Origin of the sequence: Pseudomonas sp. MB-090624 (assembly GCF_003205245.1) — a bacterium.
GTDB lineage: Bacteria > Pseudomonadota > Gammaproteobacteria > Pseudomonadales > Pseudomonadaceae > Aquipseudomonas > Aquipseudomonas juntendi.
In genome coordinates this window covers 1-56,040 of record NZ_QJRK01000005.1, presented here as the reverse complement: position 1 = coordinate 56,040, position 56,040 = coordinate 1, and the positions used below count along the sequence as shown (strand labels likewise).

Below are 56,040 nucleotides of genomic sequence, written 5' to 3'. Positions count from 1 at the left end.
TCGATACGCCAGGCTCAACCGTTAGCACCGGTACCTTACAAGCCGGACTAGCAGCCTTGAGCGCCTCAGGAGAACTCCAAGGATCCCCGATGGGATGTTCTTCTGCGCCAGCAGAATCCTGACAATTCGCGCGAAAGGCGAAGTACTGCTCGTGAACAAATGCATGAAATTGCCCGATACTGTGAAGAGCAATGCTGACTCCTGCCTATGGCGCACTCGCACGAAGAACTGGGCCTTGGTGCTTGATAGCCGATTGAATCGGCTCTCGCCGGGCAGCGCATGCCACCAGGCTGCAGGTAGGGCAAACACTGATGGTACGAGGGTAGGGGCGTTCACAGAATCGCGATTTATTTAAGCCTGCGTTTATATTTCATTAACGCTCAAGCGCTACGCAGGATTTCGATCAGCTGATCTCTGGCAGGATTTGGAGCCGCCTGTTTCGATACGCACACGCGTAGATCTCTCATCGCCCAAGTGTCAGTAAGGTCGACCACAACGAGGCCAACGCTTTCTCTATCCCCAATTGCGGAGCTGGGAACGATGCCAATGCCTGCGCCCGAGGCGACGAGCTTCACTACGGCGTCGTACCCGGAAACCTGCACCCTGATGTCCATCCGCTCCCCAAGAGCGCTGGCGTGAGAGTGCACAGCAGCGCCAGGTTGCAAGCAGATAAACGGATAGGCCAGGCAGTGCGAGAAGCTGAATGCAGCGGTCTAACCCGGTTCGGCTTGAGCGAGGCCAATGCATCACTCAAGCCGGCACGCGTTACGACAGCCCGATCAATCGGCGCGCATGAGCCAACACTGGCGCGTCAATCATCTTGCCTTCAAATCTGAATGCACCTGCGGCGCCTAAGGATGCCTCCAGTACACTGGCTGCCCAGGCCAACTCGTCGAGTCGGTATGCCGGATGGTGGAAGCCAATGTGGGCATAGGTATCATCCCTCAGTCTGCGGCAACCCGGCATAGCAAAACGATGAAGCTCTCCATCGTCCAACTCGATGAGCCGTGGGCGATCAGAGAACGTAGCATTCTTGTACGGGAGCTGGAGGCTTTACCTGGCTGTGTGCGCAAACTGATCAGCCTGTTGAGAGCTGAACAAGCAGAGAAAACCACTGGACTGGTAGTCTAGAGGTTTCTGCAAAGCTGACGCGTCGTGCAAAGCGTAGTGCATTCGCTGTAACCCTTGGCATGCGGGGCCTGCAGCGTAGGGAGGGCTGATTTTTCCAGAGGTTTCGTGAACGCATCACTAATGATTACCGACGATAGGCAGCTCGTAAACGGTTATGACATAGCATCATATTTAACATAATATGCATTATGCGCAGCATCACATAAGCACACTAAAGCCTTGGATGGGCAGATCCGAAGCAACACGCTGCCCTTGAAGCTCATCCACGCGCATCAGGCGTCTGCGACCAAGCATCTGCAGCGCTTCGATATCGAGCTCAACAACCCGCTGATCTCAAATCTCCGGCGTATCGCTCCGCGCGGCATTCACCAACCCCGTATTACGTATTGGCCGAGCATGCTTCTGGAAGCACGATGTTCAAGTGTCTGCTCGTAAACCAAAACCTCAGCAACACGCAACGCCCTGGATCTCCGCTGTACCTGACACGCTCATCAATACAGAAGTATCCATGCCTTTGAGTCCGAACCACCCAGAACCCATCTGCGGATTTCGTGCTTTACGTTGGAGGTCTGCGCTACGCCAGTGGACTCAGTACCCGCATCCCGCAGGCTCCACGGAATCTCTGTGCACAGCGCTTATGCAGCAAAATGCGGTTTTCGAACAAGTCCATTGCAGCCCAATAATCCGCGCACATAGTGCAATGTCCACGAGATTCCCAGCCCCGGACCGGCGATTTGCAGCGTCGTCCCCAAATACCCTAGCGACAAGGCTTCAATCATTTGCGCTCAATCAAGGCATCGACATCTACCGGTACCGTCAACCAAACAGGTCCAAATCCACAGCACAAGATGCCCCTGAGCACATTCCGTAAAGTGGAGGCCGTAACGCTGCCTTGAAGCGACTACCCTTTTTTGCAATGATAGTTTCATACCCTTCAATAATAACTACGCTAAATATCCATTTAGTTGAGTTAACGTTGTAGTTCACCAATATACCGGCCCTTCCCCGCAAATACGTCAGCCACGGTTCGTGCCCTCGCCCGCTCATCCCTTCTTGGCTACCGGCCAGCAGCCCTGAGCTTCGCTCTCAGTCCCGCGGCTCACCACCATAACGCCTGCACGCGTCCCGCCATACCCGCAGCCACCTTTCCACGCCTGGCAAACCGGTGGAACGTTTCTGCAACCTCCCGGGTCGCACAACAAAGACGCAGCCAACTGCGTGAACCCTGACCGTGAGGACCTTCCATGAGCGCGCTCTCTTCCAATGGGGCTGCAGAAAACCCCATCTACCTGACCCTCAATGGTCAGCCACGAACACTGGCAGTCCACCCGTGGACCACTCTGCTCGACCTGTTGCGTGAACAGCTGGACCTGGTAGGTACCAAAAAAGGCTGCGACCACGGCCAATGCGGCGCCTGCACGGTGTTGCGCGACGGCAAGCGCGTCAATGCTTGCCTGACCTTGGCCATCATGTGCGACGGCGCAGACTTGGTGACCATTGAGGGGCTGGCCAGCGGCGACGTGCTGCACCCTATGCAACGGGCCTTCATCACCCACGATGCGTTTCAGTGCGGGTACTGCACACCTGGGCAGATCTGCTCTGCCGTCGGGCTTGTGCGTGAAGGGCGAGCCGACGGCCGTGAGGCCATTCGCGAGCAGATGAGCGGCAACCTTTGCCGCTGTGGTGCCTATGGCAACATCGTCGCCGCGATCGAAGAAGCCCAGCCGCTGATGGCACACCCGGATCAACCACAACGGGGGGCGAAGCCATGATGCCCTTCAGTTACCACAAGCCTGCGTCAGTCAGCGAAGCCGTGAGCCTGGCTGGCGACAGCGCGCGCTTCATCGCCGGGGGCACCAACCTGGTCGACCTGATGAAGGAAAATGTGGTCCGCCCCGAGCGCCTGATCGATATCTCAGGCTTGGCGCTGGATGGGCTGCACCCCACTGCCAACGGTGGCGTCATGATCGGTGCCCTGGTCAGTAATGCCGACCTGGCCTGGCACCCGATGATCGAGCAACAATACCCGTTGCTGTCACAGGCTATCCTGGCGGGCGCTTCACCGCAGTTGAGAAACATGGCCAGTACCGGGGGCAACTTGCTCCAGCGTACACGCTGTTACTACTTCTACGATACCGGCACCCCCTGCAACAAACGTGAACCCGGCAGCGGATGCCCTGCTCGTAGCGGCCGCAACCGCATACACGCCATTCTTGGCGCCAGTGAGGCCTGTGTGGCCACTCATCCGTCCGACATGTGCGTAGCACTGGCAGCACTCGAAGCCGTGGTGCACGTAGAGGGACCGGCTGGCAAACGCCAGATCCCGTTCGCAGATTTCCATCGCCTGCCGGAGAACAATCCGGAGCGTGATAACCAGCTGGCAGCCGATGAACTGGTAACGGCCGTAGAGCTGCCGCCACCGCTGTTCGAACAGCATTACCGCTACCTGAAAATTCGAGACCGAGCCTCCTACGCGTTTGCGCTGGTGTCGGTCGCTGCGGCTTTGCGCTTGGATGGCGATGTAATTCAGCACGCCCGCCTGGCGCTGGGCGGTGTAGCGCACAAACCATGGCGCGACCCGGGTGTGGAAAGCCTGCTGGTTGGCCAGGTGCCTTCCGAGGCGCTGTTCGATAAGGCCGCGCAGGCGCTGCTTCAGGGCGCGCAGCCGCTGACCCACAATGGTTTCAAGGTAACACTGGCGCAGCGTGCAATCGTGCGTGCATTGGCTGACGCGGCGCACAGTGCCGCTGGTGGGGGGGCATGACCATGGTCAACAGCAAATCTGTAGTCGGTACCCCATTGGACCGCGTGGATGGGGTGGCTAAAGTCACCGGCCAGGCACGCTATGCGGGCGAATACCCAAAAGACGGCCTGCTCCACGGCAGCGTGGTGTCCAGTACCATCGCCCGCGGCCGTGTACTGCGCATCGACGCTACCGAGGCGCTGGGCGTACCCGGCGTTGTCGCGGTGCTCGACCATGGGCATCGTCCGCATATTTCCAGTTATGACGATGACTACAGCGACGCCGATGCAGCTGAGGGCGCGCCCTTTCGGCCCCTGTTCAACGATCGAGTGCTGTATAGCGGGCAACCCCTGGCGTTGGTGGTGGCGCACACCCTGGAGGTGGCCCGGTATGCAGGCTCATTGATCCGGATCGAATACGCCGAGGAACCTCACGAGACAGACCTGGGCGCCACCAAGGCGTCGCATGTGGCGCCGGCAGAAACACCGGCCCCGCGTGGCGACTTCGCTGGCAGTTTCGCTGGGGCACCCGTGCAGGTCGATGCCACCTACCTGACTGCCAACGAGCACCACAACCCGATGGAGCCCCACGCCTCCACCGTGCACTACAAGCCCGACGGCAGCCTGGAAATTCATGACAAGACCCAAGGCACGCAGAACTGCCAGGACTACCTGCACAAGGTATTCGGCCTGTCGAAGGCCCAGATCCGTGTGCACGCAGCCTTCGTCGGCGGTGCCTTCGGCTCGGGCCTGCGCCCGCAGTACCAGCTGCCCCTGGCAGTGATGGCGGCGCTGCATCTTCAGCGCTCTGTGCGCGTCACCCTCACGCGCCAGCAAATGTTCACGTTCGGCTACCGGCCCCGCACCGAGCAGCGTTTGCGCCTGGGAGCAGATGCAGATGGGCGCTTGCTGGCTGTCGGTCACGATGGGCTGGGGCAGACCTCGCGCTTCGAAGACTTCACCGAGCACCTGGTAGAATGGAGCGGCATGCTCTACCAGTGCGACAACGTTGAACTCAACTACCGCCTGGCCTCGCTGGATGTGTACACGCCCCTGGACATGCGTGCCCCTGGGGCCGGTTCAGGCGTGGTCGCGCTTGAGTGCGCGATGGATGAGCTTGCCTGTGCCGCTGATATCGACCCGGTAGAGCTGCGCCGGCGTAATTTTGCCGCCAACAACGGCAACGAGGGCAAGCCCTACTCCAGCAAGGAACTGCTGGCGTGCTACCAGCAAGGCAGTGAGCGTTTCGGTTGGCAGCACCGCAACCCGAAACCGCGCAGCATGCGCACTGGCAACCAATTGGTCGGTTGGGGAATGGCGGGCGGCGTCTGGGAGGCCATGCAAATGAAGGCCAGCGCGAAAGCGCGCCTGGATGCCCAAGGCCACCTCACTGTCAGCAGCGCCACCACCGATATCGGCACCGGCACCTACACCGTCATGACCCAGATTGCAGCGGACGCTGCGGGCGTCAGCGTGGAGGATGTCACCTTCGTGCTCGGTGACTCGTCTCTGCCCGCTGCGCCCCTGCAGGGCGGGTCGTTCACGGTATCGTCGGTAGGCTCGGCCGTGCGCCAGGCTTGCCAGGTGTTGCGTACCAAGGTGCTGGAGCATGCCCGCAAGGTGCATCCGCAAGTGGCGAGCGCAGCGCGGGAGGACATCGTCTTCGCGGATGGTTACCTGCACGCGGGTAGTTTTCGCGTGGCCTTGGCAGATATCGTCGCCAGTGCCCCCGGCGCGGAGTTCGAAGTGCAAATCGACGCTGAGCCTGGTGCAAGGCGCCAACCGTTTTCCACGGCGACCCACTCGGCGGTGTTCGTCGAAGTCCAGGTAGACGAAGACCTTGGCATGATCAAGGTCACCCGAGTGGTCAGCGCCGTGGCGGCGGGCCGCGTGGTCAACCCGAAAACGGCCCGCAGCCAGATCCTGGGCGGCGTGGTATGGGGTATCGGCATGGCACTGCACGAAGAGGCATTGACCGACCATGGCCTGGGTCGCATCGTCAATCACAACCTTGCGGAGTACCACATCCCGGTGAACGCGGACTGTGGTGATATCGACGTGCTCTTCGTTGAAGAGCACGACGATGTCGTCAATGAGCTGGGGTCCAAGGGTGTGGGCGAAATCGGCGTGGTCGGCGTGGCTGCCGCAGTGGCGAACGCCATCTACCACGCAACCGGCAAACGCGTGAGGGAGTTCCCGATCACACTCGACAAGGTGCTGTAACGCGAAAGTTGTCAGAAGCATGCGAGGGGAGCGGCTGCAGGCCGCTCCCCTCATTCCTCAGCAAATCGGTACTCGGAACTGGGGCCATCTGCGGACGGAGGGAACCGCAGCAGCCCCTGCGCTGCCGCTAGACAATGGCCGCAGGGTCGCCCACCGACTGATTCGGTTTGCTCCCCGACAGGCGCCAGCTCACCGCAGTAATCCCATACCGTTCAGCCATCGGGCGGCTGACCTTCCTGATCTTTTCCCGCCCGAATTTGGGGATGATCCCAATGCCCGCATCGCAACTTGCCCAATGCCAGGCTTCGGCATTGTCCAGGCGGTCCAGGCGAATGATGAAACTGCGCGGCTGACCATGCAGTTGGTAATCGATGATGAACAGCTGTGGGGCAGGCATCGCAGGGGCCTCCTCTTCTCCATGGATGACACCCTGATTGATCGGGGCAGCAGCAGAAGATTCAAAAAAATATCGATCGACAGGCACCAGCGGCGCCCGAGCGGTGTACGCCTACAGGCACACTACCGCTCGCGCAGTACCTTCACTCGCTGCGGGTGCCGTGGCTGTTCCGGCCACCTTTGCGTCCGGCTTCCGATGCCCGCTGGCGATCATTGGCGAAGTTGCCGCCCGACGCCTGGCCGCCTTTGTGCCCAGCGCGCGATGCCCGCTCACGGTCGTTGGCGATATTGCCCGGGTTGGTTTCTTTGGTTCCGCCGCGCTGGCGGGTACCTTCCTGATCTTGTGCCATGTGGTTTCTCCTCGCGATGAATAGGCGGTCGCACAACCTGTGCGTTCATACAGTGCACGCACCCAAGGTTGCCATGTTCAGATTCCGAACCTGCAATTGCCCGCTTGGCTCACACGTTTTGACGGCAGCTGACCGGTGGCCCGAAACACGTGCAGGCCAACTATTTGTGCCCCGTTTGCAGGCGGGGCGCACTTTATCGCGCATGCAGCAGTCACAACTGCAGGGTAGCGGCCTATAATCGCCCCACTATCCAGGTGTGACTGCACAGTCACGCACCGCCCGTAAGGCTCTTGTACAAGGCTCCATCGATGAAGTCCTCGCCCAAGCAACCCGCCGCGCCGCAAAACCCTGCACTCAGCCCAAGCCACTTGGACTTTCCGGTGGTGGGCATCGGTGCCTCCGCAGGTGGCCTGGAGGCCATCTGCACGCTGTTTCGGCATATGCCAAGCGACTGCGGCATGGCGTTCGTGGTGGTGCTGCACTTGTCGCCGGATCATCAGAGCGTGGCCGACCGGATCATCCAGGCCACCACGCAGATGCCCGTGCGCCAAGTCACCGAGCCGGTGCCGATCGAGCGTAACCATGTGTATGTCATCTCCCCGGCCAATCGCCTCTCGACCAATGACGGCTACCTGCGCGTGACCCCCGCCAATCGCCGCCGTGGCGACCACGTGGCCATTGACCTGTTCTTCCGCGACCTGGCCGACGTGCACAAGGACCATGCATTCTGCGTGGTGTTGTCGGGCACCGGCGCCGACGGTGCCGTGGGGCTGTCGCGGATCAAGGAGCAAGGCGGCGTGACCCTGGTTCAGACCCCGGACGATGCCCAGTACGACAGCATGCCCCGGGCTGCCATCGAAACCGGCATGGTCGACCTGGTGCTGCCCGTGGCCGAGATGCCACAAAAGCTGCTGGAGCTGTGGCGTAACGCCCGCCAGGTCAGGTTGCCGGAAATCGAGGATGACACCCTGCCCCCGGCGCTGGGCACCCGCGTAGGCGACGCCCAGGCCAGCGAGCCGCTGCTGGAGGAGATGCTTCTGCAGTTGCGCAGCAACACGGGGCACGATTTCCAGCACTACAAGCGCGCCACCGTGCTGCGGCGCATTGAACGCCGCCTGCACGTGACCGGGCAAAGCAACCTCGCCGGCTACTTGCACTACCTCGAGCAGAACCCCGCCGAGTCCACGGCGTTGCTGGCAGACATGCTGATCGGCGTGACCAACTTCTTCCGCGACCGCGAAGCCTTCGAGGCCCTGGAGCGGCACGTGCTGCCCCAGCTGGCCAGCGAGCATGACCCCGTCGACGGCCATGACGAGATCCGCGTCTGGTCGGCCGGCTGCTCCACCGGCGAAGAGGCCTACAGCCTGGCCATGCTGATCTGTGAGCAACTTGCGCTGGAGCAGCGCAACCGCAAGGTCCAGGTGTTTGCCACCGACCTCGATGAGCGTGCCATCGGCATCGCCCGTACCGGTTTGTACTCCGAAGCGATCGTGACCGATGTGCCGCCCAGCCGGCTGCGCCAGTTCTTCGTCAAGGAAGACCAGCATTACCGGGTGCGCAAGGAAGTGCGCGAAAAAGTGTTGTTCGCGCGCCACAACCTGCTGTCGGACCCACCCTTTTCGCAAATTGACCTCATTGTCTGCCGCAACCTGCTGATCTACCTCGACCGCGAAGTGCAACGCGACATCCTGTTGATGTTCCACTTTGCCTTGCGCCCTGGCGGCCATCTGTTCCTGGGCTCGTCCGAGTCAGCCGACGTGGTGGGTGAACTGTTCGCGCCGGTGGACAAGCGTAACCGGATCTTCCGCGCCCGTGACGTCAGCAATGCCGGGCGCCGCGCCGAGCGGCAGGTGCCTGGCAGCACTGGCGCCAGCCTGCCATTGGACCCGTTGGCCAAGGTCAAGCCCGGGCGCAAGCCCTCTTATGCCGAACTGCACCACCGCGCGCTGGCCATGCGCATGCCGGCCAGCCTGATCGCGGATGTGGACGGCAATATCCTGCACATGAGCGAAGGTGTCGGGCGCTTCCTGCAACTGGGCGGCGGCGAGCCCAGCCGCAATCTGCTCGGCCTGGTGCTGCCGAGCCTGCGCCTGGCGCTGCGCAGTACGCTGTTCCAGGCGCGCCAAGGCACCGAAGCGGTCACCTCCCGGCCGGTCGACCTAGGCGATGCCCAACAGCCGTTGCAGGTGGAAATCACCGTGCAGCCTTACAAGGACGACGTGCACAACGGCGATTGCCTGCTGGTGGTGTTCGAGCAGCGGGCGCCCGACCCTTCCCTGCCACTGCCGGGCGTCATCCGCCAGACCGACAGCATGGTCCTGCATAACCTGGAACGCGAACTCCAGCGTACCCGCCTGCAGCTGCAGGAAACCATCGAGCAGTCGCAGGTATCCAGCGAGGAACTCACGGCCTCCAACGAAGAAATGCAGGCAATCAACGAAGAGCTGCGCTCGGCCAGCGAAGAGCTGGAAACCAGCAAGGAAGAGCTGCAGTCCATCAACGAAGAGTTGCTTACCGTCAACTACGAGTTGAAGAACAAGGTGGAAGAGACCGACAAGATCAACGACTACCTGAGCAACCTGATCGCCTGCACCGAAATCGCCACCGTGTTCGTCGACCGCAACCTGCATATCCGCTGGTTCACGCCGCGCGCTGCGGACCTGTTCAACATTTTACCGGTCGATACCGGCCGCTCATTGCTCGACATCACGCACCGCCTGGACTACCCGGCCATGGCTGATGATGCCCGCGCCGTGGCCCAGGGTGAGGCCGTTATCGAGCGGGAAGTTGGCGGCCAGCGCGACCACTGGTACCTGGCACGCCTGCTGCCCTACCGCTCCAGCGAGCAGAAAATCGACGGCACCGTCCTGACCTTCATCGACATCAGCAGCAGCCACGCTGCCGAAGAGCACGTGCGCCTGGGCGAAGAACGCTTGAGCAAGCAGCTGGCGGAATCGCAAACCACCAGCCACATGAAGGACGAGTTCTTCGCCATCATGTCGCATGAACTGAAGCACCCACTGAACCTGATTCAGCTGAATGCGGAAATGCTCCGCCGCCTGCCCTCGATCAAGCAGATCGGCAACGCCAGCAAGGCCGTTGCCACCATCTGCGAGGCGGTTGGCAGCCAGGCCAGGATCATCGATGACCTGCTGGATGTGGCACGCATCCGTACCGGCAAGCTCAAGCTCAAGACCGAGCCGGTAGACCTTGGCGCCATCCTGCGCGGCATTCACGCTGTGGTGGTGGCTGAGCAACACCCCTGTCTGGTGCGCCTGGAGCTGCCTGCCGACGGCTTGCCAGTGATGATCGAAGGCGATGTCACGCGCCTGGAGCAGATCATCTGGAACCTGCTGAACAATGCCCTGAAGTTCAGCCCGGCAGGCAGTGAGATACGCCTGGTGTTGAGCCGTGACGATCAACAGGCACGCCTGCAGGTGATTGACCAGGGCGTAGGCTTGAGCCCCGACAGCCTGGAGCACATCTTCGACCTGTTCAGCCAGGCTCCCCAGCTGGCCAATCAGAACCGTGAAGGCCTGGGCATCGGCCTTTCGTTGGTACGCCAGTTGGTCGAAGCCCAGGGCGGCACCGTGCAGGCCAGTTCGGCCGGCTTGGGCTTGGGCTGCACCTTCTCCGTTTGCCTGCCCCTGTGCAACGTGCAGTCGCCGCCTTGCGCCAACCCTGCAGAGCATTCCCGGGAGGGCCGGCTGCACGGCGTGCGCGTGTTGCTGGTGGATGACTCGGTAGAGGTATTGGAGATCATGCAAGAGCTGCTGGAAATGGAAAACGCCAGCGTGCGCGCCTTCAGCCGCCCCCGCGAGGCGCTGGAGGTGGCCTCCGGTGAGGCGTTCGACATCATCCTCTCCGACATCGGCATGCCGGTGATGGATGGCCATGCCTTGATCAAGGCGCTGCGCAGCCACGCCCATCTGCGCCACACCCCGGCCATCGCCCTCACCGGCTACGGTGCCAGCGCAGACCAGCACAAGTCACGCCAGTCCGGCTTCGACCGGCACCTGAACAAGCCGGTCGGCTACGACGAACTGGTGGAGGCCATCGAAACCTTGAGCGGCACGGTGCCTTACTGATGGTCGGCCGGCATGAACCTCAGGCGTGCACGCTCCACTGGTTCATGTCCAGCGCGATCGGCATCTCGTCGATGGCATGGATCACGCCGCTTTGCAGTGCCTCCTGCGGCCCCAGAATCCGCGGGTACGCCATCAGGTAGCGCGGCACGTCGAGCACCTCGGGCGCACCTTCTGTGCGCTCGGCCACAATCTGCGCGTACAGCTGCAGGTCGTAATCCAGGCTCATCGCATATTCGGCCATGCGTGAATGGTCGACCGAGCCGTGCAAGGTCCAGTGGAACGGGTGGAACAGGAACTTGCTGTAGCTGCATGCCGTGCGCCACTCCCCGGCCAGGAACAGGATATTACCCATGGACTCGACGGTGCCCAGGTTGTGCGTATGCACCGGCACCGGCAGCGCCCGCAGGAAGTTGTACAAGGTAAAGCCGTAGCTGCACTCGCCGCCCATGGTAGCGATGTTCAGTTGCAGCACCTCGGCGCCCTGCTGCAATGCCTTCGAGCAGGTATTGATCAGATTGCCACAGGTCGACGAATTGATCGGCCCGGTGAAATGAATGATGTGTCTGGCCATGCTTGCCTCCAGGGTTGGCAGGTCAATTCCTGGGCTCGCGCGCCTGGGGCGCATACCCGGTGGAATCGTCTGCGCGGGCAAAGTTCAACCTGTCAGTGCCGTTCCCGTTGATCATACGCGGTGAACCCTTGGCCCTATGCGCCAGTCGCAATACCACAGTAACCGAACAAGGAACCGGTGATGAGGACGACGGCGTGAGCGATATCCGCATCGGCATTTCCGGGTGGCGCTATGGCCCCTGGCGCAAGGACTTCTACCCCAAGGGCCTGCGCCAGGACGATGAACTGGCGTTCGCCTCGCGGGCCGTGAACAGCATCGAGATAAACGGCTCGTTCTACAGCTTGCAAACCCCAGAGCGCTACCTGCGTTGGCGTGATGAAACGCCGGATGGCTTCGTTTTCGCGGTCAAGGGGCCACGGTACATCACCCATGTGCGGCGCCTGAAGGAGGTTGAGGAGCCAGTGGCCAACTTCTTCGCCTCTGGCCCGCTACTGCTAGGCGACAAGCTGGGGCCGTTCCTGTGGCAGTTCCCACCGAACATGAAGTTTGACGAAGAGCGTTTTGCCCGGTTCTTGCAGTTGCTGCCACGTGACCGCAAAGCCGCGCGCGCATGCGCCCAAGGCTGTGCCGAACGGCTGCGGGACAGTGGCGGCCTTGCAATCACCGGTAATGTGCGTTTACGCCACGCGGTAGAGGTCCGCCACGAGAGCTTTCTTTGCGAGGCGTTCATCAAGCTGCTGCGCAAGCACCGGGTTGCGCTGGTGGTTGCGGACAGTGCCGGCAAGTGGCCGCATGCCGAAGATGTCACAGCAGACTTCGTGTACATGCGCCTGCACGGCGACGTGGAGCTCTATAGCAGCGGCTATACCGCGCGTGCGTTACGCCGCTGGAAACAGCGCATCCTGCACTGGAGCCAAGGTAGCCAGGCAGACGACGCGCGTCTGATCGTGCCGGGGCCGCCACCTCGGCGTGCGGCGCGTGACGTGTACTGTTTTTTCGACAATGACCAGAAGGTCCATGCGCCCTACGACGCCCGCCGTTTGCTGCAGAAGCTGTCGCTGGACCATGAACTGATGACCGAACCGGGCGTGGTGCCGGAGGTGGCCTTGTGAACGAACCCATGACTGCTTTGCCGCGCAGCACCGATCAGTCCACCGCCGTGCGCCGTTTGAACGTACTCACGCTGAACGTGCACAAGGGCTTCACCTTCTTCAATCGCCGCTTCATCCTGCCTGAGCTGCGTGAAGCGGTTCGTGCCACCGGCGCAGACCTGGTGTTCCTGCAGGAAGTGCATGGCAGCCATCAGCAGCATGCCTTGCGCCACCCGGCCTGGCCTGATACCCCGCAATATGAATTCCTTGCCGACAGCATGTGGCCCCAGTTCGCTTACGGCCGCAATGCCGTGTACCCGCAGGGTGACCACGGCAACGCCTTGCTGTCCAAATTTCCCATCCGGCGCTTCAACAACCTCGATGTGTCGGTGCAAGGCAAGGAACAACGCGGCCTGCTGCATTGCCAACTCGAGGTGCCAGGGCACGACCAGGTGCACGCCATTTGTGTGCACCTGGGCCTGCGCGAAGCGCATCGGCAAAGCCAGATCCAACTCTTGCTCGACCTGCTGGCCAGCCTGCCGCCGCAAGCCCCGGTCATCGTCGCCGGCGATTTCAACGACTGGCGCCTGAAGGCAGATGCCGTGTTGGGCGAGCACCTGGTAGAGGCCTTCGGCGAGCGTTTCGGCACCCCGGCACGCAGCTTCCCGGCGCGTCTGCCGCTGCTGCGCCTTGACCGCATCTACCTGCGCAACGCCATGCCGAGCGCTGCCCAGGTACTGTCGAATTACCCGTGGTCGCACCTTTCCGACCACGCACCATTGGCCGCGGAGATTCACCTGTGAACAGACCTTGGGTAGAGGGCAACAACGTAAAGTTGCTGATCAACGGCGAGCAGTATTACCCCTGTGTGTTCGAGGCCATGGCCCGTGCCCAGGAGGAAATCCTGCTGGAAACCTTCATCATTTTCGACGACAAGGTCGGCCGACAACTGCAGCAGGCGCTGATCGACGCGGCCCGCCGCGGCGTGCGTGTCGAAGTGGTGGTGGACGGCTATGGTACCGGCGACCTGCCCGCGCCGTTCATCGCGGCCATGACAGATGCCGGCGTGAGTTTCTACGCCTTCGACCCGCAGCCGCGCCTGGTGGGCATGCGTACCAACCTGTTCCGGCGCCTGCACCGCAAGATCGTGGTCATCGATGGCGAGCGGGCCTTCATTGGCGGCATCAACTACAGCGCCGATCACCTGGGCGACTTCGGCCCCATGGCCAAGCAGGACTATGCCGTCGAGGTAACCGGCCCAGTGGTGGCACAGGTGCATGCCGCCAGCAAGCGCCTGATGTCGCCGGTGCTGCAGGAACCAAGCGCCGTGCGGCCGTTGACCGAGCCCGCCGGGTCCACCACCGCCGTGCTGGTAGAGCGTGACAATGGCGTGCGCAGGACAGCCATCGAAAGCCAGTACCTGCAGGCGTTTCGCGGTGCCAAGGAACGTATCGTGGTGGCCAATGCCTACTTCTTCCCCGGCTACCGGCTGCTGCGCGAGTTGCGCAACGCTGCCCGCCGAGGGGTAGCTGTGCACCTGATCCTGCAGGGGCAGCCAGACATGCGCTGGGTCCGTGCACTGTCGCGGTTGCTGTACAACTACCTGCTGCGTGATGGCGTGGTCATTCATGAATACTGCAAGCGGCCCTTGCACGGCAAAGTGGCGCTGGTGGACGACGAGTGGGCGACCGTGGGTTCCAGCAACCTCGACCCGCTGAGCCTGTCGCTGAACCTGGAAGCCAACCTGTTCATCCGCGATCGCGCGTTCAACCAACTGCTCGGCGAACACCTGCAGTCGCTTGCGCACGAGCAGTGCAAGCCGGTGACCCTGGAACGCATGATCCGTGGCTACTGGTGGCGGGCACCGCTGATCTTCGCTTGCTTCCATGCGGCGCGCCATTTCCCGCGCATCGCCGGCTGGTTGCCGGCACACCGCCAACGGCTGCGCTCGCTGCAGCCAGACGTCGAGGCCCCGGCCGGCGACCTGCACGAGGGCAATACCTGATGGCACGGACAACCTGGCAAACCTGGGCCAAGCGCGTATTGACGGTGGCGTTCCTGATCCTGATCCCTGTGCTGTTGTATCAATTGGCCCGCAACCTGGACTGGAACGAAGTGCGCCAGTCGCTGCTCGCCTACAAGCCTGGAACGCTGGTGATCGGCCTGGCAATTGCGGTGTGCAGTTACCTGACGTTCGCCAGCTACGACTTGCTGGCCCGCGCCTACACCGGTCATCAGCTGCCCGCCCGGCAAGTGCTGCCGGTCGCCTTCGTGTGCTACGCGTTCAACCTCAACTTCACCACCTGGGTCGGCGGGGTTGCCTTGCGCTACCGCCTGTATGGGCGCCTGGGGCTCGATACCCCCACCATCACGCGCATTCTCACGCTGGGCCTGCTCACCAACTGGATGGGCTATATGCTGCTGGCCGGCAGTGTGTTCGCCCTGGGTCTGGTCGAACTGCCGGGTAACTGGGCGGTGGGCACCACAGGGCTGCGCCTGATCGGCGTGCTGTTGCTGGCGATTACCGCGGCGTACCTGCTGGCCTGTGGCTTGGCCAAGAAGCGCACGTGGCGTTGGCGCGAGCACGAAGTCACTTTGCCAACCCTGCGCCTTGCGCTCTGCCAGGTAGCGCTGGGGGCCAGCAACTGGGCATTGATGGCGCTGCTGATTTACTGGTTGCTGCCGGGCGACGCCTTCTACCCCGCGATCCTCGGGATCCTGTTGATCAGTTGCGTGGCAGGCGCGGTTGCACATATCCCGGCGGGCCTGGGTGTGCTGGAAGCGGTGTTCCTCGCCCTGCTGCACGGGCAGATGGCGCAGGGCACGCTGGTAGCTGCGCTGTTGGGCTATCGCACCCTGTACTACCTGATACCGTTGGTGGTTGCGATCGTGACTTATCTGGTGCTTGAGAAGCGCGCCAAGGCCATGCGCCAGCGCGACAATTCGGTGCAAACCTGATGGTGTGGGGCAGGCGCGCTTGACGTCGGCGCGGCCTGGTGCCGCGCCAACAAGGCGACCTCAAGGTGAAATCGGGTCGCTCGCCGGGAAGGTCTCATCCAGCGCATTGTCTACGGCATTTTCGTCCGGTTTTTCGCTGCAATGGCAGGCTTGCATCCTGCATCCCTCGCCATGGCTATGGCCGTTGGCGCAGGCCTCACAGCAATAGGCCTTGCCGTCACGCTGCAAGGCATTGGCATCCACGGTGCAGGAACAGTCGGTACAGGCACAACGTTGCTGGTTCATGATCTGCTCTCCTCGTCATCGATCACATCATCGGTCCAGGGTTTCCCGTCAAGCGGTGCGGAACGTGCCAGTTCGGCTTCATCCAGCCCAAAGCCGCCACCGATTTCGTCGGCATCCACTTCGCGCAGGTCCATGTCAGCCGGGCCGTCGCCGCCGCCGGGCTCGTGGGGGTCACGGGCGCCGGTTTCATCCAGCAGCGTATCCGGGCTCAGGTCGTCGTAGGTGACGTTGTCTTCATGCAGGCTGTCGCTCAGCGCTTCGCCACCCGTCATGCCGCTTTCGGCAACACGCTCTGGTGGAAATTCGCGCTCGATCTCGCTCGCCGGGCGCTCGTCCCCTACTCGCCCCTGGCGTTCGTCAAGGCGCTCATCGAAGTCCAGTTCGTGCACGCTGCCCATGCGGTCCTCGGTGTCGTCGATCTCGGTTGGGGTGTAGGGCTTAGGATCTTCTGTTCGGGCCATGTACGTTCTCCGTCAGTTGGCTGCATTCGGTCGACTGCAACGGGTGGCCGAAGATTCAGAGTTTTTTGAACTCCCTGCCTGCCCGGCGCCTCCCACCTCTACAGAGTGCGATTTGCCCGGAGCCGGACATGGCCAAGCCCCTGCAGGAATACGCGCGCAAGCGCGACTTCAACGCAACGCCCGAGCCCAGTGGCAAACGCAGCCGTGGCAAAAAAGCCCATGCGCTGCAGTTCTGCATTCAGAAACACGACGCCAGCCACCTGCATTATGATTTCCGCCTGGAGTTGGACGGTACGTTGAAGAGCTGGGCGATCCCCAAAGGCCCGTCGCTGGACCCGAACGTGCGCCGCCTGGCCGTGCACGTCGAGGACCACCCGCTGGACTATGCCGATTTCGAGGGCCACATCCCTGAAGGCCACTACGGGGCTGGCGATGTCATCGTCTGGGATCGCGGCATCTGGGAGCCGGAGGGCGACGCCCATGAGGGCTATGCCAAGGGCAAGCTCAAGTTTCGTTTGCAAGGCGAAAAACTGTCCGGGGTGTGGCACCTGTTCCGCACCCACCTGGCGGGCAAGAAAGAACAATGGATGCTGGTCAAATCCCACGATGCCCAGGCCCGTAGCGAAGCCGAGTACAGCATCGTCGACGCGCAGCCCGACAGTGTGCTCAGTGACCGCACCCTGATCCCCCGCAAGCCGGCAGCCAAGCAAGCCGCCACCAAGCCGCGGGCTACCCGCAAGCGCCCCGGCAAGGTTCGCCAAGCCGCATTGCCGAACCAGTTGCAGCCACAGCTGGCCACCTTGGTGGACACGCCGCCCCAGGGCGACTGGCGCTATGAGGTCAAGTTCGATGGCTATCGCATCCTGGCTCGTATCGACGGCGACGATGTGCGGCTATTCACCCGCAACGGCCATGACTGGAGCAGCAAGATGCCCCGCCAAGTCGCAGCATTGCGCGCCCTGGGCATCGATTCGGCCTGGCTGGATGGCGAAATGGTAGTGGCTGACGAAAATGGCGCAGCGGACTTCCAGGCGTTACAGAACGCCTTCGACACCGAGCAGGACGAGCACATCACTTACTACGTATTCGACCTGCCCTTTCTGGGTGGCAAGGACCTGCGTCACGCACCGCTACAGGATCGCCGCGAAACGCTGAAAACCCTCCTCGATCACGACGCGTCAGACGTACTCAAATATTCCGCCGACTTCGACGAACCGGTCGACGCCCTGCTGGCCAGCGCCTGCCGCCTGGAACTCGAAGGGCTGATCGGTAAACGTGCAGACAGCCCCTACAGCGGCCGCCGCAGCGCGGACTGGATCAAGCTCAAATGCAAGCGCCGCCAGGAGTTCGTGCTGGTTGGCTACACCGACCCCAAAGGCAGCCGCAGCGGCTTCGGGGCCCTGCTGCTGGCCCTGCACGACCCGGACAATGGCGAGCTGCGCTATGCCGGCAAGGTCGGTACCGGCTTCACGGCTGCCACCCTGGCCAGCATCCATACGCGCCTGCAGCCACTTGAAATTGCCAAGCCCGCCGTGGCCCGCCCGCCCAGCGGCGCAGAAGCCCGCGGTGTGCACTGGCTGAAGCCGCAGCTGCTGGCTGAAGTGGCGTATGCCCAGATGACCCGGGACGGCATTGTGCGCCATTCGGTCTTCCATGGCCTGCGCGATGACAAGCCCGCCACCGCCATCGACCTGGAACGCCCCATGCCCACCAACACAACGCCCCGCCGCAAACGCGGCAAAGCAGCGCCACTTTCGGAGGACCTGCACCTTACCCACCCTGACCGGGTGATCGACGCTACCACGGGCGTGACCAAGCGCGATGTGGCCGAGTATTACGCCGCCGTCAGCCAGTGGTTGCTACCCCAGATCCAGCACCGCCCGGTGGCATTGGTGCGGGCACCCGATGGCCTGGCCGGTGAGCTTTTCTTCCAGAAGAACGCCAGCCAGCTGCACCTGCCCAATGTGCTCGAATACGACAAGGCCCAGGCCGGCCAGGCGGCCATGGTCATCAACCGCGCCGATACCCTGCTGGGCGCGGTGCAGATGAACATGCTCGAGCTGCACAGCTGGAATGCCACTGACAAGGACTTCGACAAGCCCGACCGCTTCGTGCTCGACCTCGACCCTGACCCCGCGCTGCCCTGGAAGGCCATGCTGGAAGCCACTCAACTCACCCTCACCCTGCTCGACGAGCTTGGCCTGAAAGTGTTCATCAAGACCAGCGGCGGCAAGGGCATACACTTGGTGGTACCGCTGACCCGCCGCGCGGGTTGGGACGAGGTCAAAGCCTTCAGCCATGCCATCGTCGAGTACCTGGCCAAGCTGTTTCCGGACCGCCTCAGCGCTGTTTCAGGGCCCAAGAACCGCATCGGGCGCATCTTCATCGACTATCTGCGCAACGCCAGGGGGGCAACAACCGCGTGTGCCTATTCCCTGCGTGCACGGGAAGGCCTGCCGGTGTCGGTGCCCATCTGGCGTGAGGAACTGACCGCGCTCAAAGCCGCCAACCAATGGAACATCGCCAACCTGCCCGCGCGCCTGGCAGAGGTCGACGACCCGTGGGCGGACCTGGGCAAGGTCCGCCAATCCATTACGGCGCGCATGCGCAAACAGCTGGGGCTTGCCTAGTGGCCACGCATCAGGAGACCCGCCCATGAGCATCGTCCAGGACTTCAACCTGACCCATTTCGACCGCCTACTGCGTACATTTGGTGATCGTCAACAGCCCCTCAACCTCGACACTCAGTTGCCTCAGCTGATGCAGGCGCTGCAGGCCGACCACCTGGACCTGCTGCCGTTGCCAGGCCAGGGCAATACCTTGCGCCGTTGGCAGACGTTGGCCCGCGTGGCGGGTTGCGACCTGGCCCTGGCCAAACTGTACGAAGGCCACACCGATGCCCTGGCGATTCTGGCGGAGTGCGCAGCTGCACACTACGTGGCAGAAGGCATTTGGGGCGTGTGGGCCGCCGAGCCACCTGATGCCCGCGCGGTCATAACCTCCCGCGACGGCGACAGGGTACGTTTGCAAGGCACCAAAGCCTGGTGTTCCGGGGCGTTGCAGATCGACCGGGCATTGCTCACCGCCTGGGATGAGCAGGGTCAGCAGCAGTTGGTCGCCATCGAACTGTCGCAGCCTGACCAGGGGCTGAACATCGAGCATTGGCAAGCCGTGGGCATGGCTACCACGGCCAGCGTCGAGGTCACCTTCGACAACACCCCGGCAACGCTGATCGGCAAACCTGGCCAGTACCTGGCGCGCCCTGGTTTCTGGCACGGCGGCGGCGGTATCGCCGCGTGCTGGTATGGTGCGGCCGAGGCCCTGGCCGATTACCTGCGCGAGTATTGCCGCAAGCCGCGGCCCGACCCGCATGCCGATGCCCACCTCGGGGCGGTGGACGCCGCTTTGTATGGTGCGCGTGCGGCGCTGCGTGAATGCGCCGCCTGGATCGACCGGCAGCCGGGTGCAGATGCCAGTTTTGAAGTGCGGCGCGCCCGCGCCCAGGTCGAGCAGGCCGTGGACCAGGTCATCAGCCATGTCGGGCGGGCGCTGGGTGCCACACCGTTCTGCCGCAACAGCCACTTCGCCCGTTTGAGCGCCGATTTACCGGTGTATCTGCGCCAAAGCCACGCGGAGCGTGACCTGGCAGCGCTGGGCCAACAGCTGGCGCAGGTGCCGGCAGGAGCGTGGCAGCTATGAGTGAGAACTTGATCCAGGCCAGCAGCGGCACCCCTTGGGCCGACTGGCAGCAGGCGGCACACCTGGCCCGCGCCACATGGCTCGACCCCGCCCGGCTCTGCCCGCCTGGGCGCCGCCTGGTGATGATTGCGCCCCACCCGGATGATGAAATCCTCATGGCAGGCGGCCTGCTGAGCAGCTTCAAAGGCCGTGAAGCCGACCTGATGCTGATTTCCGCAACCGATGGTGAAGGCAGCCACCCTGGCTCAACCCAGTGGAGCGAGCATCGCCTGCGTCGCCAACGCCCCCAGGAAAGTCGCCTGGCATTGCAGCAGCTTGACCTGGACCCGAACCGCGTGGACTGGCGCCGGCTCAACCTCAAGGACGGCCAATTGCCGCGAGAGGAAGCGTTCCTGGTCAGCCATCTGACTCAATTGTTGCGCCCGGACGACCTGTTGATGGCTACCTGGCGCAATGACGGTCATTGCGACCACGAGGCCGTCGGGCGCGCCGCCGCCCACGCGGCATTGGCGCGGCAAGTGCAACTGGCCGAGGTCCCGGTCTGGGCCTGGCACTGGGCGCAACCCGACGACCCTCGCCTGCCCTGGCCCCGTGCCCACCGCCTGCAGCTGGATGAAGCCCGGTTGGCGCGCAAGCGCAAGGCCCTGGCCGCCCATGCCAGCCAGTTGCAGGCAGACGGTGAGCGGCCGCCGGTGCTACCGGCAAACCTGCTGGATTGCCTGCTGCAACCTTTCGAACTGGTGTTCCTTTGACTGGAGTTGTCATGAGCCTCGACCCACAGTATTTCGCCGACTTGTATGCGACCAATGAAGACCCGTGGGCTTTTCGCACCCGTTGGTACGAGAAGCGCAAGCGCGAGCTGGTCATGGCCAGCCTGCCCCGTCAATGCTACCAGCGGGTATTCGAACCAGCCTGCGCCAACGGCGAGCTAAGTGCACTGCTGGCCGAACGCAGCGGGGAACTGCTATGCCAGGACCTCGACCCCACCGCCGTGGGGCTGGCCCGCGAACGCTTGGCTCAGGTGCACAATGCGTCTGTGGAACTGGCGCGGCTCCCGGCAGACTGGCCTGGTGGGCGCTTCGACCTGATCGTGCTGAGCGAGGTGGGCTACTACCTGGACCCCACCGACTGGCTGCAAGTCATCGAACAAGCGGTCGCCAGCCTGTCTTACGACGGCGGCCTGCTGGCATGCCACTGGAAGCACCCCATTGTCGGTTGCCCGCAGGATGGGCGTGAAGTGCATCGCATGCTGGCCCGCCACCTGCCCCTCTACAAGCAGTTCCAGCATGATGAAGCGGACTTCGTGCTCGAGTACTGGTCAGCCCAGCCCAGTGTGGTCGACCTTGACGAGACTTGCCCATGATCGCCGTCGTGATTCCGGCCCACAACGAAGCCCGCCGCCTCGGCCGTTGCCTGCGTGCGGTGCTGATTGCCGCCGTGCAGGCACAGCAGGCTGGCCATCGGGTCGAGGTGCTGGTCGTGCTCGACCGCTGCAGCGATGGCAGCGCCGCCGTGGCGCGGCGTTTTGGTGTGCAGGTGCTGGAGGTGGAGGCTGGCAGTGTTGGTATGGCCCGGCGGGTGGGCGCGGCGCACATGGTCGACCGTGGTGCGCGGTGGCTGGCCTGTACCGATGCCGACAGCCGGGTACCGGGGCACTGGTTGTTGTCGCAGCTGGCCTGCAGTGCCGAGGTTGTCTGTGGCACGGTACACGTCGAATACTGGCAGCCGTGGCAGACGGCGGCCCTGCGCCAGCTCTATCAAAGCCGCTACGAGCAGCGCGAGGGGCACCGGCACATTCATGGCGCCAACCTGGGCGTGTGCGCCGACGCCTATGCACGGGTCGGCGGCTTCCAACCCTTGGCGGCCCATGAAGATGTGCAACTGGTCAGCGACCTGCAAGCCAGTGGCGCGCAGATCGTCTGGACGGCCCGGCACAGCGTGGCCACCAGCAGCCGCCTCGACAGCCGCGCCCGGGAAGGCTTTGGCGATTACCTGGCGCGGCTACAGGCTCTGGTTTGATCGAAGCGCTTGCGGGGCTTCGATCAGGAGGCCTTGCGCGGCTTCTTCGCCGGCTTCTTGCCGCCGAGGCTGCGTTTCAGCAGCTCGGTAAGGTCGAGGATGTCCGCACCTTTCTCGGCGCTGGCGGCCTTGCCTTTCTCGACTGTAGCGATCTTGCCTTTGCTGGCCTTTTCTTCCACCAGGTCCAGAATGGTCTGGCGGAAGGCGTCATGGTAGTCCTCGGGCTTCCACGGCCCGCTCATGTCTTCGACCAGTCGCTTGGCCATGTCCAGTTCGCGCTTGTCGACCCTGGTATCGGTCACACTGCTGTCCAGCTCCAGGGTCTCAAGGCCGCGCACTTCCTCGGGCCAGCGCAAAGTGATCATCACCAGCGCGTCATCCAGAGGGCGCAGCAGCGCCAGGTGCTGGCGGGTGTGCAGCACAACCGTGGCCAGCGCCACCTTGCCGGTTTTTTCCAGCGTCTCGCGCAGCAATGCATAGACTTTGCCGCCGCGCCGGTCGGGGGTGAGGTAATACGGGGTATCGAAGTGCTGCAGGGGTATTTCGCCAGCTTCGACAAAGGAGAAGATATCGATCGTCTGAGTGGCTTCAGGGCGAGCCTTGCGGATTTCCTCCTCGCTGATCACCACATAGCGGCCCTTTTCATACTCCACGCCTTTGACGATGTTGTCCTTGTCGATTTCCTTGCCGGTGACCTTGTTCACGCGCTTGTAGCCCACAGGCTCCATGCTGCGCTTGTCCAACCAGTCGAAGTCTACCCGTTCGGTGCGCACCGCAGTGTTGAGGGCCACAGGGATATGCACGAGCCCGAAGCTGATAGCGCCTTTCCAGATTGCCCGAGCCATGACACTGCTCCAAAATTGGCTGCCGATACCAACAGTGACTGCACCGGGTGGCGAAGGTTTAATGGCATTGCCCCACGGCCACCAATGGCCGGCAATCAGACCGCGTTGAACAGCACATGCTTGAACGCTTCGGCCGCCAGGTGAACCTGTACGGTCCAATCACCGGCAGCCTCGCTGCCCGCGTCATCGGAGATGTACTTCAGGCACACGAACGGAATATCTTCGCTGCGGGCGATCAAGGCCAGCACGTAGGCTTCCATGTCGACCACATCGTAAGGCGCATCGCCGTGCTTGGTTTCGAAGCTGTCGCCACTGCCGCAGGTTTCCAGCGCCAGGCCGGGTATGGCCGCACCGTGTTCGAGTAGCACCGGGGTATTCGCCAGTGGCGTCTCGTAACGGGCGAAGCCCAACGGCGTCACGTCCATGTCGCGCTGCACGAAACGGTTGCAGCACACGACAGCGCCTTTGCCGTGGCGCTGGCTGCCAGCAGAACCCAGGTTGACGATCAGCCTGGGACGGCGCACAGCGATAGCCTTGGTCAGCGCGATAGCAGCGTTGACCTTGCCAATACCGGTGAACACGGTGTTCATTTCGCGGAACACCTCGCCCGCTTCGGCTTCAAGGGCGAAGACGAACAACGTGTCATCTAGGGAGATATCAGGGAATAGCGTGGTCAGCATCATGGCGCGGGTGGTCCGTGTGGCGGCAGGGGGCGCGCCATTGTCGGGCAACCCCGGCCAATTGCAAGTGCGCCGTAACACTTCTACAGGCGGGTAACCGTCAGGGCTACGGCGGCTATCCGCTCCACGGCTTCATAACCCGGCTCAGCCAGTTGCTCCCCGAACACATCAGGGTCGATTTCCCGATACACCCAAGAGCACGTGGGGCCGGCCAGACGCAGGCGAACAGCCTCGAGCAAGGGATCACGGCCGTCCACGATCGCCACACCGGTATACAACAGCAACGAGCCGCCCGGGGTCAGCCGCTCACAAGCCTGCTCGACAATCCGCAACGACAACGCGGCCCCCAGGGCGCCACCGCCATGCCGGTAGGTCCGCTCGCCCACATCGAGCATGTAGGGCGGGTTGGCAACGATCAGGTCGAAACTGCCGGGCACATCGTCCAGCAGGTCACTGTGCTTCACCGAAATATTGCTGACGCCAGCCAACGCTGCATTCACGGCGGTGTACCGCAGGGCAAGCGGGTTGATATCCACGGCAAAAACCTGCGCATGGCGCGCCGCCCGTGCAACCAGCAAAGCGCCAATGCCAGTTCCGCAGCCAATGTCCACGGCATGCTCAATGCGTTTGTCGCCGTGTCGCAGGTGCTCGTGGATGACCTGGGCGAAGCGGTAGCTGTCCGGGCCGAAGAACACTGCGTCTGCAGTGTCGGTCGGGTAGGCAGAATGGACCAGTAACAGGTCGCCCAGGGTAGACCAGCGCACCGCGCTGCGAAACGACGGCTGAGGTGCCGCAGTCAAGCCCTCCGCGCGCTGCAGCAGGGCCATTAGATCCGCGGTTACCAGCCCGGGGCTGAACGCCTGGCTCCAGCCGAACACATCGCGCAGGGTGCGTGCCTGCTCGCCGGCGCAGCGGGCCATGACGCGAGCGTGTGTGGCCGGTGTCACGCAGGTGAAACGGTAACCAGCGGCACGCAGGCGCTGGCCCAATTCAACCAGCGCATCGTCACTGGCAAGTATCTGCGGGGCGGGCTCCATCAGCGCGCTTGCTCCTGGATCATCCCCGTGGCCTGCAGATAGGCGCGGGTCGCCTGCAGCCCGTCAGGCGTCGCGTGACGATTACCAGCCATGCGTTCGATCAGCGCTTCGATATCGTGCGCGTCGACATTCACAGCGTCACCTTCCGGGGATGCCGGCAACTGCCAGCTTCCGGGGAGCACGCGACGAACGCGCGACTGCCAACCTGCTGCGATCCAGTCGTGCCACAACTGCTTTTCATAGGCGGTGAACACACCGTACATCGGTGCTGATGGCCCATCCACGAGTCCCCACCAGCGGCTTTGCGCGGGTTCTTCACCGCGGCGAATCCAGCCCTGCGCCTGCAGCGCCTGCAGAAAGTGCGGCATGGCGCCAGGTTCTGCCAGCCATTGGTTGATGGTGCGCCCCTGCAGCCGGCACCGGTCTGAATGCATGAACTGGCCAAACTGACGCTTCTGTTCCAAGGCCTGCACCAATTCCGCTTCCAGGTCGAAAAGGCTGACCAGGGTGGGTGTATCCACGCCAAGGTCATTCAGGCGGTAGCCGTGCCGTACTCGCTGGTAGAACCCGGAGGGGTCACTGCGCGGGCTGAGTTGGCGCAAGGCCTGGATTGACAGGTGGGCGTGACCGCTGGCGGCGTTGTCGATCGTGACATGCAATTGGAAATACTGGCCGTCGATGCCCAATTCGGCGAGTTCATAGGTGGTAATCAGCAAATGCAGCGGTGGTTGTTCGTAGCCGAGGTTATAACCGATCAGCTCAGGGAGGAAGTCCTCACCGTAGCGGCCCAGTGCCAGCTGCAGTGCCCCCTGCAAATAGCGTTCGTCTTCAAGGTGCAACGGTTCCAGGCAACCCAGGCGGCTCATCAGCCGCTGATAGATCGCCACATGGTTGCAGCGCACATCACCGCTGCCCAATTCTTCCAGGTAGGTCCGGATCAACCCGTGGTAGCGCGGGTCTGCCCAATGCCGCAACGTACTGTGCAACCACGCACCATCCACCGCCTTGGTCGGTGCCACCTGTTGCAGGAACCATAGCGCTTGCGCGCGCGTGGCAAAATAGCGGCGTGGCCCACCTTGCTGGCGTTGTGCCAAGTAGGCGGCAAAACCTTGAGCTACTTGCCCGGCGTGGCGCGCGCCCCAGGCTTCAAACTCCACGGGGTCGGCTGGCAGGTCATCCGGCAAGTGCCGGGCACGCTCCAGTTGCTCCTTCAACCATTGCGCGCCAGCGTTATCAGTGCCTGCCAGCAAGGCTTCGTAACGCTGTTGCAGGCTGGTTGTGGCCAGTGAGGCCGGAACTGTCGCGGCGGTCTTGCGTGTCATGACCGTCATGCCGTTTTCCTCATGCGCGTTTATTGGCTGGGTTTCTGACCAGGCATCGGTTCAGGATCTGGCGCAGGTTGGGGGGCGGGCTTGTCACTGGGTTGTTGCATTTGCAGGGACGGCTTGGTGGTGTCGGCGTCGTCTTTGCCGGGGTGGCCATTGTCTCGGTCGAAACAGCCGCCAACCAGCAACAGGGCGCCCGACAGGGCCGCCACAGGTAACCATTGCATAACGACCTCCAGGGCTACTCGATGGCAGTGCCGGTTCCCCGGCACTGCAGGGCCTCATTTACGAGCGGCCGCCTTTGCGGCCCGATTCACTGGTTTGGCCGCCGCTGGAATGCTGCCCGCCCTTGCGGCCTGCCTCGGAGGCTTTTTCGCGGTCATTGGCGAAGTTGCCCGAGTTCTTGTTACCGCCCTGGCTGCCTTGTTGGTTGCCGGTACGGCTATTGTCTTTAGTGGCCATGGTCTGAAACCTCATATGATTTCGGGATGCACGGCTTCAGCGCCGTACATGAATTCGGAGTACGGGCTCGGGTCGGGATTCGTTTCAATTGGCAGGCTTCGGACCGGTGGCATTAAATAAGCGGCCAGTCCTTATTTGGCGCGCCTTTCAGTCGCGCGGCGGGTTATCCATACGGGCCTGACGGCGGCCAAGCCAACCGCCGGTGGCCGCCCAGGCCACGGCCAGTACCGCCCCAATCAGCATGGCCAGTTGAGGGTGTTCGCCCATCACGTCCAGGGCACGCTTGAGCCAGCCACTAAGGGCGTCGCCACCCCGGTACACCACGGTATCGATGAAGTTCTTGGCCTTGTACTTGTCCTCGGCCCGCAACACGGTGAACAGCATCTCGCGCCCCGGTCGTACCAGCGCATACTCCCCTGCACGGCGCACCACCATGACCATTACGAACACCGCGAACACCGGGGCCAGCGCCAGCCACAAGAAGCCCACTGCCATCACCAGCGGCACGGCCATCAGCAATATGCCTACCCCCAGGCGACGTGCCAGCCGCCCGGTGAGGAAGACTTGCGTGAGGATGGCCAAGGCTTGCACAACGCTGTCGATCAAGCCGAACACCTGGGTTTGCCGGGTGGGGTCGGTGAAGGTCTGGCTGACGATGCGCGCCTGCTCGAAGTACAGGAAGGTACTGACACTTGCCAGTAACACCACGAACAGCGCAATGCCCAACAGATAAGGCGAGCGCAGTACCGCAGTGGCACCGGCCAGTGGGTTGCCGCCCAGCGGCCTTGCGGCGCTACGCTCGGCATGCGCTGGCAACGGTTGCCGCTGTCGCCAGCACTGCAGAAACAGGCTTGCCCCGACGCTGCCGAGCAGGAATACCGCCGCCAGCAGCAGCAACCCGGCATGGCCCAGCGGCGCCACCAGTAGCGTGCCCAGGATCGGCCCGCTGAGGCCACCCAGGCTGGCCCCGGCGGCCAACAGGCCGAACAGGCGCTTGCCTTGGGCCGTAGAAAACAGGTCGGCGAGCACGCTCCAGGCTAGCGAGATGGTCAGCAGGTTGAACACCGAAAGCCAGATGTAGAACGCCCTCGCCGCCCACAGGTTGTCTGGTGTGCGGGTAAACAACACAGCGAACAGCAGCAGGTTGCTGACAAAAAAACCATAGGTACAAGGCAGGATGAGCCGGCGTTGCACGCCACTGGCCAGCCAGCCGAACACCGGCAGGCATGCCAGGCTGGCGATGAAGGTTCCGGTGAACAACCACTGCAGGTTGTCAACGCCCCCGGCAACACCCATGGTTTCGCGCACAGGGCGCAGCATGAAGTAACCGGTAAACAGGCAATAGAACAGCAGCAGGCCGGCGATAACCGCCGGGCCTTCGCCGGGCTGTATGTTCAGCCCTTGATCCAGGCGCCGCCGCCAGGCAGTCATACGCTCAGGTGAATTGCCTGATCAGCGCCTGTTGCTGCGCCTGGGTAAGCAGTGGGCCCTGGCCAGCCATGAGCTGGTCGAGCTGGCGATCTGGCCGCCCGGTGGCGGGAATTACCGTCGTCACCGCCGGGTGGCTGATGGCGAACTTGAGAAACAGCTGCGCCCAGCTGCCGATGCCCGCTTCAGCGGCCCAGCCGGGCAACGGCTGGTCTTTGACTCGGGTGAACAGGCGCCCATCGTCGAACGCGCGGTTGATCAGCACCGCTACACCCCGCTCCTGGCACAACGGCAGCAATTCACGGGCGGCCTGGGGGGCACTGACCGAGTAGTTGATCTGGATGAAATCCAGCGCCTCGCTGCGCACCAGCTCGGCGACCTCGGCGTGGCCACTGTTCAGGTAATGGGTGATCCCGACATAGCGGGTTTTGCCCTGCTGCTTGAGTTCGCGCGCGTAGGGCAGTTGGGTTCGCCAGTCACGCAGGTTGTGCACCTGCAACAGGTCGACCTTGTCGGTGCGCAGCCGCTTCAGGCTCTCAGCCCATTGCGCTTGGGCTTCTGCGCGGCTGTCGGCGGCAATCTTGGTGGCAATGAAGCAGCGTGAATGCCACCCCCCCTCCTCCAGCAATTGGCCAAGAATGCTGTCGGCGCCACCGTAATTGGGCGAGGTGTCGATCACCCGCCCGCCACCGTCGAAAAAGGCCTTGAGCACTGCCCGCAGTTGCTGGTAGGCAGCCGAACCGGCTTCAACCTCGAAACTGCCGGAAGTCCCGGCGCCAATGACCGGCAGCGCTTCACCGCTGGACGGTACGGCGCGGGTCAACATGCCTGCCGGCGTGGCCGCGTGCAACCAAGGGGCGCTGGCCAATAGGCCTAACGTAGCACCCACGCGTAGGACATCACGACGTGCATACATGGAAAAGCTCCCGTCATGCCAGGGAAACTTCCAAGGCTAGTCGCTCTACCCGGCGCGCGCGGGCGTTTCTGTGTCCGGATGTTTTTACCTGGCCTGCAGCAGCGGGCTCAGGTCGACACCGGTGGCGCTGATTGGCGGGCACCAGTAGTAGCCGCCGCTCAGGGGCCGGCTGAAGCGGTACAGGCCGTCGATGATCCCGTCCTCCAGGCCACTCATGCGCCGCAGTTGCACTTCGAAGGCATCGAAGCTGCGGCCCAGGGCAACGAAAGCCAGGCCGGCACCGCGCTGATCGGCCCAGGATACCGAGCGGCGCACCATGAAGGCCTCGGGCTCGAAGCTTTCCTGGGCAGTACGCTTGACGTGTGCCGACTCGGGCGCGTCGTCGAGTTCTTCGTTGTCACTGAGGCGGCGGCCCATGATGTTGTCCTGGTCGGCCTGGGGCAGCGACTTGAAGTACGCCAGGTCGTGCTTCCACAGCTGAAACGCGGCAAAGCTGGAACCATCGGCAGCGATCGCTGCCTGCACCGCATCCTCGTCCACCGGGTTCTCAGTGCCGTCTTCGTAGCCGGTCAGGTCCAGCCCACCCCGGTGCAGGAAACCGTCAACGCTGTCGGCCAGGCGCAGGGCCGGCGCCAACGCCTGCTCCAGTGCCTGGGCCCGCAGCAGCAGGTCGCCCCGCTCATTGCCACGCAGCCACAGCCACAACGCATGCTGGGTGCTGGGGTTCTCTACCGCCGCATCCAGCAGCGGGAAAGGACGCAGGCCAGGTACTTCACGCCCCAGGGCTTTGGCCATGGGCGCGCCTACGCCCAGAATCACCTGCACGCCATCGACCTGCGGTAGCAAGGCATCGAGGGCGGCAGGCAACGCCTCGGGCGATTGCAGGGTGAAGAACAGGTGGCGGGCGTGGGCCGGCACCGGGGTGGCAAGCAGACCTTGCTGGAACGGCATGACAGGCTAATCCTCGAAAAAGGCGGCATGCTACTGCGCCTGCGGGCTTGCTGCAACGCGCCATACAGCGCCGATGAGGGATCTCACTGGTAACAAATGGTTACCAAGAGCTGGCTCTTTGCAATTACCTATCCACCCCGGCCCACCTAGACTGCTTCGGATCCTTCGCCCGAGAGACTACCGATGACCGCCTCGCCTCTGCTCACCGCCGTTCTGCCCCTGGCCTTGGGCATCATCATGCTGGGCCTTGGCCTGTCGTTGACCTTGGCTGACTTCGCACGGGTGGTGAAATATCCGAAGCCCGTGGTGGTGGGCCTGGCCTGCCAGATTCTGCTGTTACCGCTGGTGTGCTTCCTGATCGCCAACGGCTTTGGCCTGGAGTCGGCGCTGGCGGTGGGGTTGATGTTGCTGGCCGCTTCGCCGGGCGGCACCACGGCGAACCTGTTCAGCCACCTGGCACATGGCGATGTGGCGTTGAATATCACCCTCACAGCGGTCAACTCATTGATCGCGATTCTCACCATGCCGCTGCTGGTCAACCTGTCGTTGAGCTGGTTCATGGCGTCGGACCAGGCCATACCGCTGCAGTTCGCCAAGGTCATGCAGGTGTTCGCCATTGTTCTGCTGCCGGTGGCGCTGGGCATGCTGATTCGCCGCTTTGCCCCCGCATTTGCCGCGCGCATGCAAAAGCCGATGAAGCTGGTGGCGGCATTGTTTCTGGCATTCACCATTGTCTTGGCGCTGGCCAAGGACTGGCAGACGGTGGTCGAGTACGCACCGGTCGTGGGCCTGGCGGCGCTGCTGTTCAACATCTTGAGCCTGGCGGTGGGCTACTGGGTGCCGCGCCTGCTCAACATCCCCAAGCGCCAGGCCATCGCCATCGGCATGGAAATCGGCATACACAACGGCACGTTGGCCATTGCCCTGGCCCTGAGCCCGTCGCTGCTGAACAACCCGACCATGGCAGTGCCGGCAGCGCTGTACAGCCTGATCATGTTCTTCACCGCCGCCGGTTTTGGCTGGTGGGTGAGCCGAGGGCACGCCGTGGCGCAGCCTGAAGGCGGCACCGCCGGGTAACGGCCAGGCAGTCAGCGCCGGTTGCGCTTGCCCCGCAGTTGCTGTTTCAACACCTTCAACGGCGGCGCGTAGAAGAAACCGAACGACACCCCTCCGGTGCGCCCCTTCACTGCATGGTGCAGCCGGTGCGCCCGGTACAGGCGTTTGAGGTAGCGGTTGACCGGCCGTGGCCGGCGCGGCCAGTGCCGATGAAAGAAACCATCATGGGCCAGTACATAAAGTACGCCATAGCCCGCCACGCCACCGCCCACCCACTGCAGCGGCGCATGGCCGCCCTTGCCCAGGGCGATCAGGGCGGCGGCTATCAGCGCCAGCGCCAGCAGGTAGAGGTCATTGGTTTCGAGCATGCCTAGCTGTGGCTCATGGTGCGAGCGGTGCAAGCACCAGCCCCAGCCATGCATGATGTACTTGTGGGCCAGCGTGCCTACGCCCTCCATGGCCACCAGGGTGCCGAACAGCACGGTCAGATTGAGCAGCATGGAACGGTCCGGGTGATCGCATAGGGTGGCGCAAGGTTACCGGCTGATGGTTTTTTTTTCCATGTGGCAGGCGCCGCCGCCGGGCATGTGCCGATTAAGCCATTGTCATCTTTGCACCCTTGACCGGCTTTGCCGCGGGGCGTATGGTCCGCGTCGCAATTTAGCCATCCCAACAGGAGACCCGCTTTGGACAGTAGCCCCAGTCGCTTGCGACAGGCCCACGTGGCGCGCTAGCCCGGCAGTGTCCTGCACTGTCTGGCCAGCCTGGCAAGACGGTGGTTTCGTGTAACCCCCGCTTCACCTCCCTCCCCCCGTGGTCCTGCGCATCTTTCTGGTTTTTCAACCGCGCCCAGTGAAGGCGCTCATGCGGGCCTGTGCCCGTGGAAGAGGTGAGCTATGGATTGGAACGTTTTTCTGCTGCGCGTCAGTGTCGCGTTGCTGCTAGGGGCGCTGATCGGCGCCGAACGCCAGTTGCGCCAGCGCCTGACCGGGCTGCGCACCAATGCACTGGTCAGTACCGGGGCCTGCCTGTTCGTGCTGATGACCCAGGCAGTGCCCGGCATGGCCGCTGCCGATGCCTCACGCGTTGCCGCTTATGTGGTCTCGGGCATTGGTTTTCTCGGCGGCGGGGTGATCATGCGCGACGGCTTCAATGTGCGCGGCCTGAATACCGCCGCCACCCTGTGGTGCACGGCAGCGGTCGGTGTCCTGTGCAGCCTGGGGATGTTGCTGGAGGCCGCGCTGGGCAGCCTGGTGGTGCTGTGCGCGAACATCCTGCTGCGCGACATCGCCCAACGCCTTGACCGCCAGGGCGTGGTGCCCGCCAGCGAGCACGAACAGCATTTCGAAGTGCGCATCGTCTGCCGCGCCGAGGACGAGATCCAGGTGCGCAGCCTGATGCTGCACAGCCTGGCCGAACCGCAGCTACGCCTGCAGTCGCTGCAAAGTGCCGACCTGGACAACCCGGCCAGGCTTGAGGTGCGTGCAGAGCTGTTGGGCACCGCCCAGGCACCGGCGCAGTTGGAGCGCCTGGTCAGCCGGGTCAGCCTGGAAAAGGGCGTGAGTTCGGTGCGTTGGCAACTCCAGCAACAGGTGCTGGCCGTGGATTGAGCGCCACCGGGTTCGCTGCCGGTGATGAAAAAGATTAAACCTTTGCCCTGCCCGGCCCCTCAACCGTACGCGACACTGAGGTCGCGCCAAGGTTTAAGGAGTGAAGCATGAGCAGTATTTTCATCAAGCGTGTCGGGTTATCGATGGTGCTGGGTCTGGTATCGGCCCACACGCTGGCAGCCAGCTCCAATGATTTCGTCGATGCAGCGGTCGAATCCGGCATCGCCGAAGTGGTTACCGGCAACCTGGCCCAGGAAAAAAGCCAGAACGCAGAGATCAAGACCTTCGCCCAGCAAATGGTCACCGACCATACCCAGGCCAATCAGAAGCTCGGCGACATCGCCCGTAAACTGGATATTTCGGTACCCGACGACGCGGCGATGACCGACAAGGTCAAGAAGATGATCCTGGAATGGCGTGACGAGTCGTTCGACAAGTCTTACCTCAACAACCAGGTCGATGCGCACGAGAAAGCGGTCGAGCTGTTCAAGAAAGAAGCTGCGTCCTCCGATAAGGCTGAGCTGAAGGCCTTCGCCAGCGAAACCCTGCCCAAGCTGGAACAGCACCTGGAGCACGCCAAGGCACTACAGGCCAAACACGCCAAGTGAACGTGAGGTTCGACATGAGTAACGATGCACTGAAAAGCGAAGTACTCACCCGTCTGCTGCATGCTCACCCACAGGGGCTGGGCAAGGAAGTGCTGGACAACTATCGTGGCGAGAAGGCCGTTGCAGGCATGCTCAAGACCCTGCAGGACGACGGCCTGATTCATGATGGCAGCGTGGTGGTCAGCAGTGACCACCAAATCAGCCTCCAGTACCCCATCAAGCTGTCGGCGGCCGGTGTGGACGCCGCCAGGCGGGCCGAGGGCTAAGCGCTGGCAAACCGGGGATTTGCGCCGACTGGTCTCACAGGCCGGGCAAATCCCTCGGTAAACCCGCCAGCCCATTTCGCTCAGCTGGCGGGCATTCCCTATTTCTTCTCCACATCCCTGGGTGGTTTGGCGGGGCCCTGCGGGTCAACCTGCGGATCGTCGAGGTCCGGCGAATCCGGGTCGAAACCCAGGTCACTCTGCTTGTCCGCCTGCTCCGACGAGTGGGGCCCCTGTTTGTGCGGTGGTTGTTTATCAGGCATAGCGCTATCTCCTTGAGGTGTTTAGGGAAGAAAGCGCTGCCACGAAAAAGTTTGATCAACCTGCTGCTTCGGCCACCCGAGCCCGACACTGCGCCAACGCCTCGTCACGCTCGCGCAGTTGTTCCTCGAAGTGTTTCAACTGCCGTGCTTGCTCGGCACACAGCTCGCGCCGCTGTTCAAGACTCTGTGCCTGGGTCTCCAATTGCCGGCGCATTTCCTCACTGGCGCCCTGCGCCTGCGCCAGGATCGTGCGCAAACCCTGGATCTGCGCATCACGTTGCTCCAGCAATTCCCCCTGCGCCCGGCATTCGCTGGCCACTTGGCGGTGCTCACCGAGCAAGCGCTCGTTATCGCGGTGCAGGCGGGTCAGTTCGTCCCGCTTGACGATCATGCCCTGCTGCAATTGGCGCACTTCCACCTGCAACTGCTGCAATTGCGCCTCGTGCCGGCGTTGTTCCTGCTCGCGCTGCTCACGGCTGGCGCTGCGGTAATGCTCGAGGGCGTCGCGGGCATGGCGGTGCTTGTCTTCCAGTGACTGGATCTGTTCGTCCTTGTCTGCCAGGCGCAGCTGCAGTTCGCCCAGCGACTGGTTGAGGCTCGCACTGCGTAGCTGTTCGGCCTGCAACGTACTTTGCGTGGACAGCAGCCGCTCGGATTCGGCAGCCAGTGCCGCGGCATCGATCTGGTGCTGCTGATGCGCTGCGGCCAGGGCTTGCTGCGCGCTTTCGAGCTGCGCCTGCAGCTGTTCACGCTGCTGGGTAAACGTGCTTTCGGCCTGCTCGATGGACAGATCGGCCTCGTCCTGCAACTGGGTCGCCAACTGCCCAACCATGCGGGCCAGCACCTCACTCAATGCAACGCCACCTTCCGCGGCAACCGGCTGCTGGCCGTTCAGCTCCTTGAGGTAGCGGTGAATGGTGGTCTTCGAGCCGGTATTGCCCAGTTCGATACGAATGGCATCGATGCTGGGGTTTTCGCCCCGGGCTATAAGCGCCTGGCGTGCCTGCTGCACCACCACCTTGTTTATGCCGCCCCGGGCCATGAGTGCTCCTACAATTTCGTACTGTGTTATGTAGCATGTAATTACGTACTGATTATGCCAATAACGGCCTTGGTCAGTAAAGGTTTTCTGACATGGACTAATCACGGCTTATCGCATGTGAGGGGTGAATTTGTGGGTTTGGTAGTGCTGGCAGCGGTACGAAGCTCTGCAACCACCCGCCTTGTGTCCCAGGCGCTTTGCCGCCACCATGAACGTCCGGTTCCTGCCCCTGCGAAAAAGCACCCGAAACACATGACCCTGGATAACTACAAGGCAATTGCCGACAGCATCGCGCTGTTGCTGTACCCGCACGCGGAAGTCATCGTCCACGACCTGCGCAGCCAGACAGTGGTGCACATCGCCAACAACTTCTCCCAACGCACCTTGGGTGACGACTCGGCGATCGATCATGAACTGGGCGACTTGCTCCAGGGCACGAACCTTGGCCCTTACGAGAAACTCAACTGGAACGGCCAGAAGGTCCGTTCGATCAGCACCGTGTTGCGCAATGCCCAGGGCGAAGCCGAGCACCTGATGTGCATCAACCTGAACGTGTCGGTACTGGAGCAGGCCCGTGTTGCGCTGGATGCGTTTTTCCAGATGAGCCGGCTGGTGCCGCAACCGGACGCGTTGTTCCGCAATGACTGGCAGGAACGCATCAACACTTTCCTGCATGGCTGGCTGCAGGCGCGCAACCTGTCACTGCAAACGCTGCGCATGAAGGACAAGCGCAGCCTGGTGCAGGCGCTGCATGCCGAGGGCGCGTTCCAAGGCCGCAGTAGCGTGGACTATGTGGCCAACGTACTGAGCATGGGGCGCGCGACCGTGTACAAGTACCTGAAAGAGCTCTAGGCCCTTTAAACCCGCTATCGCTGGCTTGCCGGGATGAGCACCGCGACGCATGTGCACGCCTGCTTGTCTCGAATAGAATAAACGTCTACGGTAGACGGATATTCCATTTCTATGCAGGTTTACAGCATGGCAGCCACTCCCGCTCTTGCGCCCATTATCGATGCCACCCAGTTGGATGTGCTTTTTCGGTCCATAAAGGATGCCCATGCGGCACTGCGCCCTGCCGTCAGTGTGACGCCACTGACCCGCAGCGCCCGCCTCTCGGAGCAGACCGGTTGCGATGTGCTGCTTAAATGCGAACACTTGCAGCACACCGGTTCGTTCAAGTTTCGCGGCGCCAGCAACAAGATCCGCCTGCTGCCAACCCAACAGCGGGCTGCCGGGGTGATCGCCGCGTCTTCGGGCAACCACGGGCAGGCCTTGGCAATGGCCGGCAACGCCGCTGGGGTGCCGGTGACGGTGTACAGCGCCGCTTCAGCGTCGGCCTACAAGCTGGCAGCGATGCGTGCCTTGGGCGCCGAAGTCATCTGCCTGCCCAGCGACCCATTGGGTGCAGAACTGGAGGCCGCCAGGCAAGCGCGGCTGCGGGGTGTGCCGTTCGTATCGCCGTACAACGACCTGCAGGTCATCGCAGGCCAAGGCACCCTCGCAATGGAGTTGTTCGAGCAGGCACCCGACTTGTACGCGGTATTCGTCGCGGTGGGCGGCGGCGGGCTGATTGCCGGTATCGGCGCCGCCCTGCGCGTGCTCAAGCCGGGCACCGAGATCATTGGTTGCTGGCCCGAAAATGACCCCGCACTGGCGCGCTCGCTACAGGCGGGTGAGATCATCGAAGTGCAGGCGCGCGAAACCCTTTCCGACGGCACCGCCGGTGGCATCGAGCCAGGTGCTGTCAGCTTCCCGCTGTGCCAGGCGCTGGTCACCGGGACGGTACTGGTCAGCGAGGACGAAATCCGCGCGGCGATGCGCGACATTGCCCGCCACGAGCGCTGGATCATCGAAGGCGCTGCGGCAGTTGCCGTCGCCGGCATGCAGAAACTGGCCAGGCAGTACCAAGGCAAGCGGGTTGCGGTGGTCCTGTGTGGCCGCAACATTGTCCTGGACAAGTTCCTCGAAGCGGTCGGGTGACAGCTGACGCCAGGGCCCGGCATAGCGCCGGGCCCCAAACTCAACCGCTCAGAGCAGGCGCTGCACCTGGGCAGGCGTACGCTGCATCAGCACCTTGCCATGGCGCACCGAGACCAGCGCATGCCCTTGGCTGCGCACCATCTCGTAGTCATCGGGTGCCGACAGCAGCAGCAGGTTGGCTGGGCGCCCCACCTCGATGCCATAGTGCTCGCCAAGGTTCAAGGTGCGGGCGCTGTTGTCCGTGATCAGGTCCAGGCAACGCTGCAAGTCTTCGTAGCCGAGCATGTGGCAGATGTGCAGCCCGGCCTCGAGAATGCGCAGGATGTTGCCGTTGCCCAGCGGGTACCACGGGTCCACGATGGAGTCCTGGCCAAAGCACACGTTCATGCCGGCGCGGTCGATCTCGGCTACCCGGGTAACCCCACGGCGCTTGGGGTAGTTGTCGAAGCGCCCTTGCAAGTGGATGCTTTCGGTTGGGCAGGACACGAAGTTGATGCCCGACAGCTTCAACAGGCGGAACAGCTTGTAGCAGTAAGCGTTGTCATACGAACCCATCGCCACGGTATGGCTGGCGGTGACCCGGGCGCCCATGCCACGTACCCGCGCTTCCTCGGCCAGAACTTCAAGAAAACGTGACTGCGGGTCGTCGGTTTCGTCGCAGTGCACGTCTACCAGGCAGCCGCTGCGCTCGGCCAGGTCCATCAGGAATTTTATCGACGACACGCCCTGGTCGCGGGTGTTCTCGAAATGCGGAATGCCCCCCACCACGTCGGCACCAATGGCCACCGCTTCGGTCATCAATGCCCTGCCGTTGGCATACGACTCTATGCCTTCCTGCGGAAACGCGACGATCTGCAGGCCGACCAGCCCGCGGACTTCGTCGCGTACCTCGACCATGGCCTTGAGCGCGGTAAGCGTCGGGTCGGTGACATCGACATGCGTGCGCACATGCTGGATACCGTGGTCCACCAGCATGCCAATGGTTTTCTTCGCGCGGGCCTTGATGTCATCGTGGGTGGTGAACTGCTTGCGCTCGGCCCAGCACTCGATGCCCTCGAACAGCGTACCGCTCATGTTCCACCTCGGCTCACCGGCCGTCAGCGTGGCGTCAAGGTGGATGTGCGGCTCGACAAAGGGCGCTACCACCAGGTTCTGTGCAGCGTCCAGGTCGCCGGGCGCCTGCGCCACTGCATTGGCCTGCGGCACGATTGCGCTGATGCGCTCGCCAGCAAGTTCAATGCGGAACAAGCCGGGTTTGCCGCGCAGCCGGGCGTTGATGATGTTCATGCGGTTACTCCTTGCCGTGGGCTTCGCTCATGCGCCATACCAACATGGCGACCGAAGCATTCATGCGAAAAAGCGGGTCGTCGATCGACTGCCCGCTCAGTTGTTCGATGCGCTGTATGCGCTGATTGACAGTGTTACGGTGCAGGCCCAGGCGCTGGGCGGCTTTGAGGCTGTTGCCATTTTCCATGAGCAAGGCGTCGAGGGTGTGGACCAATGCAGTGGCTTGCTTACGCCCTGGTGCCAGCAGCGGGCCAAGGGTACGGCTGACGAAATCGTCGATCAGCGAGCGGTCGACGATGCCCTGTAGCAAGCGCAGCACGCCCAGCTCACTGAAATTGCAGTAACCACTGGCCGGGCGCAGGTGCCGGGCCACATCCAGTGCCTGGCGCGCTTCATTCAAGGCCTGGCGGTAGTGTGCACAGTCTTCGGCAAGGCTGGAAAGCCCCATGTACAGGCTCAACTCGCCGGCCACCCCTTGCAATTGCCGGTACAACCCGGCCAATCGTTCCGGCAGGTCTTGCGTGTCGGCCAGCAACACCACGAACAGGTCACCGGGCAGGTGCGCCGTGACGCTGCCCGGCTGCTGCCGGCACCAGGCTTGCAGTTGGTCCTCCAGGGCCTGGCGGGTGTGCTGCCAGCGCCGCTCGCCGAGCGTCAGCCCCAACCGCTCGAACAGCTCATCGACCCCGGCCAGGCGCAAGGCCAGCAGCCGGCGCGGCTCATCCAGCGCCAATTGCAGGTGCGCAGCCCGCTGCCGGGCAATCGCCAGGCTTGGGTAATCGCCACTGAGCAGTTGGCCGAGGATGTCGTTGCGCGAGCGGCGAACCTGGGTCATCTGCACCAGCGCAGTACCGATCAAGTGGGTGACCACCACCATTTTCAGGGCGTAAGGCTGTTCGATCAGTGGCAAACCCAGCTGCTCGGCACGGGCAATCACTGCAGGCGCAATGTGCTGGATGAAACTGCCGCCGGTGAGGATTACCAGCCCGGCAATGCCGACGGCGTCGCCGTCTTCGACCAGCGCAAGCAGGTTGGCCTCACCCCGTGGGTGGTTGATCCCGGTGACGAACACCAGCTCGCCGCCCATCACCCATTCGGCGATACCTTCGTTTTCTGCCACATAAGGCCAGCGTACCCGCCGTTGCAGGTTGCGCGCCCCGGCGCGCACGCTCATCTCGTGCAGGCCGGGCAGCTGCAGGATTTCTTCCAGCGCCAGGCTCACGGTTCGACGCCCGCCTGGGCCGCTGCGCGGCGCCCGCCCAGCTCGAGCACGACGATGTAGCACAGCGCCGAGGCGCCGATACCCACCAGCGGTGCCACCCAAGGCGACGCGTAGGCCAGTACGGCGCCAACGGCGTAGGCCAACAGCCCGACCAGGTTGTAGCGGGGCAGCGTTGCAGTGCGCAGCGCCGGGTATTTGCCACGGTGGCGGTACCAGAAATCGGCCATGATCACCCCACCCACCGGCGGAATGATCGAACCCAGCAACACCAGGAACGGGATCAGCATCTCGTACATCCCACCCATGGCCAGCACGATACCCACAGCGGCCGCCAACAGGGTCGCCGTGCGCCGCCGCTCGCTGCGCAGCAGGTGGCACGCGGCAGCCGAAACGTTGTAGATGGTCGGCCCCTGGATGGTCCACAGGTTCAGGCACAGCATGACCACTGCGGCAAAGGACAAGCCCTGCAGCATCATCACTTCGACGATATCGGCCTGCTGGTAGACCATGGCGCACCAGGCGCCTGCCACCACCATCAGGCCGTTGCCCAGCAGGAACGCGACCACACTGGCGCTCACCGCTACCCGCCCGCTGCGCGACAGGCGTGTCCAGTTGGTCGCCTGGGTGGCGCCGCTGGCAAAGGTGCCGAACACCATGGTCACTGCCGCGGAAAACGTCATGGTCTCATGCGGTACTACCGCCGCCAGGCCGGCGAACCCACCGGCATCCCGGGTGGCGATGTACATCGACACCAACAGCAGCACGAACATCAGTGGCACCGAAACCCGGGCCAGCACATCCAGCCCCTTGAAACCGAGGATGGCGGTGATGCTGAAGCCCAGGCCGAACAGCACCATCAACGGCAGGCTGAAACCCTCTGCCAGGCCAAGCAGCTTGACCAGCACGATCGCCACCGTGGCGGTGCCCCAGGCGTACCAGCCCAGTTCGGCGAAGCCCAGCAGGAAGTCGGACAGCCGGCTGCCTGCCTCCCCGAAACAGAAACGCCCCATCAACACCGTGTTCAGGCCGCTACGCGAGGCAATGAAGGCCAACGCGGCGGCATACAGCGCAAGCAAGCTGTTACCGAGGGTGGCGACCCATAGCATGTCGGCGAAACTGAACGCCATGCCCAGTTTGCCGCCGGCAAACATGGTGCCGGTGAAGAAGGTGAAACTGAACAGGACCATGGTGATCGGCAGCAGGCCCTTGCGGGCTGATGGCGGCGCTTCGCTGAGTGGAAATTCGCTGGGTGAGCTCATTGCACGGGGCTCCAGGTTGTAGTTGGGAGCAGCTGGAGCAAGATGCGGGCCGCTTTTTGCGGCCGCCAAACAGCGAAAAAACCGGGCATGCAGCCCATTGGTGAATGTGCACAGTGACCAGTAAAGCCGGGTTTTAGCCCGGTGAAAGTGTGCGGCTCGACTTCTTTTGAGGCATTCATGCACCAAAGCGGTTCCGGGCTGAGTAGTAACCACCCAGCCCGACACCGCACGCAACGTTATGCCGCCCCGTCCAGCCCCATCTGCCAGAAATCCGCTTCCAGGCTGGAGGCCTGGGCGAAAATGGCTGCCAGTTCGGCAAAACGCTGCTCGGTCATGCTGCGTGCTGCCAGCTCGTCGAGGTGCCGGCGAGCTGCGGCAGCCACGCCCTGGTAGGCTGCACCCGCGTACTCGCCAATCCACTCGCGGTACGGGTGGCCGCTCAAGTCGCCAATCTGCTCGGCCAGGGCGCGGCCGATTTCGGCATAGCCGACCACGCAGGGGGCCAGTGCCACCTGCAGCTCCAGCAGGTCCCCGGCAGCGCCGCAGTCCAGCACGTAACGGGTATAGGCCACGGTGGCCTGATGCTCTGGCGCCGCTTCAATGTCGGCCTGGCTCAACCCCCAGCGCGCGCACAGCCGCAGGTGCAGCTCGGTTTCATCGAGAATGGCCGCCAGCGTGGTCTGTGCGGCACGAATGTCCGCCGGGCGTCGGCTTTTGTAGGCAGCCAGCGCCCAGGCCCGGGCAAACTGGACCAGGAACAGGTAGTCCTGCACCAGGTAGGTACGAAACGCTTGCTCGCTCAACGTGCCCGCGCCCATCTGCTGCACGAAGTCATGCGTGACATAGCGGGCCCAGGGGCGGTTGGCGGCGGTTTTCAGGCGCTCGAAGATATCCATGCTCACTGGCCCTCCGGGTAGATGGCATCGAAGAAGGCCAGCTCCAGTGCCACGGTGCGTTGGTAGAAGTCACTGGCCAGCGCCGCCGCCTGCGGGCCTACCCGGTCCAGTTCGGCCTGCAGGAAGGCAACGAAGTCCCGGAAGGCCGGGTTGTCATGCAGCGTGATCCATTCGGCATGGACAAAGTTGGCCGGCAAGGGCTTGGGCGCCTTCAACGCCCAGTCCAGGTACAGGCCCTCGGCAACGTTGAGCACCGCCAGCGCCGCCGCGTAGGAACGGGTGGCGGCCGCTTCGCGCATGATCGCCTTGAAACCGGCGGTGGGTGCGGTATCGGCGGGTTCGCGGCGTTGCGCCGGGCTGACATCCAGCGCCTCGAACGCGCGCAGGAAATAGGTGTTCTCGTCGCTGCAGATCATGCCGGCAAAGCGGCCGAAGCGCAGCCGGGCCTCGAAGGTATCGGCGGTGGCGATGGCGGCACCGAGCAAGGTCAGGAAGCTGTCGAGAAAGCGGTGGTCCTGCACCAGGTAGTCGATCATGATCGGCGCCGGCAGGCTGCCGTCACACAGTTGGGTCACGAAACGGTGGCCAACGGCGGCCGACCAGGTCGGGTCGCTATGGCGGCGCAGGGTCTGGCTGAAGCGTTCGGTCATGGTGCTGTCCTTGTGGGGGGATGGCAGCGAGACCTTGGCACTGGGCATGGACGAGCCTCGCATGTGAGGCCGGCAAAAAGGCAGGTAACGACACGTATCGAGCCCATCCCTTCGCCGGCATGATCCGGATCAGGTTCGAAGGGTCACCGCGCTGCGATGCTCAGCGGTTTCTCAGCCCGTTGCCGGGCTCCCCTTGGTCGCGCTCAGGTATACCGCAGCGTGCCGCTGCTGTACAGCGCGCCCGATCACACCCGGGACAGCCGGGTGATTTAGGTTTATCGTGTAGCCGTCCTCCACCGCCGCTTGCACCATGACCGATATCGAACGCTACCTGCGCGCCGCCACCCGCGACAACACTCGGCGTAGCTATCAGGCTGCCGTCGAACATTTCGAAAGCCACTGGGGCGGCTTCCTGCCGGCCACCGCCGAGAGCATCGCCCGTTACCTGGCCGAGCATGCCGACCAGCATGCCGTCAGCACCCTGCGCCAACGGCTGGCCGCGCTGAGCCAGTGGCACGTTGCCCAAGGCTTTCCCGACCCCACCAAGGCCCCCCTGGTGCGCCAGGTGCTGCGCGGCATTCGTAGCTTGCACCCGGCCCCGCCCAAGCAGGCTGCCCCGCTGCTGCTGCAGCACCTGCAAACGGCGGTCGCCTGTTTCGAAGAGGAAGCCCGCCAGGCCCGTGAGAATCACGACTTGGCCGCCTTGCGCCGCGCACGGCGCGATAGCGCGCTGCTGTTGCTGGGCTTTTGGCGGGGTTTTCGTGGCGATGAGCTGGCGCGCCTGCGCGTGGAGCATGTCCAGGCCGAAGCGGGTGTCGGCATCACCCTGTTCCTGCCACGCAGCAAGGGTGACCGCGAAGCGCTGGGGGTGCAGCACCGCACCCCCGCGCTCAAGGCCCTGTGCCCGGTCACGGCCTACCTGCAATGGCTGGAGGTTGCCGGCATTGCCCACGGGCCGGTGTTTCGCAAGCTCGACCGTTGGGGCAACCTGGGCGACAGCGCGCTCAACAGCAACAGCCTGGTGGGGCTGCTAAGGCGCATGCTGGCACGCGCCGGGGTTCCGGCAGCCTTGTACACCGGCCACTCGCTGCGGCGCGGTTTCGCCACCTGGGCCACCGCCAATGGTTGGGAGTTGAAAGCGTTGATGAGCTATGTGGGCTGGAAAGACGCCAAGTCGGCGCTGCGCTACATCGATGCGGCACAACGCTTCGGCGAACTGGCCGCCCTACCCGCCGGCCATGAGCAGGTGCTCATTCCCTGACGGCTGCGCAGCGCCACAGGCGGGCGATGTCACAGGCCCGCGCCTGCAGCAGCTCAGCGGCATCGGCACACGCCTGCTCCAGGCTCATTGGCCCACTGCTCAGGGCAAAGGCCGCATCCACGCCGTGCGCATACAACTGCTGGTAGCCCTCACCCAAGGTACCGGCCAGTACCACCACCGGTACCCCGTGGCGCTTGGCGACCCTGGCCACGCCCATTGGCGTCTTGCCGCGCAAGGTCTGTGCATCGAAGCGCCCCTCGCCCGTCACCACCAGATCAGCACCTTGCACCAGGGCATCGAGCCCGGCCAGCTCCGCCACCACCTCTACCCCGGGGCGGAACTGCGCGCCCATGAATGCCCGCGCGGCGAAACCCATGCCACCGGCGGCGCCACAACCTGGGTAGTCACGCACATCCTCACCCAGCAACTGCGCACAGTGGTCGGCAAAATGCCCCAGCGCCTGGTCCAGCGCCTGCACCTGCTGCGGGTTGGCGCCCTTCTGCGGGCCGAAGATCGCCGATGCACCATTGGCCCCGCACAGCGGGTTGTCGACGTCGGCCGCTACCTCGAACTGTACCTCAGCCAGGCGTGGGTCGAGATCGCTGGCATCGATATGCGCCAACTGCGCCAAAGTCAGCCCCCCTTCCTCCAGCGCCTGCCCCTGGGCATCCAGCAGGCGCAGGCCCAACGCACGCAACATGCCGCTACCGGCGTCATTGGTGGCACTGCCGCCAATGGCCAGCACCACGCGCTGTGCGCCGGCAGCCAACGCGGCGGCAATCAGCTCGCCGGTACCCCAGGTGCTGCTGCGGCAGGCATCGCGCTGCCCGGTTGGGACCAGCTGCAGGCCACTGGCCTGGGCCATTTCGATGATTGCCGTGCGGCTGTGCGGCAACCAGCCCCAGCCGGCTTCCACGCTCTGCCCCAGCGGCCCGCGCACGGTCTGGCGGCGCAGCTCGCCGTCGCTGGCGGCAAGGATCGCGTCCATGGTGCCTTCGCCACCATCGGCCATCGGGCATTCGACCACCTGCACACCCGGGCAACCCTCACGCAAGCCGGCGGCGATGGCGCGCGCAACCCCGGCAGCATCAAGGCTGTCCTTGAACGAGTCGGGGGCAATGACGATCTTCATGGGGATTCTCCTGTCCTGATGGCGGCATGCTGACAGCTGTGCGCCCAGGCGGCCTCGGTCAAATGCACAAAACCCTGGGTGGGTTGTTTGGGCGGATGCCTTTGGCCTGTGGCGGCCCTATCGCCGGCAAGCCGGCTCCCACAGGAATGAGTGCTCCCTCAGGCCTGTATCTGTGGGAGCCGGCTTGCCGGCGATAGGGCCGCAACAGAGAAATGCTTCAGTTTGCAGGCAACAGCTGCAACCCCAGGTACAAGCTCAGCATGCCTTCCATCCGCAGCGGGTCGACCTCGCCCAACTCGGCAATGCGCTCCAGCCGGTAGCGCAGGCTGTTGCGATGAATGCCCAAGGCATCGGCACAGGCCTGGCTCTGGCCGTCATGGGCACACCAGGCCCGCAGGGTGGTCAGCAACTGGCCGCTGCTGTCCTTGATGCGTATACGCTGCAACGGTTCCAGCAGTTCATCCAGTGCGTCATCATTGCGGTGGCGCCACAGCAGCGCCGGCAGCCGGTAGCGCTGCAGGCTGAGTAGGCGTTCGCCAGGCAATACCTCACGGCCATAAGCCAGCAAGTCACGCACCCGACGGTAACCCCGGCGCAACTGCTCCAGGCTCTGCGCGGCGCTGCCCAGGGCTAGCCGTTCCACTTCCCAGCCATGCCGTTGCAGGCGTTCCAGCAGGCGCGGCTCATCCAGTGCGACACCCGCCGGGCGGCACCACAGCAACGACTGCCGCGCCGGGCTGACGCACCAGCTGTCGGGGTAACGGCTGATCAACCACGCTGCCAGTGCCTCGGCGGCCGGCCCCGAGGCCAGTTCGAACAAGCACGGCACGCGCGGCAGCTGTGGCTTCAGGCCCAGTTGCCGGGCTTCGTCGAGCAACCGCGGGGAATCACCGCTGCCGCCAAGCAGCAACGCCAGCAGGTCGTCACAGCGCTGCCGCCGCCACTGCTGGTCGGCCTGCAAATGGCGCTGGGCCAGCAGCATTTCGGCGGTCATGCGCACCAGTTCACCGTAGGTTCGCACGTGCTGCGGGTCGCCGGTCAGGCCCAGCACGCCCATCAACCTGCCGTCGAGCATCAACGGCAGGTTGACCCCAGGCTGCACGCCCTTCAGGCATTTGGCCGCGTCAGTGTCCAATTCGACGATCCGGCCGTTGGCAAGCACCAACTGGGCGCCTTCATGGCGGGTGTTGATGCGTTCCGGCTCGCCGCTGCCCAGGATCAACCCCTGGCTGTCCATGACATTGACGTTGCACGGCAGAATGGCCATTGCCCGGTCAACGATATCCTGTGCCAGGTCATGGTCGAGTTCGAACATTGCACGGTCCTTAGGGTGTTAGGCTTTTGGGCTCGGGCACAGCAGCCCGCGCCCGGCACTGTGCAAAAGCACAAAGACAGGCACGCCGCAGTCCCCGAGACTCGTCAGGGCGAGCGCCGGCACAGGCGACGCGGCGATAACCATAACAACAGAGAATCCGATCATGGCACACAGCCCAGCCCCTGACCAAGGCACGGACACCACCCGCAACGCGCTGTACCGGCGCGTCACCCTGCGGCTGATTCCGTTCATTTTCATCTGCTACCTGTTCAACTACCTGGACCGCGTCAACGTCGGCTTTGCCAAGCTGCAGATGCTCGACGCGCTGAAGTTCAGCGAAACCGTGTACGGCCTTGGCGCCGGCATCTTCTTCATCGGCTATGTATTGTGCGGCCTGCCCAGCAACCTGGCGCTCAACCGCTTCGGCCCTCGGCGCTGGATCGCGCTGATGATGATCGCCTGGGGCAGTTTGTCCACTTGCCTGCTGTTCGTCACCACCCCGACCGAGTTCTATACCTTGCGCCTGCTCACTGGGGCGGCCGAAGCTGGCTTCTTCCCGGGTGTGGTGTTGTACCTTTCGCGCTGGTTCCCGGCAGCCAGACGCGGGCGCATCATGGCCCTGTTCATGTCGGCTATCCCGGTTTCGGGCCTGCTGGGCGGGCCGTTCTCCGGCTGGATCCTTGAACATTTCGCCGCCGGCCAGCATGGCCTGGCCGGCTGGCAATGGATGTTCCTGATCCAGGGCTTGCCGACCGTGGCCCTGGGCATTCTGGCAGTGTTCCTGCTCAGTGACGGTTACGAGAAGGCTGCCTGGTTGAGCGCGGGCGAACGCCAGCTGATCGCCGCAGACTTGGCGGCCGATGCTGCCAGCAAGCCTGCCACTGCCGGCGACAGTGTACTGGCGGTACTGACCAACCCGCTGATCTGGACCTTTGGTTTCGTCTATTTCTGTATCCAGAGCGGTGTCTACGCCATCAACTTCTGGTTGCCGTCGATCATCAAGGGCATGGGCTTCGACAACCCGCTGCTGATCGGCTGGCTCAGCGCCATTCCGTACTTGTTGGCCGGGGTGTTCATGATTCTCTGCGGGCGCTCGGCCGATTTGCGCAACGAACGCCGCTGGCATCTGGTGGTGCCGATGCTCATGGGCGCCGTGGGCTTGCTGATCGCAGTCAACTTCGCCGCCAACCCGGCCATCGCCATCCTTGGCCTGTCCATCGCCACCATGGGCGCGCTCACTGGTCTGCCGATGTTCTGGCCGATGCCCACGGCGCTGCTCAGCGCCAGTGCCGCCGTGGCTGGCCTGGCGATCATCAACTCGGTCGGCCAGATGGCCGGCTTCCTCAGCCCGTACCTGGTGGGGTTCATCAAGGACCAGACTGGGTCCACCGATGCCGCCCTGTATTCGTTGGCGGCACTGATCGTGCTCGGTAGCCTGGTGGCGCTGCGCGTGACCAGGGCCGGTGCACTGAGTGCTGCCCGGGCCAATTGAGTCCAGCGGCGAGCCAGCCCGCTGCCAGACCACGCCAGCATAGTGATGCAACGGGCGTGTTCTAGTGGCAGCGGGCCTGGCCCGCTACCACCGGAACACCGGTCGTCAGCCCAACGCATCCCCTTCCCACCTCAGGCGTCAAAGGGTTCCAAAGGCCCCCTTTGGAGAACCCTCATGACCCAGTACGCCGTGGCCCGCCTGGCACAACTCGACGAGCACCGCCCGTTGCGCGTTCAGGCCGGCAGCGAAGAGATCATCCTCGTTCGCCAAGGCCAGCAGGTACGCGCCTATCAGGCCAATTGCCCGCACGCCGGCGCGCCGCTCGACGAGGGTGTGGTGTGCGCCGGGCTACTGGTCTGCCCGTGGCACAAAGCCGCGTTTGCCGTCGACGACGGCGCAGTCTGCGAACCGCCGGCACTTGCCGACCTGCGCCGCTACCAGGTGTGGCTCAAGGGCGATCAGGTGTGGGTAGATGACCAGCCCCTGGCTGCCGTCGAGCCGCCCAGGCACAGCGATGCCCGCTGCTTTGTGGTGGTGGGTGCCGGGGCCGCGGGCAGCGCTGCGGTGGCCGCCCTGCTCAGACAAGGTTTTGCCGGCCGGCTGGTGTGGATAGACCAGGAGCGTCAGCCCGCCTATGACCGGACCTCGCTGAGCAAATTCGTGATCGCCGGGCAGATGCCCCCCAACGAAGTACCCGCCTTGCTCGACGCCGATGCCTTGCGCCAGGGCCAACTGGAGCGCAAGCACGGCAAGGTGCGCAGCGTTGACAGTCAGCACCGCCAAATCACTTTGGCTGACGGCCAGTCGATCGCGTATGACGCTTGCCTGCTTGCCACCGGCGGTAAGCCCGTGCGCCCGCAACTGGCCGGTATCGATCTGCCTGGGGTGTTCACCCTGCGTTCCCGCGACGATGCTGAGCGCGTGCTCGATGCGGCCGAGCCCGGCCAGCCGGTGGTCATTGTGGGCGACGGCTTCATCGGCCTGGAGGCCGCTTCGGCCCTGCAGGCGTACGGCGCGCGGGTGCATGTGGTAGCCCGCCACGAGATCCCCCTGGCTCGACAGCTGGGTGAGCGCATTGGCCGTTGCCTGCGCACGCTGCATGAGGCTCAAGGGGTGACTTTTCACGGCCCCACCGAGGTCAAGCTGATCGAAGGCCAGGGGCAGGTCGAGGCCGTGGTACTGGCCAACGGCGAGCGCCTGCAAACAGCCTTGGTCGTGCTGGGAACCGGCGTCAGCCCCGCGACCGCGTTTCTGCACGGGGTTCCCCTTGGGGAAGACAAATCGGTGAGGGTCGACGCCGACATGCGTGCTGCCCCCGGCCTATGGGCGGCAGGGGACATCGCCACATTCCCGCTTGCCGGGCGCCCGGTGCGCATCGAGCACTGGCGCCTGGCGCAGCAACAGGGGGTGATCGCAGCGGCCAACATGCTCGGCGAGCAACGCCGCTACGCCGACGTGCCGTTCTTCTGGACCTACCAGCACGGGGTCACCTTCGAGGTGCTGGGGCACGCACAGGACTGGAACCGCATCGAGTTCGTCGGCGGGCCGGAAACAGGTGACTTCATTGCCCTGCAGTGTGTGAACGAGCAGGTCGAGGCAGTGATTGCCAGGGGGTATTCCGACGCCATGGCGGCGCTGTCGCAGCGTATGAAACAGCCGTTGACCCTGCAACAGGCCCTGATGCTGATCGGCTGAAGGGGCTTGGGTAGGCCCGCCCTTCGATCACAGGCTCAGGACAGCACCTTTAATTACCAGCAGATGCACTGGATAAAACAGATAGCCCCAGCGCCCCACTGCCGGCACCCGCCAATCATCATGGCGCAACAGCACTAAGCCAAGCGCAAGCGCCGAGGCCGCGCTCAGCAGTGTGAGCAGGGTGATCGGTGCCAGCAAATGCGCCTGCAACCAGCTATTGGTCAGGTTGCCGCCCATGGCCAGCAGGCAAGGTAACACCCAGGCCGCGCCGCCCTGCCGGCGCGCCATCAGGCAGGCGCCTGGCAGCAATACCCCGGGCACCCCATACATCAACTGCCCACTGAACAAAAAACCTGCCAGCCCGGCCGCCAAACCCAGCAAACGCAGCGACAGCAACGGGTGATGCACACCCCAGGCCACCAGCAACCCCAATACCAGCGTCGGCATCACGTTCAATGTCTGCGAGCCGCCATCCAGCCAGCGATATGCAGGTTCCGACAGCACCGCGAACAGCAGCATCAGCCCCAGGTAGCGCACATTGCCAATGGTATTGAAAGCTCCTGCCCTGGCCCGCTGCACATTCACTGAAATGGCCAGGCAAAACAACGGGAACGCCAGCCTACCCACCACGAACAGGCCATCGGCTGTGGGCCAGAGAAAGCGCAGGTGATCGGCGACCATGGTCGCCATGGCGGTCCATTTGACCAGGTCCAGCCCCGCCGAGCGCAACCCTCAGCGCTCGCGTTCGGCAGGGCTGAGGCCCAGGTAGCGCTCGGTCCACAGGGCCAACGGCAGCGGTGGTTGCTGCTCCAAGACACGCCGCCAGATCAGCACCAGGTCGCGCCTGTTGAACATCGACCCGGGCCCGGTTTGGAAAGCCGCTGGCACATCGACCACCCACTGCCCCTGGCTGTCCCGGTGGGCCATGCGGAAACGGAAGCTGTAGTTGCCCGGGATACCCATGCGCAAGTCCGTGACCACCAGCACGTCGCCGACCTGGTCGTAACGCAACCAGTCATCGGTGAACCAGCGCAAACGCTGATACAGCTCATCGGTGGCCAACACCTGCGCCAACTGCGTGTTGCGCGGCAAGCGCTGCATTTCTGGCGCCTGCCGGTCGAAGGCGCTGCTGATGCCCTCGTAATAGTCACCCCCGGGCGTTTTTGCCAACACTCGCCAGACCAGGCTGTTGAAGGCAATGGGCACGGCCCGCAATTCAGTGGTGACGATACCTTGCTGGTCCAGTGCGGCCTGGAAGCGCTGCTCGGCGGCCATGCGCCCGGCAAGGCCGAAACCGAGGTACGCCGTGCTGAACACCAGTGCCAGGGTCAGCAGCCGCGTGGCCCTGGCAGTCACTCCGCGCACGGCCGCGTAGATAACGGCGGCCACCAGGGGCAAGGTATACACCGGGTCGATGATGAACACCGCAGCCCAGCTTTGCGGTGTGACTGGCAGAGGCAAGAACAACTGGGTGCCATAGACCGTGAAGGCATCGAGCAATGGGTGGGTGATCAGCACCAGCCAGAACGCCAGGAACAGCCTGTTCAAGGTATAGCCTTTGTCGGGCCAGCACTTGTTGACCAGCCAGGCCAGCAGCAAGGCCAGCCCGGTGAGCACGAACAGCGAGTGGGAGAAGCCGCGGTGGTAAGTCATCTGCGACACCGGGTCGGCGTAGCGGATGATCACGTCGAGGTCTGGCAGCGTGCCCAACGCCGCGCCATACAACAGCGCGCGGCGGCCTTGCAGGCGGCCCAGCACGGCACCCTGCAGGGCGGCGCCGAGTACAGCTTGGGTAATCGAGTCCAAGGGAGCATTCCTGGCAGGTGGTGACGGGAAACTACCCTTAACCTGGGCCGCTAGGCAATTCCCCGCCTTGTTGCCAGATGCAACGCCGCAAGACCGGGCGGTTCAGCCGAGGTCGCCGCCCCCCACCGGCAGGGTCACCCCGGTGATGTATGACGCTTCATCGCTGGCCAGGAACAGAATTGCCCCGACTTGCTCGTCGATGCTGCCGTAGCGGTGCATCAGGCTGCTGTCGAGGGTCTGGTCGACAATTTGCTGGTACCAGCGCCTCTCCTGCTCGGTTTGCTCGGCGGTGTTGCGCGGTACCCGCCGCGGCGGCGCTTCGGTGCCACCCGGCGCGGTGGCGTTGACGCGGATGCCACGGCCAGCGGTTTCGAAGGCCAGGCAAGCAGTCAGCGCATTGACCCCACCCTTGGCCGCACCATACGGCACCCGGTTCACGCCCCGGGTGGCGACCGACGAAACGTTGACAATGACCCCACTGCCGCGTTCGAGCATGTACGGCAGTGCGGCGTGGCAGCACCACAGGGTGGGGAACAGCGAGCGGCGCACTTCGGCTTCTATCTCTTCGGCCGCGTAGTGCTCGAAAGGCTTGGCCCAAATGGTACCGCCCACATTGTTGACCAGTATGTCGAGGCGGCTGAACGTTGCTACTGCGCTGGCCATGACCCGGACGCAGTCGGCGTGCCGTTCAAGGTCGGCGGTCAGGGTCAGCACCCCCTCGCCGGCCAGTTCGTGGACCAGTTCGGAGCGGTCTACCGCCACCACTTGCGCCCCCTCGGCCTTGAGCCGCCAACACACGCCACGACCAATGCCTTGGGCGGCGCCGGTGACCAGGGCGACCTTGCCTTGGAATCTGTTGTTCATGTTCAAATCTCCGCTTCCCCGCGGTCCCCGTAGGAGCGGGTTTACCCGCGAATGCGTCCGACCAGGCAACGTTGCTGTACCTGCTGGCCTCTTCGCGGGTAAACCCGCTCCTACAGGGGGCGGTGTCATGCTCGGGGTAAAGGTAATCAGGCCGCCGCCGCGAATTTTTCGTAGTAGAAGTTGGCCGGGGTAATGCCCTGCTCACGCACGTACTGGCTGACCGCTTCGACCATCGGCGGTGGCCCGCACAGGTACACATCCACATCGCCATCGTTGAGGTGGCCCGGCTCGATGTGCTGGGTCACGTAGCCCTTGTGCGGGTATTGGCTGTCCGGGTTGACCACGCAGGCGCTGTAGGTGAAGTTGGGGATGCGTGCAGCCAGTGCTTGCAGGCGGTCGAGCTCGACCAGGTCGAAGTCGTTGGTCACGCCATAGATCAGGTGCAGCGGGTGTTCACTGCCCTGCTCGGCGATCTTTTCCAGCATCGCGGTGAATGGCGCCAGGCCGGTACCGCCGGCCAGCAGCAACAGCGGGCGCCGAATCGGGCGCAGGTAGAAGCTGCCCAACGGCCCGGTCAGGCTCATGCTGTCGCCGGCCTTGGCCAGGTTGGTCAGGAAGCTGCTCATCAGGCCGCCCGGCACGTTGCGGATCAGAAAGCTGACTTCGCCGTCCTTCTGCAACGAGCTGAACGAGTAGGCGCGGCTCTGCTCGCTGCCCGGCACCTTCAGGTTCACGTACTGCCCTGGCAGGAACGCCAGGCGGCTCAGCGCTTCGCCCTTGATCGACAGGGCAATGGTGCTGGCCGACAATTGGCGCACATCGCTGATGGCCGCCTCGAAACTGCCCTGTTCGGTCTTGCACAGCTGCGACGACGCCGGAATACGAATCACGCAGTCGCTTTCGGCGCGCATCTGGCAGGTCAGCACGAAGCCTTCGGCGATTTCGTCTTCGCTCAAGGCATCTTCGATAAAGTTGTCGCCCAGGTCGTAACGCCCGGACTCGGCCTTGCACTTGCAGGTGCCGCAGGCGCCGTCGCGACAGTCGAGCGGGATATTCATGCCCTGGCGATAGGCAGCGTCGGCCACGGTCTCGTGGCCCGTGGCCTCAATGAAACGGGTGACCCCGTCTTCGAAATTCAGTGCGATCTGGTAGCTCATGTTGCACCTCGCGGGCGAGCCGACCCACGGCGCGTCGCAAAACGCACCGGGCAGTGCTCGCAAAACCCTGTATCAGATGTGGTAGATGTCGATGACCTGGCGCACATAGTCGTTCTTCAGCACGACCTTTTTCGCCTTGATCAGCGGCTGCTCGCCGCGCAGGTCGAGGGTGTAGAAACTGGTGCCGAAGTAACTGTCGGTGGTCTTGTAGCGGAAGCTCAGCGTGTGCCAGTTGAAGCGCACCTTGCAGCTGCCCTCGCCCTGTTCCACGATCTCGATGTTGCTGATGTTGTGCGAGGTGCGGGTATCAGGCACGGTCGCACTGGAGCGCTCGGTCTTGATGCGGAATATGCGGTCTTCCAGGCCACCACGGTTGCCGTACCAGATCAGCGAGATTTCGCTTTGTGGGTCTTCGGTCAGGCTGTCGTCATCGTCCCAGCTCGGCATCCAGAAGCTGGCGTCGCTGGCGTACAGTTCCAGCCACTGGTCCCACTTGGCATCGTCCAGGTACCGCGCCTCGCGGTAAAGGAAATCGCGCACGGTTTCATGCAGGCTCATTGCACGGCCTCCACGGGGATCAAGTGTTGTTCGTCCTTGAGGGCGCGGACCATGGTGGCCTGCCAATACTTGTGCTGCAGCACGAAAAGGCCTTCGTCCTCGGTGCGCACGCCAGACAGTAGCGGCTGCAGTTCGATCTCTTTGGCCGCCGCATCGGCGCCTTCCACCCAGTGCGCCGCACCGCGGGACATGTCGTTCCAGCCAGTACCGCGGCCATAGCCAGTCTGGCACGAGCGGAACTCTTCCAGGTCGTCCGGGGTGGCCATGCCGCTGACGTTGAAGAAGTCTTCGTACTGGCGGATACGCTTGGCCCGCGCCTCCGCGCTCTCGCCTTTCGGCGCGATGCAATAGATGGTGATTTCGGTCTTGTTCACCGAAATCGGCCGGGCAACGCGGATCTGCGAGCTGAACTGGTCCATCAGGTACACGTTCGGGTACAGGCACAGGTTGCGCGAGTTCTCGATCATCCAGTCGGCCCGGGCCTGGCCGAAGTCGGCCGCCAACTGCTCACGGCGCTCGTAGGCCGGGCGGTCCTCGGGGTTGGCCCAGCGGGTCCACAGCAGCAGGTGGCCGTGCTCGAAGGAATAGAAGCCACCGCCCTGCTTGGCCCAGGCGCCAGCGCTCATGGTCTTGATCGCGTCACCGGCCTCGCGCTGCTTGCGCTGGTTCTGGGTGGCAGCGTAGTTCCAGTGCACGGAGCTGACGTGGTAGCCGTCGGCACCGTTTTCGGCAGTGAGCTTCCAGTTGCCTTCATAAATGTACGAGCTGGCACCGCGCAGCACTTCCAGACCCTCCGGCGACTGGTCGACGATCATGTCGATGATCTTCGCCGACTCGCCCAGGTGCTCGACCAGCGGCTTGACGTCGGCATTCAGGCTGCCGAACAGGAAGCCGCGGTACGACTCGAAGCGCGCCACCTTGGTCAGGTCGTGGGAGCCCTCGCAGTTGAAGCTGTCGGGGTAGCCGGCATTGCTCGGGTCTTTCACCTTGAGCAGCTTGCCGCTGTTGTTGAAGGTCCAGCCGTGGAACGGGCAGGTGTAGCTGGAACGGTTGCCGCGCTTGTGCCGGCAGAGCATGGCACCGCGGTGGCTGCAGGCGTTGAGGAAGGCATTGAGCTCACCGTCCTTGTTGCGCGCGATGAAGATCGGCTGGCGCCCCATGGTCAGGGTGAGGAAGTCGTTGTTCTCGGAGACCTGGCTTTCGTGGGCCAGGTAAATCCAGTTGCCCTCGAAGATGTGTTTCATCTCCAGGTCGAACAGGCGAGGGTCAGTGAACATCTCGCGCTTGCAGCGGTAGATGCCCTTTTCACGGTCGTCCTCGAGCATGGCATCGAGGTAGTCGAATCCCAGGGACATGGCCAGGGTCTCCCTTGTTATTGTTTAGACCTGGACAGGTTAGGGATTGGTATGGGGCGGCAATATCCGGTTTGTGCGGGGTGCTATCCGTTTTGTGCAGGTGGATGTGAAAGGTTCAAGGGCCTCTTCGCGGGCACGCCCGCTCCCACAGGTACTGTGTATCCCTCAAAGGTCAGGAATTCCTGTGGGAGCGGGCGCGCCCGCGAAGAGGCCGGTGTGGTTCAGCGCCGTTTGCGCAATGTTTCCGAAGGCAACTCGCCAAACTGCTGCCGATACACCTCGGAGAACCGCCCCAGGTGCAGAAAGCCATAGTCCATGGCCAGTTCGGTCACACTGCGTACCGAACAACTGGCATCGCTCAGGCAGGCATGCACCTGCTCCAGCTTGCGCTGGCGTATATAGTGCTTCGGCGTGGTCTGCAAGTGCCGTTCAAACAAGGCATACAACGAACGCAGGCTCATGCACGCCTGCTCTGCCAGTGCTTCGGCGGTCAGTTCAACTTTCAGGTTACGGTCGATGTGGTCGATGATCCGCTCAAGGCTCGCGCCCGGCGAGCCCAGGCTCTCGCGGCGGAGATTGGTGTTCATCAGGGTCAGCAGCTTGCTGGCGACGATCTGGCTGTAATGGCCCTGCACCCGCGGCAGCGAATCGCTCACCTCCGCCTCATGGCAAACCATTGCCAGCAGGTTGACGAAGCCATCCAGTTCATCCAGCCGATAATGGTTACGCAAAAAGCGCACGCCGCCGTCGGGGCGGTGCCAGCGCTGTTCATCGCAGATTGAATCGAGCAAACGCGCAGGCACCTTGAGAATGAATTTTTCGCAGTCTTGCGAATAGGTCAGGTCAACCGGGTCGTCAGGGTTGATCAGCAGCAGTTCGCCCGGTACCAGATGCTGCTCACCCTTGTGTCCGCGCCACAGGCAGTTGCCGTTAAGCAGCACCTGCAGGTGGTAGATGGTTTCCAGGGCTGGCGAGGTCACCCGCACGCTGCCGCCGTAGCTGATGCGGCACAGATCGAGTTCGGCGAATTTGCGATGGCTGAGGCTGGCCTGGGGGTGGGTGGTGCGCGACAGGCCGATGCAATGCTGGCCGACATGCTGGTTGACATAATCGGACACAGCATACGGGTCGGCGTGGTGAAACACGCTACTGCGCTCGCTCAGCAGGCGGTTTTCCATAGGCAAGGCACTCGGCATCGTTATTGTTCTGGTCGCCGCTTCCTACGGCCTTGTGGGGCTGTGGTTGCGGTCGTCACGGTCATTCTATCGGGCCGGTTGCAGGTCGCGGGGGCAGGCGACAGCCGGTGGATGAGCACACTTAAGCAAAAAGGCGGGGGTTGGGCAATGCGGCGTTGGGATTGGGTGGGCGGATAGCGGACACGCCAAGTTTGGTTGGTGTTCGGTAATCGAACTCATTTTGCAGGTCTGGCCGTATCGCCGGCAAGCCAGCTCCCACCTCGACCGCATGGGCCTCAAGCCCTGTGGCTGGCAAGGGTAGCCGGAGCATCTTCAGCGCCTGTGAGATCGAGCGCCGCCCGCGCGGCGCAATCGCGAGCTGCGCTCGCTCCTACGTTTGTTTCGGGCCAGTAACGCCTGTGACAGGCGCGCGCGG

The 56,040-nt window shown here is 63.5% G+C and carries 54 protein-coding genes, 2 pseudogenes and 1 riboswitch (1 of these 57 only partly in view); of the genes and pseudogenes, 23 read left to right on the top strand and 33 right to left on the bottom strand.

Translation table 11 applies throughout. The features are described from left to right. Both DMX12_RS03965 and DMX12_RS30220 read right to left on the bottom strand, forming a co-directional pair. A protein-coding gene (locus DMX12_RS03965; RefSeq protein WP_256598389.1) for a glutathione S-transferase N-terminal domain-containing protein crosses the window boundary here: on the bottom strand, positions 1–91 show its beginning. It extends 407 nt beyond the left edge of the window; only the first 91 of its 498 coding nucleotides appear in the window; it begins with the start codon at positions 89–91; its stop codon lies beyond the left edge, outside the window. Between the two features lie 289 nt (positions 92–380). Continuing rightward, positions 381–689, bottom strand: a pseudogene (locus DMX12_RS30220) (LysR substrate-binding domain-containing protein); the annotation flags it as partial. A gap of 205 nt (positions 690–894) precedes the next feature. On the opposite strand from DMX12_RS30220, the pseudogene DMX12_RS03955 reads away from it, so the two are divergent. From DMX12_RS03955 to DMX12_RS03940, 4 genes and pseudogenes are all read left to right on the top strand, one after another. Next, a pseudogene (locus tag DMX12_RS03955) lies at positions 895–1,131 on the top strand (LysR substrate-binding domain-containing protein); the annotation flags it as partial. A gap of 1,244 nt (positions 1,132–2,375) precedes the next feature. Then, positions 2,376–2,903 carry a (2Fe-2S)-binding protein gene (locus DMX12_RS03950; RefSeq protein WP_110676357.1) on the top strand — a complete coding sequence of 176 codons (528 nt, stop codon included), beginning with the start codon at positions 2,376–2,378 and terminating at the stop codon, positions 2,901–2,903. Then, positions 2,900–3,895, top strand: a complete 996-nt coding sequence (locus tag DMX12_RS03945; protein WP_110676355.1) for a xanthine dehydrogenase family protein subunit M — start codon at positions 2,900–2,902, stop codon at positions 3,893–3,895. Before DMX12_RS03950 ends, DMX12_RS03945 begins: the two co-directional genes overlap by 4 nt. Before the next feature lie 2 nt (positions 3,896–3,897). Further along, complete coding sequence (locus tag DMX12_RS03940) at positions 3,898–6,096, top strand: xanthine dehydrogenase family protein molybdopterin-binding subunit (protein ID WP_110676501.1); 2,199 nt, start codon at positions 3,898–3,900, stop codon at positions 6,094–6,096. Between the two features lie 127 nt (positions 6,097–6,223). On the opposite strand, the gene DMX12_RS03935 is transcribed toward DMX12_RS03940, so the two are convergent. Next, a complete protein-coding gene (locus DMX12_RS03935; protein WP_029886814.1) occupies positions 6,224–6,493 on the bottom strand; it encodes a DUF6555 family protein in 270 nt (89 codons plus the stop codon). Positions 6,494–6,635: 142 nt separating this feature from the next. Continuing rightward, on the bottom strand, positions 6,636–6,842 hold the full coding sequence (locus DMX12_RS03930) for a general stress protein (protein ID WP_110676352.1): 207 nt from the start codon (positions 6,840–6,842) through the stop codon (positions 6,636–6,638). A gap of 308 nt (positions 6,843–7,150) precedes the next feature. Here DMX12_RS03930 and DMX12_RS03925 point away from each other — a divergent pair, with 308 nt between their 5' ends. Further along, complete coding sequence (locus tag DMX12_RS03925; protein WP_110676350.1) at positions 7,151–10,930, top strand: CheR family methyltransferase; 3,780 nt, start codon at positions 7,151–7,153, stop codon at positions 10,928–10,930. 19 nt (positions 10,931–10,949) lie between these two features. Here the strand turns inward: DMX12_RS03925 and DMX12_RS03920 are convergent, their stop codons facing one another. Further along, complete coding sequence (locus DMX12_RS03920; protein ID WP_110676348.1) at positions 10,950–11,501, bottom strand: ATP-dependent Clp protease proteolytic subunit; 552 nt, start codon at positions 11,499–11,501, stop codon at positions 10,950–10,952. 194 nt (positions 11,502–11,695) lie between these two features. Here DMX12_RS03920 and DMX12_RS03915 point away from each other — a divergent pair, with 194 nt between their 5' ends. From DMX12_RS03915 to DMX12_RS03900, 4 genes are read left to right on the top strand one after another with little or no spacing between them, the layout of a single operon-like run. After that, entirely contained in the window at positions 11,696–12,613 is a 918-nt protein-coding gene (locus DMX12_RS03915; RefSeq protein ID WP_177411239.1) for a DUF72 domain-containing protein, read from the top strand. An 8-nt stretch (positions 12,614–12,621) separates the two neighbouring features. Continuing rightward, a complete protein-coding gene (locus DMX12_RS03910) occupies positions 12,622–13,395 on the top strand; it encodes an endonuclease/exonuclease/phosphatase family protein (protein ID WP_054913153.1) in 774 nt (257 codons plus the stop codon). Next, positions 13,392–14,597, top strand: coding sequence for a cardiolipin synthase ClsB (clsB, locus tag DMX12_RS03905; protein WP_110676346.1), 1,206 nt, complete (start codon positions 13,392–13,394; stop codon positions 14,595–14,597). Before DMX12_RS03910 ends, clsB begins: the two co-directional genes overlap by 4 nt. After that, positions 14,597–15,550 carry a lysylphosphatidylglycerol synthase domain-containing protein gene (locus tag DMX12_RS03900; protein WP_110676344.1) on the top strand — a complete coding sequence of 318 codons (954 nt, stop codon included), beginning with the start codon at positions 14,597–14,599 and terminating at the stop codon, positions 15,548–15,550. Before clsB ends, DMX12_RS03900 begins: the two co-directional genes overlap by 1 nt. 60 nt (positions 15,551–15,610) lie before the next feature. Here DMX12_RS03900 and DMX12_RS03895 read toward each other — a convergent pair whose 3' ends face one another. Continuing rightward, positions 15,611–15,835, bottom strand: coding sequence for a metallothionein (locus DMX12_RS03895; protein WP_009686889.1), 225 nt, complete (start codon positions 15,833–15,835; stop codon positions 15,611–15,613). After that, positions 15,832–16,296: a hypothetical protein gene (locus DMX12_RS03890; protein WP_054904694.1), complete on the bottom strand. Its 465-nt coding sequence runs from the start codon at positions 16,294–16,296 to the stop codon at positions 15,832–15,834. Before DMX12_RS03890 ends, DMX12_RS03895 begins: the two co-directional genes overlap by 4 nt. Positions 16,297–16,424: 128 nt before the next feature. On the opposite strand from DMX12_RS03890, the gene ligD reads away from it, so the two are divergent. Genes ligD through DMX12_RS03865 form a run of 5 tightly spaced genes read left to right on the top strand, consistent with a single transcriptional unit; the run spans position 16,425 to position 22,014 of the window. Continuing rightward, positions 16,425–18,926 carry a DNA ligase D gene (ligD, locus tag DMX12_RS03885; protein ID WP_110676342.1) on the top strand — a complete coding sequence of 834 codons (2,502 nt, stop codon included), beginning with the start codon at positions 16,425–16,427 and terminating at the stop codon, positions 18,924–18,926. Between the two features lie 25 nt (positions 18,927–18,951). Further along, on the top strand, positions 18,952–19,995 hold the full coding sequence (locus DMX12_RS03880) for an acyl-CoA dehydrogenase family protein (RefSeq protein ID WP_110676340.1): 1,044 nt from the start codon (positions 18,952–18,954) through the stop codon (positions 19,993–19,995). Then, a complete protein-coding gene (locus DMX12_RS03875) occupies positions 19,992–20,747 on the top strand; it encodes a PIG-L deacetylase family protein (RefSeq protein WP_110676338.1) in 756 nt (251 codons plus the stop codon). The genes DMX12_RS03880 and DMX12_RS03875 overlap by 4 nt, the downstream gene beginning before the upstream one ends. A gap of 11 nt (positions 20,748–20,758) precedes the next feature. After that, positions 20,759–21,358 (top strand): bifunctional 2-polyprenyl-6-hydroxyphenol methylase/3-demethylubiquinol 3-O-methyltransferase UbiG, encoded by a 600-nt coding sequence (locus DMX12_RS03870; RefSeq protein ID WP_029886191.1) that lies wholly within the window; start codon positions 20,759–20,761, stop codon positions 21,356–21,358. Then, the gene (locus DMX12_RS03865; protein ID WP_110676336.1) at positions 21,355–22,014 is read left to right on the top strand and encodes a glycosyltransferase family 2 protein; all 660 of its coding nucleotides are present in this window, start codon (positions 21,355–21,357) and stop codon (positions 22,012–22,014) included. Before DMX12_RS03870 ends, DMX12_RS03865 begins: the two co-directional genes overlap by 4 nt. Positions 22,015–22,037: 23 nt before the next feature. On the opposite strand, the gene DMX12_RS03860 is transcribed toward DMX12_RS03865, so the two are convergent. From DMX12_RS03860 to DMX12_RS03820, 9 genes are all read right to left on the bottom strand, one after another. Further along, positions 22,038–22,859, bottom strand: coding sequence for a Ku protein (locus DMX12_RS03860; RefSeq protein WP_110676334.1), 822 nt, complete (start codon positions 22,857–22,859; stop codon positions 22,038–22,040). A 95-nt stretch (positions 22,860–22,954) separates the two neighbouring features. Beyond that, the gene (locus DMX12_RS03855) at positions 22,955–23,542 is read right to left on the bottom strand and encodes a nucleosidase (RefSeq protein ID WP_110676332.1); all 588 of its coding nucleotides are present in this window, start codon (positions 23,540–23,542) and stop codon (positions 22,955–22,957) included. Between the two features lie 80 nt (positions 23,543–23,622). Beyond that, entirely contained in the window at positions 23,623–24,576 is a 954-nt protein-coding gene (locus DMX12_RS03850) for a class I SAM-dependent methyltransferase (protein ID WP_110676330.1), read from the bottom strand. Continuing rightward, positions 24,576–25,907 (bottom strand): iron-containing redox enzyme family protein, encoded by a 1,332-nt coding sequence (locus DMX12_RS03845; RefSeq protein ID WP_110676328.1) that lies wholly within the window; start codon positions 25,905–25,907, stop codon positions 24,576–24,578. Before DMX12_RS03845 ends, DMX12_RS03850 begins: the two co-directional genes overlap by 1 nt. Positions 25,908–25,927: 20 nt before the next feature. Beyond that, positions 25,928–26,128 carry a hypothetical protein gene (locus DMX12_RS03840; protein WP_110676326.1) on the bottom strand — a complete coding sequence of 67 codons (201 nt, stop codon included), beginning with the start codon at positions 26,126–26,128 and terminating at the stop codon, positions 25,928–25,930. Positions 26,129–26,186: 58 nt separating this feature from the next. Next, positions 26,187–26,363, bottom strand: a complete 177-nt coding sequence (locus DMX12_RS03835; protein ID WP_009686902.1) for a general stress protein — start codon at positions 26,361–26,363, stop codon at positions 26,187–26,189. Positions 26,364–26,510: 147 nt separating this feature from the next. Continuing rightward, positions 26,511–27,794, bottom strand: coding sequence for an NTP/NDP exchange transporter (locus tag DMX12_RS03830; RefSeq protein ID WP_110676324.1), 1,284 nt, complete (start codon positions 27,792–27,794; stop codon positions 26,511–26,513). Positions 27,795–27,798: 4 nt separating this feature from the next. Then, complete coding sequence (locus DMX12_RS03825) at positions 27,799–28,707, bottom strand: aldo/keto reductase (protein WP_110676322.1); 909 nt, start codon at positions 28,705–28,707, stop codon at positions 27,799–27,801. Between the two features lie 84 nt (positions 28,708–28,791). Continuing rightward, the gene (locus DMX12_RS03820; RefSeq protein WP_047150156.1) at positions 28,792–29,658 is read right to left on the bottom strand and encodes a Dyp-type peroxidase; all 867 of its coding nucleotides are present in this window, start codon (positions 29,656–29,658) and stop codon (positions 28,792–28,794) included. A 183-nt stretch (positions 29,659–29,841) separates the two neighbouring features. Here DMX12_RS03820 and DMX12_RS03815 point away from each other — a divergent pair, with 183 nt between their 5' ends. Continuing rightward, positions 29,842–30,735 (top strand): bile acid:sodium symporter family protein, encoded by an 894-nt coding sequence (locus DMX12_RS03815; protein WP_110676320.1) that lies wholly within the window; start codon positions 29,842–29,844, stop codon positions 30,733–30,735. Positions 30,736–30,746: 11 nt separating this feature from the next. On the opposite strand, the gene DMX12_RS03810 is transcribed toward DMX12_RS03815, so the two are convergent. Further along, a complete protein-coding gene (locus DMX12_RS03810; protein WP_009686908.1) occupies positions 30,747–31,214 on the bottom strand; it encodes a sterol desaturase family protein in 468 nt (155 codons plus the stop codon). A 396-nt stretch (positions 31,215–31,610) separates the two neighbouring features. Between DMX12_RS03810 and DMX12_RS03805 the strand changes: the two genes are divergently transcribed. The 3 genes from DMX12_RS03805 (at position 31,611) to DMX12_RS03795 (ending at position 33,198) form a co-directional block, all read left to right on the top strand. Further along, the gene (locus DMX12_RS03805; RefSeq protein ID WP_110676318.1) at positions 31,611–32,324 is read left to right on the top strand and encodes an MgtC/SapB family protein; all 714 of its coding nucleotides are present in this window, start codon (positions 31,611–31,613) and stop codon (positions 32,322–32,324) included. A gap of 107 nt (positions 32,325–32,431) precedes the next feature. Then, entirely contained in the window at positions 32,432–32,932 is a 501-nt protein-coding gene (locus DMX12_RS03800; protein WP_110676316.1) for a DUF4142 domain-containing protein, read from the top strand. Between the two features lie 14 nt (positions 32,933–32,946). After that, on the top strand, positions 32,947–33,198 hold the full coding sequence (locus tag DMX12_RS03795) for a hypothetical protein (RefSeq protein WP_110676314.1): 252 nt from the start codon (positions 32,947–32,949) through the stop codon (positions 33,196–33,198). Between the two features lie 98 nt (positions 33,199–33,296). Here the strand turns inward: DMX12_RS03795 and DMX12_RS29390 are convergent, their stop codons facing one another. Beyond that, positions 33,297–33,458 (bottom strand): DUF6021 family protein, encoded by a 162-nt coding sequence (locus DMX12_RS29390; RefSeq protein ID WP_167524213.1) that lies wholly within the window; start codon positions 33,456–33,458, stop codon positions 33,297–33,299. A gap of 55 nt (positions 33,459–33,513) precedes the next feature. Next, positions 33,514–34,500 (bottom strand): DNA-binding protein, encoded by a 987-nt coding sequence (locus DMX12_RS03790; protein ID WP_110676312.1) that lies wholly within the window; start codon positions 34,498–34,500, stop codon positions 33,514–33,516. A gap of 252 nt (positions 34,501–34,752) precedes the next feature. On the opposite strand from DMX12_RS03790, the gene DMX12_RS03785 reads away from it, so the two are divergent. After that, on the top strand, positions 34,753–35,352 hold the full coding sequence (locus tag DMX12_RS03785) for a transcriptional regulator (RefSeq protein ID WP_110676310.1): 600 nt from the start codon (positions 34,753–34,755) through the stop codon (positions 35,350–35,352). A gap of 126 nt (positions 35,353–35,478) precedes the next feature. After that, positions 35,479–36,480, top strand: a complete 1,002-nt coding sequence (locus DMX12_RS03780; RefSeq protein ID WP_110676497.1) for a threonine/serine dehydratase — start codon at positions 35,479–35,481, stop codon at positions 36,478–36,480. Positions 36,481–36,528: 48 nt separating this feature from the next. Here DMX12_RS03780 and codA read toward each other — a convergent pair whose 3' ends face one another. The 5 genes from codA to DMX12_RS03755 form a co-directional block, all read right to left on the bottom strand. After that, on the bottom strand, positions 36,529–37,767 hold the full coding sequence (gene codA / locus DMX12_RS03775) for a cytosine deaminase (RefSeq protein WP_110676308.1): 1,239 nt from the start codon (positions 37,765–37,767) through the stop codon (positions 36,529–36,531). Positions 37,768–37,771: 4 nt separating this feature from the next. Next, a complete protein-coding gene (locus DMX12_RS03770; RefSeq protein ID WP_110676306.1) occupies positions 37,772–38,989 on the bottom strand; it encodes a PucR family transcriptional regulator in 1,218 nt (405 codons plus the stop codon). After that, on the bottom strand, positions 38,986–40,248 hold the full coding sequence (gene codB, locus DMX12_RS03765) for a cytosine permease (protein ID WP_110676304.1): 1,263 nt from the start codon (positions 40,246–40,248) through the stop codon (positions 38,986–38,988). The genes DMX12_RS03770 and codB overlap by 4 nt, the downstream gene beginning before the upstream one ends. A 236-nt stretch (positions 40,249–40,484) precedes the next feature. Next, positions 40,485–41,144, bottom strand: a complete 660-nt coding sequence (gene tenA / locus DMX12_RS03760; RefSeq protein WP_054913734.1) for a thiaminase II — start codon at positions 41,142–41,144, stop codon at positions 40,485–40,487. A 2-nt stretch (positions 41,145–41,146) separates the two neighbouring features. Further along, positions 41,147–41,794, bottom strand: coding sequence for a TenA family protein (locus DMX12_RS03755; RefSeq protein ID WP_110676494.1), 648 nt, complete (start codon positions 41,792–41,794; stop codon positions 41,147–41,149). An 89-nt stretch (positions 41,795–41,883) separates the two neighbouring features. Further along, a riboswitch (TPP riboswitch) is annotated at positions 41,884–41,998 on the bottom strand. Positions 41,999–42,104: 106 nt separating this feature from the next. On the opposite strand from DMX12_RS03755, the gene DMX12_RS03750 reads away from it, so the two are divergent. Next, the gene (locus tag DMX12_RS03750) at positions 42,105–43,055 is read left to right on the top strand and encodes a site-specific integrase (protein WP_054904714.1); all 951 of its coding nucleotides are present in this window, start codon (positions 42,105–42,107) and stop codon (positions 43,053–43,055) included. Here DMX12_RS03750 and DMX12_RS03745 read toward each other — a convergent pair. Continuing rightward, on the bottom strand, positions 43,045–44,187 hold the full coding sequence (locus DMX12_RS03745) for a glycerate kinase (protein ID WP_110676302.1): 1,143 nt from the start codon (positions 44,185–44,187) through the stop codon (positions 43,045–43,047). The two genes, DMX12_RS03750 and DMX12_RS03745, sit on opposite strands and share 11 nt — an antisense overlap. Before the next feature lie 217 nt (positions 44,188–44,404). Further along, positions 44,405–45,502, bottom strand: coding sequence for a sugar diacid recognition domain-containing protein (locus tag DMX12_RS03740; protein WP_110676300.1), 1,098 nt, complete (start codon positions 45,500–45,502; stop codon positions 44,405–44,407). Positions 45,503–45,665: 163 nt separating this feature from the next. Between DMX12_RS03740 and DMX12_RS03735 the strand changes: the two genes are divergently transcribed. Then, positions 45,666–46,994: an MFS transporter gene (locus tag DMX12_RS03735; RefSeq protein ID WP_110676298.1), complete on the top strand. Its 1,329-nt coding sequence runs from the start codon at positions 45,666–45,668 to the stop codon at positions 46,992–46,994. A 174-nt stretch (positions 46,995–47,168) separates the two neighbouring features. After that, complete coding sequence (locus tag DMX12_RS03730) at positions 47,169–48,689, top strand: FAD-dependent oxidoreductase (RefSeq protein ID WP_110676296.1); 1,521 nt, start codon at positions 47,169–47,171, stop codon at positions 48,687–48,689. Between the two features lie 27 nt (positions 48,690–48,716). Here DMX12_RS03730 and DMX12_RS03725 read toward each other — a convergent pair whose 3' ends face one another. The 7 genes from DMX12_RS03725 to DMX12_RS03695 form a co-directional block, all read right to left on the bottom strand. Continuing rightward, the gene (locus tag DMX12_RS03725) at positions 48,717–49,418 is read right to left on the bottom strand and encodes a TraX family protein (RefSeq protein ID WP_110676294.1); all 702 of its coding nucleotides are present in this window, start codon (positions 49,416–49,418) and stop codon (positions 48,717–48,719) included. A 3-nt stretch (positions 49,419–49,421) separates the two neighbouring features. After that, the gene (locus tag DMX12_RS03720; protein WP_110676293.1) at positions 49,422–50,495 is read right to left on the bottom strand and encodes a metal-dependent hydrolase; all 1,074 of its coding nucleotides are present in this window, start codon (positions 50,493–50,495) and stop codon (positions 49,422–49,424) included. A 102-nt stretch (positions 50,496–50,597) separates the two neighbouring features. Next, a complete protein-coding gene (locus DMX12_RS03715) occupies positions 50,598–51,359 on the bottom strand; it encodes a 1,6-dihydroxycyclohexa-2,4-diene-1-carboxylate dehydrogenase (protein ID WP_110676291.1) in 762 nt (253 codons plus the stop codon). Positions 51,360–51,505: 146 nt separating this feature from the next. After that, positions 51,506–52,516, bottom strand: a complete 1,011-nt coding sequence (benC, locus tag DMX12_RS03710) for a benzoate 1,2-dioxygenase electron transfer component BenC (protein WP_110676289.1) — start codon at positions 52,514–52,516, stop codon at positions 51,506–51,508. 72 nt (positions 52,517–52,588) lie between these two features. After that, a complete protein-coding gene (gene benB, locus DMX12_RS03705) occupies positions 52,589–53,074 on the bottom strand; it encodes a benzoate 1,2-dioxygenase small subunit (RefSeq protein WP_110676287.1) in 486 nt (161 codons plus the stop codon). After that, complete coding sequence (gene benA / locus DMX12_RS03700; RefSeq protein ID WP_110676285.1) at positions 53,071–54,429, bottom strand: benzoate 1,2-dioxygenase large subunit; 1,359 nt, start codon at positions 54,427–54,429, stop codon at positions 53,071–53,073. Before benA ends, benB begins: the two co-directional genes overlap by 4 nt. Positions 54,430–54,650: 221 nt before the next feature. Further along, positions 54,651–55,607, bottom strand: coding sequence for an AraC family transcriptional regulator (locus DMX12_RS03695; protein ID WP_110676283.1), 957 nt, complete (start codon positions 55,605–55,607; stop codon positions 54,651–54,653). Positions 55,608–56,040 lie beyond the last annotated feature (433 nt).

Coding starts and splice junctions, on each gene's coding strand:
- DMX12_RS03950 (WP_110676357.1), top strand. CDS start 2,376: ATGAGCGCGCTCTCTTCCAATGGGGCTGCAGAAAACCCCATCTACCTG.
- DMX12_RS03945 (WP_110676355.1), top strand. CDS start 2,900: ATGATGCCCTTCAGTTACCACAAGCCTGCGTCAGTCAGCGAAGCCGTG.
- DMX12_RS03940 (WP_110676501.1), top strand. CDS start 3,898: ATGGTCAACAGCAAATCTGTAGTCGGTACCCCATTGGACCGCGTGGAT.
- DMX12_RS03935 (WP_029886814.1), bottom strand. CDS start 6,493: ATGCCTGCCCCACAGCTGTTCATCATCGATTACCAACTGCATGGTCAG.
- DMX12_RS03930 (WP_110676352.1), bottom strand. CDS start 6,842: ATGGCACAAGATCAGGAAGGTACCCGCCAGCGCGGCGGAACCAAAGAA.
- DMX12_RS03925 (WP_110676350.1), top strand. CDS start 7,151: ATGAAGTCCTCGCCCAAGCAACCCGCCGCGCCGCAAAACCCTGCACTC.
- DMX12_RS03920 (WP_110676348.1), bottom strand. CDS start 11,501: ATGGCCAGACACATCATTCATTTCACCGGGCCGATCAATTCGTCGACC.
- DMX12_RS03910 (WP_054913153.1), top strand. CDS start 12,622: ATGACTGCTTTGCCGCGCAGCACCGATCAGTCCACCGCCGTGCGCCGT.
- DMX12_RS03900 (WP_110676344.1), top strand. CDS start 14,597: ATGGCACGGACAACCTGGCAAACCTGGGCCAAGCGCGTATTGACGGTG.
- DMX12_RS03895 (WP_009686889.1), bottom strand. CDS start 15,835: ATGAACCAGCAACGTTGTGCCTGTACCGACTGTTCCTGCACCGTGGAT.
- DMX12_RS03890 (WP_054904694.1), bottom strand. CDS start 16,296: ATGGCCCGAACAGAAGATCCTAAGCCCTACACCCCAACCGAGATCGAC.
- ligD (WP_110676342.1), top strand. CDS start 16,425: ATGGCCAAGCCCCTGCAGGAATACGCGCGCAAGCGCGACTTCAACGCA.
- DMX12_RS03880 (WP_110676340.1), top strand. CDS start 18,952: ATGAGCATCGTCCAGGACTTCAACCTGACCCATTTCGACCGCCTACTG.
- DMX12_RS03875 (WP_110676338.1), top strand. CDS start 19,992: ATGAGTGAGAACTTGATCCAGGCCAGCAGCGGCACCCCTTGGGCCGAC.
- DMX12_RS03870 (WP_029886191.1), top strand. CDS start 20,759: ATGAGCCTCGACCCACAGTATTTCGCCGACTTGTATGCGACCAATGAA.
- DMX12_RS03865 (WP_110676336.1), top strand. CDS start 21,355: ATGATCGCCGTCGTGATTCCGGCCCACAACGAAGCCCGCCGCCTCGGC.
- DMX12_RS03860 (WP_110676334.1), bottom strand. CDS start 22,859: ATGGCTCGGGCAATCTGGAAAGGCGCTATCAGCTTCGGGCTCGTGCAT.
- DMX12_RS03855 (WP_110676332.1), bottom strand. CDS start 23,542: ATGATGCTGACCACGCTATTCCCTGATATCTCCCTAGATGACACGTTG.
- DMX12_RS03850 (WP_110676330.1), bottom strand. CDS start 24,576: ATGGAGCCCGCCCCGCAGATACTTGCCAGTGACGATGCGCTGGTTGAA.
- DMX12_RS03845 (WP_110676328.1), bottom strand. CDS start 25,907: ATGACGGTCATGACACGCAAGACCGCCGCGACAGTTCCGGCCTCACTG.
- DMX12_RS03840 (WP_110676326.1), bottom strand. CDS start 26,128: ATGCAATGGTTACCTGTGGCGGCCCTGTCGGGCGCCCTGTTGCTGGTT.
- DMX12_RS03835 (WP_009686902.1), bottom strand. CDS start 26,363: ATGGCCACTAAAGACAATAGCCGTACCGGCAACCAACAAGGCAGCCAG.
- DMX12_RS03830 (WP_110676324.1), bottom strand. CDS start 27,794: ATGACTGCCTGGCGGCGGCGCCTGGATCAAGGGCTGAACATACAGCCC.
- DMX12_RS03825 (WP_110676322.1), bottom strand. CDS start 28,707: ATGTATGCACGTCGTGATGTCCTACGCGTGGGTGCTACGTTAGGCCTA.
- DMX12_RS03820 (WP_047150156.1), bottom strand. CDS start 29,658: ATGCCGTTCCAGCAAGGTCTGCTTGCCACCCCGGTGCCGGCCCACGCC.
- DMX12_RS03815 (WP_110676320.1), top strand. CDS start 29,842: ATGACCGCCTCGCCTCTGCTCACCGCCGTTCTGCCCCTGGCCTTGGGC.
- DMX12_RS03810 (WP_009686908.1), bottom strand. CDS start 31,214: ATGCTGCTCAATCTGACCGTGCTGTTCGGCACCCTGGTGGCCATGGAG.
- DMX12_RS03805 (WP_110676318.1), top strand. CDS start 31,611: ATGGATTGGAACGTTTTTCTGCTGCGCGTCAGTGTCGCGTTGCTGCTA.
- DMX12_RS03800 (WP_110676316.1), top strand. CDS start 32,432: ATGAGCAGTATTTTCATCAAGCGTGTCGGGTTATCGATGGTGCTGGGT.
- DMX12_RS03795 (WP_110676314.1), top strand. CDS start 32,947: ATGAGTAACGATGCACTGAAAAGCGAAGTACTCACCCGTCTGCTGCAT.
- DMX12_RS29390 (WP_167524213.1), bottom strand. CDS start 33,458: ATGCCTGATAAACAACCACCGCACAAACAGGGGCCCCACTCGTCGGAG.
- DMX12_RS03790 (WP_110676312.1), bottom strand. CDS start 34,500: ATGGCCCGGGGCGGCATAAACAAGGTGGTGGTGCAGCAGGCACGCCAG.
- DMX12_RS03785 (WP_110676310.1), top strand. CDS start 34,753: ATGACCCTGGATAACTACAAGGCAATTGCCGACAGCATCGCGCTGTTG.
- DMX12_RS03780 (WP_110676497.1), top strand. CDS start 35,479: ATGGCAGCCACTCCCGCTCTTGCGCCCATTATCGATGCCACCCAGTTG.
- codA (WP_110676308.1), bottom strand. CDS start 37,767: ATGAACATCATCAACGCCCGGCTGCGCGGCAAACCCGGCTTGTTCCGC.
- codB (WP_110676304.1), bottom strand. CDS start 40,248: ATGAGCTCACCCAGCGAATTTCCACTCAGCGAAGCGCCGCCATCAGCC.
- tenA (WP_054913734.1), bottom strand. CDS start 41,144: ATGGATATCTTCGAGCGCCTGAAAACCGCCGCCAACCGCCCCTGGGCC.
- DMX12_RS03755 (WP_110676494.1), bottom strand. CDS start 41,794: ATGACCGAACGCTTCAGCCAGACCCTGCGCCGCCATAGCGACCCGACC.
- DMX12_RS03750 (WP_054904714.1), top strand. CDS start 42,105: ATGACCGATATCGAACGCTACCTGCGCGCCGCCACCCGCGACAACACT.
- DMX12_RS03745 (WP_110676302.1), bottom strand. CDS start 44,187: ATGAAGATCGTCATTGCCCCCGACTCGTTCAAGGACAGCCTTGATGCT.
- DMX12_RS03740 (WP_110676300.1), bottom strand. CDS start 45,502: ATGTTCGAACTCGACCATGACCTGGCACAGGATATCGTTGACCGGGCA.
- DMX12_RS03735 (WP_110676298.1), top strand. CDS start 45,666: ATGGCACACAGCCCAGCCCCTGACCAAGGCACGGACACCACCCGCAAC.
- DMX12_RS03730 (WP_110676296.1), top strand. CDS start 47,169: ATGACCCAGTACGCCGTGGCCCGCCTGGCACAACTCGACGAGCACCGC.
- DMX12_RS03715 (WP_110676291.1), bottom strand. CDS start 51,359: ATGAACAACAGATTCCAAGGCAAGGTCGCCCTGGTCACCGGCGCCGCC.
- benC (WP_110676289.1), bottom strand. CDS start 52,516: ATGAGCTACCAGATCGCACTGAATTTCGAAGACGGGGTCACCCGTTTC.
- benB (WP_110676287.1), bottom strand. CDS start 53,074: ATGAGCCTGCATGAAACCGTGCGCGATTTCCTTTACCGCGAGGCGCGG.
- benA (WP_110676285.1), bottom strand. CDS start 54,429: ATGTCCCTGGGATTCGACTACCTCGATGCCATGCTCGAGGACGACCGT.
- DMX12_RS03695 (WP_110676283.1), bottom strand. CDS start 55,607: ATGGAAAACCGCCTGCTGAGCGAGCGCAGTAGCGTGTTTCACCACGCC.